Here is a 48,847-nt window from a genome sequence, read left to right as displayed (position 1 = left end):
TCTCGCCAAGGACTTCGAACAAACCATCGCCTCAGCAACCGCCTGGCTGTTCATCGCATCAATCCAGCTCTTCACACGCCGTATCGCAAGAGCATGAAATTACACGAGATAGTTTTGAATCAGACTCATAGCAATCTTCAATAGCATTGAGGAATAGTCTCATATTAACTTGAGGCAATTTTATTGTTTTAGATGAAAATAGGTTATTCTCAGTCTTCGTGACCTGTGGAGCTTCAACCCATTCCGCTTTAAATCTTCGCATATAAAATCTCCTACTGTGGATACTCCATAGTGAGCCGGTTCCTTCCGATGAACTGACGTTAAGGAAGGCGACCAGCAAGCGACAATGCGTACCGCAGCCCGCGAGCAGCCTCTCCCGGCATCATTAAGGCCGAACGAACTGAGTGGGCCAGAATCTGCGCGAAGGCGAGCGCCACGGCATCCCGTTCACGGGAAGCTGCGAAGAAGGAAGCCTTACGGAAAACCACTCCAAAGAGTGCTCCCCGCTGTAGACCGATCTCGAAACGGAAAAGCGTCTTTGACGGGCCATTGGCACCGAGCTGCTGCGCCGCGTCCGCCGCCAAGCCTATAAAGATCGGTAGCGCAAATTCAGGACTGCACCAGACGGCAGAGCACGTGTTACCGAAAGGCGGCCTCGTGGTCGCCAGCGCAGACGCCTTCTGCACTTCCGGTTCGCATTTATCGAGAACTCCTTGCATCATCCGCTTGAACATCTCTTCTTGCAGATGCACCGGTTCATCCTCCGGCCGTGACGGGGGCTGACGCGCGGCAAGGATACTCCCTATGGTTTCTTCAACCACGAGCCTCGACAAATTCGAGCAAGCGAACTCTTCACGAGACAAGGCCTGCATCAGACGCGGTATCTCCCCCGAAATCCGAGCCTGATAATCAACCGCATCAGCGTATCTCGCGGTGTGAACCCGGTAATTTTCGCATATATCGCGAGCAGAATGTAAATCACCCAAAAGGCGATAAAGAACATCCATAAATTGATTTTGGTGAACTGCCAGATCATCCCGAACAGTATGAATGTCGGCCCGATCAACATCACCGTACCATGCAAACCGAGAATCCCATTCAGCGGCTCACCAGTGAACCGCCAATTGTCACTCGTGTAACTAACGATCTCATCAGCCATTGTGCGCCACCATGTTGTTGCAGCCGCGCGGCCAGCAGCGCAGCTCTCCTACGTCGAGATGGGTGAAAGTCGAATAGAACCCCACTCCACCACCTTTGAAAGCAAGTCCAGCTATCCCGATGGAGCGCGCGGGATAGCCCGGCACCTTGAAGTCACCGGCTCGGCCGTAGAGATGTTGCGAATTTCGCGCCGCTCCCTCTATGCTGGAATTGTGCACTGGCGTCCGATACCCACTGGTCAGGATAAAGGGCAGCATGGAGCCGTGGATCGTCGCCATCGTCGACTGCACCGATGACACAAAATCAAGCAGCGCAGGATCAATCCATACCGCTTGATCTGCATCGGCCACGTCTCGCCAGAACCATGACAGCTCGGCAAGGGCATCTCGATAATAGCCTTCCTCCGTCCGATATTTCACCGCCATGCTCTCGCCGGTCGCCTGCCGGTAGAGCTGGAGGGTGCCGAAACCGTGAGTTCTCGGGTCGGAGGCTTCCCGTGCAGCCTTCTTTGCTTCCTCGTGTAGCCGCTTGTCATCGGCCGATAACTCTGATGACTCTTCGGTTTCGGGGATCTGGTCTGTCCCACTTTCGGGCGACAGTCGGTTTACTTTTTCAGCAGCGAGTTTCTGCTCTTCACTCGTCTGCGGGAGCGGATTGGCTGCTATCATAGATGGCATGCTACCCACCGTGACAGTGCCGATCCCGCCGACCACAAATGCTCGCCGCGTGAGGCTGATCATGAGAGCACCCTGTCAGTGCGCGGTACGCCATAGCGCCGCAACACCTTCTGCGCCACGTCTTCATCAATCTCACCGGCTTTGAAACGTTCGCGCACGCTGTCGCGCATCGACTTTCCGCTTTTGCGGGATCGCATCAGTTCCGACAGATATCCAGATGATCCGAGGAAGCCTACCTTGATCAGCTCTTGACGAATTTCGTCGTCCAAGATCACCCACTCGCGCATGCAGACGCGCCCGCCTGACCGGTTGCGGACGAGCACCTGAGAGACAACCATGTGCGTCGTCGCCACTGCCATCTCGAAAGCCTGACTCTGCTGTTCGCGCGGAAACTTTCCGACGATACGCTGAATCGACAACGCGGCAGTGTTTGAGTGGACGGTCGTATAGACGGCATGGCCAGTATTGGCCGCCTCCTGTGCTGCTGCCATCGTGTGGTAATCTCGCTGCTCGCCAATCACGATTAGCCGAGGCACGCGGCGCATAGCCTCTTGAATGCCTTTTTCGAAGCTTTCAAAATGCGTTGGAATTTCAGATTGGGCAATCACGCATCGATGTGACGAAATCGAGTCGAAAAGGAACTCAATCGGCTCTTCCAGCGTCACAACGTTGCCTTCAATCGCGGTGTCTTCCTCCATTACCCGGCGCAGGAGAGCCGCGAATGTCGTCGTCTTTCCTGATCCAGTTGGGCCGGACAGAATCACCGCCCCCATCTCAGGCGTCGATTCCGCAATAATATCTTCTTCGAGCTGGATATCGGATACGGTAGGAGGGTTAGCCGGAATGTATCGGCAGACCATCTGACCGCCTTGTCCGGCACCATAAGAGCAAGCCGAGACGTTCACGCGAAAGCGATAGACCTTCGGCTCACCATATTCGTCTCGATCACTGCGGTCGCGGACATCAATGCGCCTGTTGAACGCGCGGCCTCCTGCAAGGCGAATTTCGATATCACCGCCGCCGCCCGTGATCTGCTTTGCGGCTCGAATGAAATCGGAGTTGTCGTAAGTCCACTCTGTCAGCGCGATGTAAGAACCGCGCAGGTTCATCATGATGGGCAAACCAGTCTGGAAGATCACATCCTGACAGCCCTTTTTGGCCGCATAGGCGAGGACCCGCATGATGTCCTCTGACGATTCCGTCATCCGGTAGGCCTGCGACAAGTCACGTGCACCAGTCCACAGGCCCAGAGGAGAAACGTCAGGATTATACTGGTCCATGTCCGGTCCCCTATTTGGTCGATGATTTGGTTGCTCGGGGTGCTTGTGCCAGTCCCCGAACTGTCACATCAGCCGAACCCACCGGGAAGGCATCTGCGCCAGCTCCAGCTTTGAAACGGGGTGACACGGTGAGCTGAATGCGCTTCAAGCCGCGCAAAGCGACCTGACCGTCCCGGCTCACAACGAGCGCCTTACCGTTCATAACAGTCTGTGGAAGGGATATTGCGCCTTTCCGAGCTAGATCGTGAAAGCGCACCATTCCTTCAAAATCGCGGCGCATGCGGCGCTCGGCTTCCTCGAAATAAGCCCGCGCCTCCTTGATCCCAACAGCCTGACCGCTCTTGTAAGAGCCGTCCCACACCTTCTGATCCTTTTCAGTGCGGGGCCGCAGGGCGATGCCGTTGTAGGGATCGGACTGCATATGCAGATAGGTGCGCCATGATGGGGGTTGTGCAGTAAGCCGGGCCTGCGAATAGATCTCGAACCTACCGAGCGTAAGGTCGAGAACATTCGGCCCGTTTCTCTCGACGCGATCTCCGGTAAGTACCACCACAGGCGGCACAACATACTTGTTGATCATAAGCTGTGCGAATGGATACGTGCTATCGAGCCATGCACTCTGTTTTAGGAGCGCCGCATTGATCCGCTCGGCTTCCTGCGCATAGCCATCCCTTATTCCGGCCGTGCGTGCCGTCCTTTCCACCAGTTCGTCACGCGCTGGACCTTGGCCCGCCAGACCGGAACCGGGAGGCACCTGCGGCCCTCGCCATGTCGGCGTTTGACCGCGAAGATTGACCGCCGGATCAACCTCGATCCGTTTGTCTGCCCCCTGCCCTGCGGTGATCATTTCTCCGGTAGAAGGATCGCGAACAACACTTTGACCCGGCATGCCGGGACCAAGTGCAGTTGGCCCCTGATCCATCTGCGGATAGCCCGGTGGGTAGCCCATCGGAGGATAACCGGGATAGACGGGCGGATAGCCCATCGGCGGGTATCCGGGGTAGACGGGCGGATAGGTAGGATAAGCGGGATATGCGGGATAAGCCGCAGCTCCGGCATTCGGCACGTTGGAGTAGACGTTCTGCCGAACCGGCGACTGTTCTTCTTGTGCTCTGGCTGCTGACAAGGCCGTCGCCGAAATGCTCGCCGCCAGCGCCATCACAATGCCTAACCGACCCATTTAATCTTCCTTCCGACCATCTCGATAACCGCCGAACCGGCGACGAAGCTCGGCTTCTTACGGCGCTGTGCGTTTGCATGCTCTCGCTTGTACCCGGCGAATGCCAGCCGCGCGATCTCTGTGCCTCTCAGCAGAGGCGGAAGCCCCATGACATAATCGTGGAGTGTTTCACCGAGATAACCCGGAGAGATCGTCACCACGATTGGTTCGCTGTCCTGCTCGGCCGCCATCAGTCCACTACTCTGCCCCAACGATTCCCGCTTTTGAGAAGTCCTCGCACTATACTCATTTCACATTGTTTCGCAACGCGCGTATCAATGTGTTTCTTAGAAATCATTCCTGTCGAAAGCGCCGTCGCATGTCCGCCTCCGGCATAGATACGTTTGCATTCCTCGCCGAGCGCTTTTTGTACGAATGAAGCCCCGAACTCTCGCCATGCCTTATGGCGGGCGGCATCAATGAGACCAGTCACGTCACGCTCGATTCCACTGACTAAGGTGGTACGTGATCCCATCGTCTCCGAAACGCCCACTACCGGTTCTTCAAACTGTTCCTCAATGGCACTGATGGCTGCGCGCTCGACATAAAAATCTGCTGCGACGGAAGCCTCTGGCAGAGGATATCCTTTTGATAAGTTCAGACGCGCATATCGCCATTCACGCGCCCCACAATCGACACACGCCAGAAAACCGTCGGGGGGCACCGATTTGTCGTCAGGCTCCCCACGCATATCCAAAAGGACATCCGCTGCAAGCGCTGTTGCAGACCCCATTACCCCAATACGGCCAGCGCTTATCACGTTGCTAGCACGAGGTCGGGCTGTCTCAAGAGCATACCGCACGCTGTCGGCAAATGGGGTAAGCGTTGGCTCTGAAACATTCACCATCAGAACGTCGCATTGAGGCTCGCCTAGTTTGGAAAAGGCGGCGGATAGAAGTGCGCCTAACTTCTCCTGCGGTGACAATGCCCCGGCAAGCTCGCCCGTCACAAAACCGCGATATTCTGATCGATCTCCGACGCGGGCGATATCGTCACCGATAACCACATAACAGGGCAATTCGCTGCCGCTGCTATGTGCTCTCTCACCCAGCGATATTCGGGTTGGAAACGTGACACGCCGCGCGTGACCTTTTCCACTTACCATCGCCTTTGTGCTGAGTGAACCGATATCGACCGCGACCGTTACCAGACGGTCAGCCATGTAGCTGCCCCATCAGGAATTGGCGGTGTCTGCCGGTGCAGGCGGGTATTCTTCGGAGGGAGGGGCGACCTTGGGAACCGAAAGTGTCGTGCGGTTCTCTTCCAGTGTCTTCTTCACGAACGAATCTGTGCTGGTTTGCCCGGTGGTCTGGCATCCGGCAAGTGCCAGCGCCAGTAAAGCGATAGCTGCTGAAAATCGCATTTCTCAAACCTCTCCATGAGCTGCATTACACATTGTTATGCACACAATTTTTCAAAATGAAAAGCGCGAAAAAGCCACATGCAATAATGATATTGCACGCGCAATGAACGAACAGCGCTTGCATTAACCGCCTTGTGGATGATATGTGCATTATTGCATCGATACGTAAACGTAGGGGATAGAATGGAACTCGCAGTTAGGACAGAACGCGCATACCGTCGTGCTGGCCTGCGTTTTGACCGGGTTCTAGCGGAGGAAAATGTTTCTCCGAGTGCGACGGAATACGTCCGCGTCTTGACAGCCAGTGGTCGTCAATTATCAGCGTCGAGTTGGCGTTTCCTACGCGCGGCAATCAAGTGGTGGATTGGCGTGCATCATGGCTCCGAGGAAGCAGAGCTATTCACTCGATTATTCGCCGCTACCAAGCCCACACCACTGAAAACAAAACGACCTCCAAAGAAGCTGCCGCAACCGCTGGCCAAGCGTCTAGTTGATGCGTTAAGAAACACGCCAAAAGGGCGCAATAAACGCATCGCTGCGGACATGCTGATTGCGGGTCCAATAGTAGGATTAAGGCCGTGCGAATGGGCGCGCGCAGAACTTCACGGGGATGTTCTGCGCGTTCAAAACGCTAAGTATCGACCGGGAATTTCGGGCAACGGTCCTTACCGCGAATTGATTATAAATTGGGAGATTTTGACGCAGGAGCAGATTCAGTCAATTCGCCGCCTCTTGAACGATCTAATGGGCGCGGATTGGGAGCGGATCGGGGGGAATATCAGGCGCGCTTTCAATAACGCAAAGAAACAATTGAAGGCCGCTGGATCGATCACCAAGGGTCAGTCTCGAACTCGTATTTATGAGGCGAGACATCAGTTTTCTGCCGACGCAAAGAAAACGCTTGATTATGCCCGTGGCGAGGTTGCCGGAGCGATGGGCCATAGGGCTGCGACCACTGCGCATGTCGCATACGGCAATAGGAGTAAAGCCAGAGGCTCATTGCCTGTTAAGCCCAGTAGTGAAAGCGTTGCTGCTGTCTCTCCAAAATCGGTTATGAAGCTCGCATCAGCGCTCGCAAAAGCTGCCGCATTTAAGCTTGAGCTTGGTGCATCAAAGGCTGAGAGCAGTCACGGAAAAATGGTAGCCCCAGCGCCGTCTAAGTCGGGGAATATTGATAGTCCAAGGCCGCTGAATGGAATCAAGAATGGGCGATATAATGGGGGGCCAAATACCTCCTAATCGCCGCATATAGGAGCATTTCTCATTGCCATTCTATGCAGCGATTTGTATGCTCGCCATCATGTGTTTTTAACATTGGTATGGCAGGAAAGAATGGCAGCAAAATCGGTAAAGCACACCGGCGAAGCGCATGAGCTTGAAAAGGCGAAAGCAATTTTTGAGCGTGTTAAAGGTGATTATCGTGACGGGAAGAATCCCAATTCCCAACGCAGGCGTGATGCGGATATGATTGTGCATCTCTTGTCGGACGGCGGGGCAGCAAGATCGGCTGTTTTTGCTGAGACATTTGCGGAGCTTTTCGGCATTGACCGCAAGCGGGCAGGGCAACGGGTTCGAGACGCTATGGCCGATCTTATTGAGGCCGGAAAGATTGATAAGACTGACGAGTCCAGACCATCTTACAGCCTTCGAAAGTGAGGGTTATGATGAAAGGCAATTTGATCGTTGAGCAGGATAACCGAATGGTAGTCCACAAGAACATGGGAGCGGAGAACGTCGAGGGTCGGCGTATCGTTAAGCTCAACACAATGCCAATCCGGTTCACATGCCCGGCCGATGTCCTCGATGGTATCGAAATCGTCAGGGCGGACAGGCCCCAGCCTGACGTAGAAATCGCAATTGCGATTGACGGTGAAGGGGAAGTATTCGCTACCGCCAAACTGAAAGGTTCAACCGTCCGCAAAATCCTGCTCTTGATCCGTGACGATCTCGCCCAGCATGGTCGAGCCGGTCTTATCCAGTTCGCCGGTCGGATGCGGTCGAATAACGTGATTGAGGATGCGGGTCTGATCTATATGCCGTCACAGTCCATGCTGCCGAAGCTGGATGCGCCCAAGAGCGTTAGGCGTGCAGCTTTTGAGGCTCGCATGGTGCGCACAGCCTAACCGTTGCGTAGGCGGCGCACTTCCGCGTCAGTGCCTCTTTGAATGATCGTCATCGTCTCGAAATCGATCCAGAGACGGCCTTCTCCAGCAGGGCCTATGTCGATTTCGTTCATCAGATACACGAGAAGATACGGCATCGACAGATTGTGTAGAGTGCGGAACGTTCGTATCCGATTTGCTTCGGTGAGCGTGAAGCGCCCTGAATGAGCGATTACACCCCCCTCCCCGTTCGATAACTCGTTATTCAACCGCGCGTAGTCGATCATACGCCGATCTGATCCGTCAGGCTTCACATTCGCCACGTTCAGTCCGAACGTGAAGAGTTCACCCACGGATAGTCGATGACGGGTTGTAAATCGCGTCATCCTCTCTGATTGCCCAACAGGCAATCTCAGGGTGAAATTCTCAAACCCCTCTCGAACGTTTGTCTCGTCCGCCGTTGCTTTCGGCCGTCGAGCCATCATCCCTCCAATGCTACGACTTACGCCGTATTCAACCCCAACGTGCTCTTAAATCGCATTTCGTGTCGCTATCTTTTCTATGTCGTTCGTTCAATTTGCAAGCTATTTATATCACCCAAAAGCATTACACGTACAGCGATTGATTGTATAGCCTTGCACACGCTGTTGTGATCATGCGCATGATATAGATAGCATGCGCATGCAATAGCAATATTGCATGCCTTGTGAACGCTTTAGAAAAGTATTATGCTATAAGGGGTTTAGATGACTTTTGCGACACGAAGGGATAGCGCGATGGCGGCCGTTAGCCCGCTTCTTGAATGGGAACCACTGCCACCACGGTTGATATCCTTGGTGAATGATTCCTTTGCACCTCAGCCGGTTAAGACCCTATTCTCTCTTTGGGGCAGGCAGGCCGGGGCTATAAGCACCGAAGGGCTGACATTCGATGTACAGCCTGACGATCCCTCAGTTTCGACGGAGTTCGTCAATGCGCTCGGGGACCGGAATACGCTCTCTCTCAGCGCGAATGGCTTGAATCTCACGATCTCCAATGCGGGTGAGACGGCTAATTGGACCATTCCTCCCGAGGAAATTTTAGATGGTTCCCGCCTCGACACTTGGAGTGAATTGATTGTTCTGCAATAGTGCGCTTTCACATTCATAAGCTGGCGAGATGACAATGTGGAATCCTCTCCGGCGCAAACGCGCGGAAAAAGCCGACGAGGCCGATGAAATCTATGTAACTAAGGACGGCTGGATTCGTCGCGCCGGTCGCAGGACTTATCGTTTTGCCCGCTTTCTCGCACCAAATAATCCGGTAAAGCGCCAGCACGTTGATTCGCTCAAGCTGGCGCTCGAAGCTTTCAAAACGGATCGCCCCGCCTGCCCCGATTGCCAGCTCCATGGCAGGGACGGCGTTCTGTTACCCGTAGCTGACGATCCTATGAGCCGCCGTTGTTCGCATCCTGAATGCGGGACGGTGATTACTCTGAACACATTGGCGCAGGCGAACGCGCCTACCCTGCACTACTCGCCCGAGAAAAGGCGTGATTATTTCCTCCGGCAGGCAACCATGATGTTTGTGATCGCCTGCGTTCTGGTATCCGCCGCAGCGCTTTACAGCGCCTTTCGTGGGTCGGTCATGATGTTCATCGGCGGCCTTCTCCTTTCGGCCCCCTTGTTCATGACCGTTTTCGCCATGCGCTATCGGGCGTGGCAGGCTGTTACTGGCCGCTTCTATGAGACCGTGGCTCCATTGGGAGATTTCGTGAGAGATGAGCTGCGGAGCTTATTTTCAAGCAATGAACAACGATAACAAACAACCCCAAGGGGATGGAGAGCCGCATCATGCAACAAAATTACACCTGTACCTGTTTGGGTGCGAGAGAAGGACCCGCACTCGATGAAATTAACCGAGCCGATGACTGCAACACCAATGACGCTTACCGGCCAGATGGGGCATAACTTGTCCGCTGACTCAAATGATACGAGCCGTGCTCGTGTGGCTTCCTTCGGCATGAAGGTTAAAGAGCGCAAGGAGCGTGCCCGCGTTAAGCGTTCGCAGAAAGCGGAAGCTAAGCGTGCCGAGAAGATGGCTGCCGGGGAGACCGTCAGCTCTAAGCGAAAAACTCGTCCGAAGCCCGGAAGCGATAGGAGAGCTGAGCAGCGCACTCGCCAGAGGATGGCGGATGCTCTGCTCGCTCTGAGGGAAGATCTGTCTGTGTTCGCAAATCTCATTCAAGCCGATCAGGCGCTCGTCGCCAAGTTGGAACAGCATGAGAGCCGTATTGCTGCGCGAGAATCTAACGAACTCCCCTCCCCTCCCGACACTCCATTGGTCTTACCGGAATATCAGGCGCTTCTATCTCACATGGGCTATATGCTCATGGAGTTTGAAGGCCTGTTGAAGCAGATGGATGGCATGGAGACTAAGCCGCGCATGAAGCCGCTTGTTTCCGTCGAGAATGCGAGCACCGAGGATTATGTTGTCTCGATGCTGGACGGTGGTCGCTTTCAGGTCATGACCCGCAGCTTGCGTCACTATGGGATCACGGCCGCCGATTACCGTCGCCTTTTCGGCCTTCCGGAGGATTACATGCTCTGGACTGAAAAGGTGAAGCAGGCTCGATCTGAGATCATTTCTGAAAGCCGGGTTTGGGAGAAGCACCGGAACAGAAAGAAACGGTAAAATGCTAAAACGGCCATAGGAGGCCGTAGAGAGCCGATTTACGCCTCGGATGATCAATTCCTCATCCGAGGCTTTTCTTTGCTGTCAGCGGGCATCTATGGCGGTCGATTCGATGCGCCTTCAGCGTGCTAGCAAACGCTAGCAAATGACATCCAGAGATACACAGCGCATGCATACGATAGCTAACAACTGCATGTGATAGCTAGCGAATGCTATTGAAAGCATGGGAAGGCATACAAATGCAGTTACAGGCATGTGATGGATAGTGCAGGCAGGCGCTTGCATGTGCGAGCTTGCGATGGTATAAGGCGACATATTTGCACTTTTAGAGGGGATGGCCATGCCAATCATCGCAGCTTTCAATTCAAAAGGTGGTTCCGCGAAGAGCACTGCGCTAATCACGCTCGGCGATGCGCTCGCACGCCGGAATGCAACTGTCTCAATTATTGATACCGACCCTCAGCGCACGATTGCGAATTGGCGAGAGAAGGCCGTCAATTCGGCTATCCGTGTCGTGGAAGAAACCAACAGCGCCAATATTCATCGTCTCATTCGCGAGGAAACGGCACGCTCGACATGGGTATTCATCGACATGGCCGGTTTTACTTCGGACATGCGCACCCCCATCATCAGCAAGGCTGATCTGGTTATCATCCCGATGCAGCCAAGCCCGGAAGATGCACGTCTTGCGGCAGCAGCATTTGCCTACATTGCGACCGACGAAGAAACCCTTGGTCGTCCAATCGAACGCCGCGTTCTTTGGGCGCGCACGACCCCGAATTTTGTCACCCGCGTGGAGCGAAAGATTCGTGATGAGGTCGAGGAAAATGACATTCCGGCCTTCAAGACACATCTCCACGAGCGCTCGGCTTACAAAGCAATGATGGTGGGAACGACACTCTCAGAATTGGACCCCGAAGAATACAACGGCATCGATAAGGCAATTATCAACGCCGATCTGCTCGCCGCTGAAATGATCGAGGCCGTTATGGAGATTCAGGCGCGTAAGAAGGAGCAGGCAGCATGACCGGCAATACATTTGGGTTCGGAGCCGCGAAAAAATCCGCTCGTGTTCCGCAGGATATGGACGACATCAACAAGAAGCTGGAAGCCGCCGCCCAGCTTGCGCCACAGCCAGTGGACGACGACCCGGCCGCTGAACGAGCACTGCGGAAGGCGGCCGAGGAAAGGAATGATACGATACGGCAAACGCCGCTGGAGGTCGCCAAGAAGTTTCAGGCTAAAGGCCCCTCCAAGCAGCTCAGTGCCCGTCTATCGATCCGCGACTATAACAGGATGGTTCGGCTGTCCCAGCACTTGCGACTTCCATATGACCGCACCATTGAGGTCCTGCTGGACGCCGCAGGCGTAGGTGATGACGGTGTTCCGATGAAGCCCTTACATGTGGACTGACGAGGGGAGGGGGCGCTTGCGTCCCCTCTGGTTTAACCGGCTCCGGCCATCCCGAAGGCTTTGCAGAGGTTGTCGAGGCCTACTTGCAGCCCGATTGTGTTTGCGGCCATCGACGTGATATCGTTGACGAAATAGCACATAATCCCGCCGAGCAGGTAGAGGATCGGCTGGCCCCATGTGATCATTTCACCGTTCGATTTCCTATAGGCAGTACGGGCTGCATTGAACAAGGCAACGGTCCCGATCAACATCCAGATAATGGTCACGGAATAATGAAACTGCTGGCAATAGGTGCCGGAGATCGAGCCATTCTGCGCATAGTCGAGAACGTTTCTCGTCGTCTCATTCTGCCCCAGCGAGAAAGTTCCACCGATCTGATAGAAAATCACCGCACCAACAGCAGCAGCACTTCCGATGGCCAGCTTCATCAACGCGCCGGAAAAGCTCGCCTGACGGGTGGAGAACCGTGAATTGCCGGTGGTGTATGCATAACCTTCGATCAACCCCATACCCCCGACAATCACCCCAAAGAGCGTGATCGAAAGGATCATGATCGAGAAGACGATGGAGTTGAACGAGAATATGTTGATGATGATTTGGGTAAGGTCAGTCATCGACTATCTCACTGGTTCGCACTGGCGGCTTTCTGCAAAGCCTGATTGCGTGCTTTGAGGTTGGCTATCTCGGCCTGCAACTGCATGGTTTGCGACTGTAAATCCCGCACCTGATCCCGCAAAAGCGCGTTCTCGGCTGAGCACGCATCCTCAGCCGATCCGGGGGCGGCATACTGCCATGTTGGCTGTTGCTCTGGCGCATATTCATACTGAGAGACGTTCCCGTCGCCTCCCGGTTTCAGGACCACGGGGGGCGGTGGAGCCACCAGATCAGATCCCGATCTGGTTTCCTGCGCATGTACGGCTCCATGAATCGTCAGAAGGAACAGCATGGCTCCGGTCCACTTTCGAAAGGCTTTCATGCGTTTTTCGATCCTTCCATCGCTTCCGTATGATCTGCTGCAATGCGCTAGCAATTTCGAGAAACAGTTTCGAGAAACAGTTTCGAGAGACATATCAAACTCCATGATGGTTTCACAGTATTTTTGCGTGACAAATTATTGTCTTTCTCTCGTGCATCTGGCACAAAGATCGGAATATCCAAGCCGTGTGACGGGGAGGCCGATTCATGCCCGCATTGCGCAAGTTCATAGCCCTTGCCGCCGCTGTCGCGGTCGGCAGCTCCGTATTTACCGGTGCAGCTTGGGCCAAGTCGTTGACCTTGACTGAAACCTATGAGCCGGACGAGTGGCGCGATCCCAAGAACGCAATCGGGAATATCCTCGTGGACGAGTGGGCCGAGGAGGCAAAACAGGAGTTCGGCTCCTATGGCTTCGCCTACGGGCTGATCACCATCAGCGGGAAGGTTTTTCTCGTGTCCTCGCTCAGAGGAGCAAGCTGCGTTCCCAATTCTTGCACGTGGCGCATTGACCGGCTTTCATCCGGTTATCGTGTGGAAGCCAGCGGCAAGCCGTTCGAGGCCTGCGGTGAAATCAACAAGGTCGAAACCAAAGGCGACGAACTGACGATTTGCGGCAAGAAGGTCGTGCTCCCATGAGAACGCGCTGGTACGGCATAGGCACGGCCGCCCTGATTGCCGTTACATCGGCTGGCCTGCTTGCGTCCACGTCTTTCACCCTTGCGCGCCAAGCGCAACAGACGGCGACCAACTGCGCGGATTTCCTGCGGAACATCCGCATGTCCGAAGGTTCCGGCAATTACCAGACCAATACCGGTAACGGCTTCTATGGGGCCTATCAGATGGGCAAGCCAGCATTGATTGATGCAGGCTATATGAACCGGGACGGGAGCTGGACGGGTAAGAACGGCGTCAATTCCCTTGAGGATTACCTAAATAACCCCACGGCGCAGGATGATGCATTTCTGTCCTATGGCGAAAAGAACCTCGGCTATCTCGGCAACTGGCAGCAATATATCGGCCAGACCATTGGCGGCGTGCAGGTTACGCGCGCTGGCCTGATAGCTGGCTCCCATCTCGTAGGTGCGGGCGGTATGCGCTATTGGCTTACAAGTGGCGGCGACTGCACCAATCGCGGTACTGGCTCGGACGCCGTGGATGGAAACGGCACCTGCGCCGGAACCTATGTTGCGGAAAATCAGGTCAACCAACAATGCAGCCCGGATGGCAGCAACGCAACCGGTGGCTCCTGCTTGGTGGCTCAGCCCGTTCAAAGCCCGGTGATCTTTTCGGAATATGGCGCGTTCAATCGACCGGGTGTCTCGGGCGGAAATAACGGTTGGCACCGTGGCGCGGATATCTACCCGCAGGGCGCGCAGGGCGGCGCTTCTATGGGCCAGCCGCTCTATGCCGCGCATGACGGCAAGCTCGGCGTCGGCAGCATGGGTCTCCGGGTCGATGGTAGCCAGTTCCGAACCCTGTACCTGCATTCTAGCTCGATGCCGGAATCTCGTGACGTGAAGGCCGGTGAAGAGATCGGCAAGATCGGCGACAAGAGGGCAGCAGGAAAACCGCACCTTCATTTTGAGGTTCAGGTTCCAAAAAGCGCCGTCACATCGACGAAGTGCATCGTGGGACAGGATACGAATGATTGCGCTTTCCCGGTGGGTGGCGGCAAGCGCGATCCAAACGGCTATGCCACGTCGCAATCGCTCGCGTCAGCTTCGCCGAACACGTGGTTCTATGTGAACCCGGAGCGGTATCTGAAAGAGCGCGTTCCAGTGGTCGGCAATGCCGCCGCTCGAACCGGGCGTTCGCAGTCTCTTCCCAATTCCTGCACGCCGGGAACATCTCCCGCCGAAACCCCGATCAGTACCGGCGATAGCGATCCTGCTGCGTCGCTTGCAGGAGGCTTCGGCAATTATCTGTCAGGCGAGGGGTCCGGCGTTGCCAACGCGGATAAAGAGCTGCGTTCAATCGTGATCGACATCGCTCGACAAAGCGCTCTCGACGTCCGGGCGGCATCGTCCTCGGCCGCGCAGATGCAAGCCCGGTTCGATGCAGCCACCGCACAGTTGCTCTCGCTTTATGGCAGGGCAGGGGAGTGAGTTGGTGTATTAGGTGTTTTGAAGCATGTTCTTTCTTGGCGTAATCATCATTGGAGTATGGGGATGGGGTATTGTCACGGCAACCCGTCAACACAATCGTATTGATAGAGAGCGTTTCGAACGAACTAATTCATCAGGAGTTCTAATCTTCGACTCATACGAGGAAAAAAAGGACTTCGAGCGCCGAGAAAGACTTAATGAAGCACTTAACAAGGTTCTGGCTTTTCCGGGAGGCCCCCTAGCGCTCGTCGGACTACTCATGCTCTTCGCCCCTATTTTGGACTGAGGTCGATGGGATAAGCACGAGAGCCGGGAGAATCATATTAGCTGCCGAAGGAGTAACCATGTACCTGCATCCGACATCCGCCAAGAAACCGAATCCGACCGATATTCATGTTGGAAGCCGGATCAGGATGCAGCGCCAGCTACGCGGCATGAGTCAGGTAACGCTTGCCGAAGGTCTCGGTATCACATTCCAGCAGGTACAGAAGTACGAGAAAGGCACGAACCGTGTGGGCGCAAGTCGCCTGCAAGCCATCGCCGATCTGCTGCAAGTTCCTGTCTCATTTTTCTTTGACGACTTGTCGGATACTGTTGGAGAGCCGGGCGGCGAGGTCGATACCGAGAGAAGGCAGCTCATGGAGTTTGTCAGCTCCACCGAAGGCATCGCTCTCAATCGGGCGTTTTGTCATGTGAAGGATGAAAGCCTTCGCAGGCGAATTGTCAGCCTTGTGAAGGCGCTGGCTGGAGATACCTAAGTTTCTGGTAGTTGATCCATAGTGCAGTCGCGTGGGCGCTTGTCGTCGCGGAACCGCAAGATGCGCGCCCCATGCCGGAAATGCTGCCCTGTGATGCGATCTGCGCTCACTTCCGCCACCAGCTTGGGCAGCAGCGGCACAACCGATTGCTCCTTGCCGGTCCATCGGTTCTTGCCTCCCGGCGAGCGGCCGGAAAATCCTTGTCCGCCTATGAGTGGCTGTAGCAACTCACCCATCTCGCGGCTGTCCTTCTGATCGACGCGGGCATGTCCAACATAGTTGAGCTGTCCGTCATCATCATACAGTCCGAGTAGCAGTGAATCGACTGCGCGTGATCCTCGTTGCCAGTAGAGGCCGCCGACGACACAATCAACTGTCGTCCAGAGCTTGAACTTGCGCATCGCGCGTTTGCCGGGCTTGTAGGTCAGATCCAGCCTTTTTGCCATGATCCCCTCGATCTCATGCTTGCCGAGCCAGCTTTCTGCGGTGCGAAGTGACCGTGTGCCTTTGGAGATCGTGAGCCATGATGTCCGTCCAACGTTCTTCGCGAACGCTTCCAAGGCCTCTCGCCGTTCTCCCAATGGCTGATCTATGTAAGGGCGGCCGTCGAGCATCAGGAGGTCGAACGCTATCAGTCGGGCCGGATATTCGCGCGAAAGCTTTGCAATGCGAGATTCAGCCGGATGAAGCCGTAGCTGTAGTGTCTCGAATGGCTCTCCTGCAATCACCAGCTCGCCATCGAGCACAAATGTCTGGCTTGCGAGATCGGCGAGGCCTGCGGCTACCTCGGGAAAGTAACGGGCGAGGGGCTTTTGTACCTTGGATCGAAGATCGACCCCTTTTCCGTTCCCGTAGGCGATGCACCGGAACCCGTCATACTTCGGCTCGTAGAACCATTGTGGGCCTCTCGGCAGCTCCGTGACTGCTTCGGCTTCCATTGGTTTCAGCGCCGATGGCTCGATTGTACGAGAGCGTACCATTGGCTTTTTCCTCCCCATCCAAACGCCCGACAGTAGTCGAAGTTTCGGCAGGTAAGGGGATGATTGAGTAAGTTAGGACGCTTTGACGAGTGCTGAATTATTCGCCTTATCTATGGAACCGGAATTTGCCAAATGTTTACTGATCTGCGGGAGTTCCAAGGTATTGCGTTTCACAATTTCGCAAAACAACTTCGGATCAACCCCTTTTTTTGGTGATCGAATAAGGAGATTCGCTGCTTCCAATATCGCAGCTTCCCAAGAGGGATTAGCCATATCGCTTTGCAGAGCCGAAATGATTTCATCCAGAATCAAAGGGTTGTGCTCGATTGCTTGAAAGACAAACGCTAAATGTTCGGCTTCGAACCAATCCTTTTGGGTTCTAAATCTAGCAAGGATAGACGCCCGATCCTTCCATCTTCGTTCCGCGATCACACCGGCCAAGTCAGTAGTGATTATGCTGATAAATGTTCGCCTCACGTAGCCGACATCGTTTTGCGGGCCACATGTAGGTGGGAGAAATCGAACGTACGCGCCCCCGAATTTTCGAGAAAGACTAACACGAGCCGCAGTAAAGTCTCGATCAAGCAAAACGGCGACGAGCGCATGACCGGCCTCATGACGGGCCGCTAGTGCCCTCCCGCTGGGGGAGAATAGCCAGAATATATATGAGCAGAAGCGGATGACATACGGCAAGGCTGCCATCAGCACAAAAAGAGCCAACAGCGCTAAAAGCCATACTCCGAGATGGTCTGCATAGCCGCCAGCATTGTTTGTCTGGATGGTGGGCGGTGGCAAGGCTGCATTTCCTGTCGTTACTCGAAGGGGATTTAGCGGGTTTGCTGATGTTGATCATCGAACGGCAGTTCTGCCGTTCCGTTTTCCACAACCTCCGGCCTGCACTACGGCGCTATGGGTAAGCGCGTTCCGGCCTGCGGTTGCTTCGCTTCTCTTCGCCCAGCCGGTGGCAGGGTGGAAAACGGAAGTGTGAAGATCACCGCATCAAGATTGCTCTCTTGGGGCGAGGGACGGTACCGGCATGCTTTCATCATTCCACGCCTTCGAGGCCGCCTGCATCTGCTCCATTGCTTCAATCGTACTTGTCTCGATCCGCTGGCGCATTTCCTCGAAATTGCGGGCCGTCATCGAGCGCGGGGACTGTTTTCGCGCCTCATTGACGACAGCCGTAATCGTCGTATCGGCGATCTCGGGTTCCATGCGAGGCGCTTTCAAGGCAAGCTCGGTCTGCCAGTGATCGTACATGCCAGCGGCCTCCGGGCAGGGGGTCTGCATCCCCACATAATTCAGAAAGCGCCAGAGTTGGCGATCAACGAACCGAAGCCATAGGAAGGTGTTCGGTGCAAAGACGCCGGAGGCGCGAGCACCTTCAAGCGTAATGCCATCTCTGCCATCTGTCATCGATGACGCCAGCAGCCCGAAAACGTATCCATGGCTCTTGCAGATTTGCTCCAGCACCTTAACCGGCTTCTTGGGATCGAGTCCCTTTGCGGGATTGACCAGTAGCTTTACCAGCTCCTCCCGCGCCTTCTGCGTTGTTTTGAAGGTTGGTCCTACCTTTGCGAGATGGTCTTTGAGCAGGATGGTGTCCTTGGTTTGCTTCGAGGCCTCGGCAGACGCCTCGCCCTTTTTCGACTTCTTTTTCGGGGATTCTTTCTTTGTAGGGTCGGGGTAGTCGTAGGGTCCAATGACCAGTCGGTCTCCCAGCTTGCGCTTCTCCGCATTGATGCAGCGCCACACATCCCGCAGATATTCCTCCGACTGGTCCACCACGTCTTTAAGCTCGACATCAGGATCGTGGAGCGCGTTCACTCGCACGAGAGCGGCATAGAGGATCGTTGCCGTATACCACGACAGGTCGTTGACCGCGTTCGTTACATCGGTGACGTTCTTCATCTCGGCGATGCCGACAAACGGGTTGAGAGGTCCGAACGGCGCTTCCAATGCGGCTCGAACCTTATCCAGATCGATGCGCATTTCACCGGTATCATCTTCTTTCAGAGGACGCCTTTGGGCTGGCTTGGTCTCTTCCGCATCTGCATTGGATGTATCAGAGGCGAAGCTGACAGCTCCCGCCGCGTAGAGCAGCTCAAGCGCCGACATCGGCTGGGAGGCAGGCCCGTCTGAGGCTGAATAACGATACATCGGAAAACGCACGAAAAACTCATTGTGCGGATAGCGCGGAGCAACGCGCAGCATCAGATCACGCCATTCCATGGGCTTATCCGGCCGGATATGGCTGATGATGTGGTCCTTTTCGACCTTGTAGCGCATGAACAGCCCGATCACCATGATAAGACCGGCGCACAGAACTCCGAACGGGATTGAGGAGATGAAGATCGATTCCACCGAATAGTTCTGCGGTAGAACATCCGCGAAGTATTGCCCCCACGCGGTCCAGCCCCACAGGCCGCCCGTCTCGGCGATCCGGGCATGGCGATAAAGAAAGCCAATAGGGGCGCGCAGCACCACCCACATGACCGTCAGCATGGCGAGAACGAAGAACATCGCCACTCCGACTTCCAGCCAACCCACCGACTTCTGATTTTGCGCCATTATCCAGCTTCCTTGCGATCAGAAACACATTATTTTAGAGTGACAAATCAATATCAAACTTCTCTGTTGAACACCATCCTCGGAGGTCGTTTTGGCCAACCTCATGATTGTTGAAAGCCCGACGAAGGCTGCGAAAATCCGCCAGATATTAGGGGGCGGCTGGATTGTTGAGGCTAGCGTCGGCCATATAGCCGATCTGCCGAATGGCAAGATTGCAATAGAACCGGGATCATACAAGCTCGAATATCAGCTCTCCGATAGGGGGAAAAGCGTGGTTGGCAAGCTCAAGGGCTTGGCGGATTCGGCTCATGAGGTCTATCTCGCGACTGACCCTGATCGTGAAGGGGAAGCTATTTCCGCTCACCTGCGCCATTACCTGCGTCTGACCAGCTATAAGCGTGTGACCTTCAACGAAATCACAGAGACAGGCGTTCGCGGCGCACTGTCGTCTCCTCGCCAGATCGATAAGCGCCTTGTCGATGCCCAAGAGGCACGGCGTGCAGCCGACCGGCTGATTGGCTACCGGGTTTCCTATCCGATCAGCAACGCCGCTGGCATGGCGTTATCGGCCGGGCGCTGCCAGTCTCCGGCCGTACGGCTCGTTGTCGAGCGGCAGGATGAGATCGACAATTTCAAGGTGACGGACCATTTCACGGCCGTGGTCCAGTTCGACAATGGCGAATGGACAGCCGAATGGCAAACCAAACCATTCCTGACCGGGGAAAGCGAATATATCCTCGATAGAGGGTTAGCTGAACGTGCGGCGAATTGCCGGGATTTCGCCGTTTCTGCCTCAAACCAGAAGCCAGCTATGAGGGCACCGGGAGCGCCTTTCACCACTTCGGCCCTTTTGCAAGCCGCTGGGGCGACCCTCAAGCTGCCGCCAGCCATCACGCAGGCCTGCGCTCAAAAGCTCTTTGAGAACGGCCATATAACGTATCACCGTACCGATAATCCTAACCTTTCGGATGATGGCATGGCCTTGATTGCGGCCTATGCGCAGCAAAGAGGATGGCCGCTCTCCGAAAAGAAACGCCGCTGGAAGCTGCCGGAGGGTGCGCAGGAGGCCCATGAAGCCATCCGGCCTACACATCCCGAAGTTCTCGACGCAGGCGAGAACGATAACGAGAAGGCAGTCTATAGGCTCATATGGCGACGTGCGATTGCCTCACAGCTCGCCGATGCGGAATACAACAGCGTGACGCTCGATCTCGCGGCGCGTCAGGGCACCGAGACTTTCCAGTTCCGTGCAAAGAGTGCGGTTCTCGTAAAGCCGGGCTGGAAGGTCGTTGCCAGTGATGATGACAAGGACGATGACGAAGACGATGATAATGCGGCCTCGTCGGGCAAGGTGCCCGTCCTGCAGGCCGGGCAGGGCGTAAGAGCGACCGGGGGCCAGGTTGTGCCGAAGGCCACCAAACCTCCGGCTCGCTACACAGAGACAAGCCTGATCAAAAAGCTGGAAGCGATGGGGATCGGACGGCCGTCCACGTTCGCAGCTATCGTCCAGAACATTTGTGGAAAGGGGTATGTGAAGGTCGAGAAACGCTTTCTCGCTCCGACGCCGGCGGGAAGAGCTATCGTGCGCCAGCTCGTCGGCCGTTTCGGTTTTGCCGAGTATGATTTCACAAAGGAGCTGGAAACCCAACTGGATCTCATTGCTGACGGCAAGAGCCAGTATGTGCCCGTTGTGCATGATCTGAATACACGCCTCGACGGAGAGCTGGGGAAGCTCGAAGCAGATACTCCCTCTTATCCATGCCCGCGTTGCGGCAAGCCTTTACGTTTGGCGCGGAGCAAAAAAGGACGGTCGTATTTCGGGTGTACCGGCTATCGTGATGGGTGCGAGGTCCTTTGCGAGGACAATAACGGGCAACCCGGCCCGATTATTGCGCTCACACCATCAGAAAAGCAGCTCGAACTTGCTCGGAAGCTCGCTGCGGAGCAGGGGATTAGCATCCCCGATGAGGCATTGTCGCACAGCAGAAAGCTACGCGAATGGATCGATGGGGCGCTCGTTAATGCGCGGCCGTCTGAGAAGCAGATCGAATTTGCCCGGAAACTGGCGGCCGATCAGGATAGCACCGTTCCCGAGGCGGCGCTGGCAACGGCCCCTAAACTCAAGGCTTGGATCGATGCGGCGTTGGCGAACGCACGGCCGAGCGATAAGCAAATAGAGTTCGCGCAGAAGATTGCGGCCGAGAAGGGGAGTGCTGTGCCAGAGGACGTTCTGGCGAGCGCCACCAAGTTGAGAACATGGATAGATAAGGCATTGAAGGGATCGAAAAGGACGAAACGAGCCGCAGGAGGCAAAAGATAGCGCCATGGCAGCGACAAAAACAGACATTGAAGGGTGGTTCGAGCGCGGACTGGCGCAGGGGGCAACACACATGATCGTCGTCTGCGACACCTTCGATCATGAGGATTATCCGGTCTTTGTATCGCCGGAACAGTCCTCGCGCGAGGTAGCCGCAGCCTATGACGATAAGAATATGCAGCGGATTATGGAGGTCTACGATCTACGGCTCGATAAGGCAGTGCAGCTCGCGGAGCATAGAGTGTTCAACTTTTGAAGATCAGACTGTTTTAAAAAGGAAATGAGAATGAGCAGATCAACGTGGACCGCTGGCGCTGCCCTTTCGATACTGATCCTCACAGCTTTCTCAGCTACGGCCAGTGCTGATTCAGGACTGTCCGGTATCTGGCGCAGCGAAGATGATGAGTTTGAAATCAATTTTAAAGCCCTGTCGGTCGATCTAGGGCCAGATACAGGTTGCTCGATTAAGTCACTCATTTCCGATGGGAGCAACCGTTGGCGCATGCGGCTTTCTTGCGGTGTGGCCGATACGTCTGGCGGATTTCAGACCGACACGACATTGCAGCTAAAAGGCTCAACACTGATCCTGACGGATGAGGATGGCCCAATCCAGCTTCGACGGGCGGGTAAGTAGATGACAGGCAACGCCGATTGGTACACAGCCCGGCCGCTGTCCGAAGAGCAGAAGCGTGAGGCGCTTGAGGATCTGACCTTAATTGCTCGCGGCGAGGAGCTGGACTTGCCGTGGCGCAGGCTTCGAATCTTGCTTGACCATGAGTTGGCGGAAATCTCGTATCCGGTGATCACGCCCGGCAGTGTTCGATCTCTCAACCTGACGGATAAGGGGCTACGCTTCTTCGACCAGTGAATTACAGGCTGCTCACGCATCGCCCCTGACCCATTCCGTAAGGTCTACCTCGCCAGTTTTCGGATATCGCACGACATCGAGAGTTCGGAGACTTCCGAGCACGTTTTTCAGATGCCCGCTCTCGGCAGACCAGCCAAGAGCGGATGCCAGATCGGCGCGACTGAGAGCGCCATTACCCCGTAAAGCGGAGTAGACCGAGCGTTGTGGTCCATTCAGAAGATTGAGCAGCCGATCTTCCAAGTTACCGCTAGGCACGGTTGCAAGCGCCCGGCCCTCTTTGGTGAGTGCCACAGTGCCTTTTGAGGGATAATCCAGTAGGCCAGACGAGCGGCACTCTCCTAGAACATTTTTCAAGTGGCCGCTACGGATCGACCATCCACATACCGCAGCCAGCATCGGCCTCGTCGGCGCGTCATTACCGGCAGCGCTCCACCACGCCAACGCATTCAATACGATCTGCTGCGGACCTTTCAGACCGTTCCCTTGATCAGTTCGAACAACCTTCTCCTTCTTCCGGCCTGCCGGAGGAGCTTTTTCCGATAGGATCATGGGTGAGGGCGCTACGCTGAGTGTCGTTTTGGGGGCTTCGATAGCGGAGATCGCGGCAGAGATGCGATCCATGGCCTGTCGCCAACCGGCCGCCAGACCGGCCTCATATCCAGCTTCATGACCTCGCTCATAACCGCGTTTTTCGGCCGCCTCGATATCAGCGGCCGAGCTGCGCTTGGCCTTGGATGGCGCAGGCGTTTCAGAGAGCGTGGCAATAGCTGCTCGCAATTCGGCGACATCGACATCAGTGAGGGCGGGGGCAACGACGCTCTCGCCGCTGTTCGGCGTGCGTGAGGAATCGAAGGTCTTGATCGCGGGAAACCGCACGCGCTCCAAAACATTGCTTTCTGGTGACCAAATCCAGCCTTCTCCTTGTTTCAGGGACGGCAGCGATTGCATGACCGCACGCGCCTGATCGAGATCGGCATTACCGCGAACCCAATCCTCAATGGCTTTCCGATCTTGTGGACTGGTGAGCTTGAGCGCGATCAGCGTACCGATCTGCGAGAGCACGTTTTTATGCAAGACGGCGGGGCGCTGGGTGATCATGAGGGGCCGAAAGCCCCTAACCCGGCCACGCCGCACGATCTTATCGAACGCACCCGACAAGCGGCGTTCGTCGGGCATCGGATTTTGTGGCGCAATCTCGTCGGCTTCATCAACAATCAGATGGAGAGCGGCTTTGTTGGATGCGTAGAGCCGGTGAAGGAAGTCGGTGAGGAAGCGGGTTTTTTCATTCCCGGTCATCTCGGACACGTCGATGATCGCCTGCACGTCACGGACGGCCAGCGTCGATGCCAGATGGTCCCCGCTGTCGGGAGTGATTTCTATGTCGGCGTTTTCACCGCCGAAAATCAGAACGGGATAGCCACCTTTTACCGAGCCTTTCGCCCCCGCCCTTAGCCCATACCATACACCGGTAGGATCGATAATGATGACGCGGTGCTTCTCTCTCAGCAGGGTCTCTACGGCTCCCTTTGCGGCAAAGGTCTTTCCAGCGCCGGTTGTTCCGACGATGGCCGTGGGCCGCGTGAGATAGGGCGCTATGTCAGTCATCTCGATCCTGTCCCTAAAGTTCGGCCATGAAGGCGTGATCGCCGAAGAGGATCACGATAGGTCCGACCAAAACATCATAGATACGCTGGGAGCCTGCCGATAACTGCCAAAGTCGAGTGGCCTCTTGATTGACCGGCATATCAAGGTTTTTTCCATCCTCATTACAAAGGACGACGCATTTCTGCATGCCGCTGCTATGGGCGACCCGGTTGAAGGAAGGCACAAGCTGGATATAGCCGCCGACCATCTTTTGAAGCTCTTCCAGCTTTGGAGCCGCTTTCAGGGTACGCTCGTCGCGATGGCCATCTGCATCGATCACAATCATGGTTCCGGACATTGTTCGCCTCCTTGGGCTGTTCTCTGATTGACAATTTTCATGCTTGCGGGCAGGATGTCAAGCACAAAAGAAATGGCAATATACCGGTGATGACAGCCATGGCGAATACAGGAACCGTCTCAAGTGCAATGAAGGATCAGGGCTACACGCATCTCCAAATCATCTGCTGCGGAGTCGTACTGAAACCTTTGAGGGAGTTGCCTGAACGCGCGCTCGATAAGCCCTTGGAGGAGCTTGCCCCGCATCTCGTCTGTAAGTGCGGCAAGCATGCGACTCTGGCACGAGTAGCACTGTGGAAGCATGGAATGAAACGATATGGCTGATCGGAATACCGAGGAGCTGATCTCTAAGACGATGAAGGCCGGTGCACGGTACTATCGCAAGAGTTGGCTGCAAGAAGCGCTCAGGGTGATCGTTCTGGCTGTGGGGATATCACTTGTGCTCTATTTCCTCAGCGTATGGACGCCACGATAGACGGGATTGATCGCTGATGAGTGGTCAAGGTCTAGGCACTACGCCTTGGCTTTGAGAGCCATGATCTCGGCCGAGGCTGCGGGAGCGCCGCTGATCATGTGGGCCGCGATCTGGTCATCGCCACGAGAGCTGATCATGATCGAGCCATAACCAAGCAGGCGGCCCAAGACGGACTGCTTGAAATTCGCGCCGATAACTTCGGGCATGGCAATGGTGAAAACGTTGCGCTGGATAAAACCAGTGCGCCACAGCACAGCATCGTCAAACACGCGCAGCTCGGTTGAAAGATAGACGATGAGGCGTTGGAAAAGCACGAGAAACAGGAAAACCGAGAAGAGGGAGGTTGCGATCCGGCCGTAAAAAATCAGCTTCGGATAAAAGGCAGCGTACCAGTTGGTAAAGTTTGGCCCGCCGACATCGATCATAAGGCGATAAAGGGTGTCCTTCTGCCCTATCCATATCCAGACCAGCAGGCCAAATCCGATTAAAGCGGTGAGGATCGGCTTGACGAAGATGATCAGCGAAAGCCGATACCGTGAAATTGGCTCCTTCGGGTTCTCTGACAAAGGTGGAATCCTCGACTGGTTTCTAAATTACACATTGATCTCATATGACAAAATTAATGTCGAGATAAATCACTCCGACGCACCGCACCGCACCGCACTGCGATGTCGGTGGAGTAGGTCGAGGCGAATGTCAGTTGGTTACTTTGTCCGGTTGACGATCAGGTGCACCCGCCACACTACGTAGGCGGCTAGCGCCAGCGAGGCGACCGTGGTCCACATCAAGCCGTGGACTTGGCGAGGATCAGACGGCCCAAGCGTGAGCGCGTAGACCATTATTACGGCGTCCGCGACCAGCAAAAAGGCCACGAGGATAACATCCCACATTTCCGCGACTACTCGGGCCTCTCCCATCGGCGGTGGAACTGGCTGTTGGCCCGCCTTGCCCTTTTCCTGCTTTTTGGCTGCATACCCGCTGTTGACCAGCTTGTTCACCATGAAGGCGACAAAGCCGAAAGTTGCCGTGATTACGATGACTGGTGCTAACGTTAAAAACTGATCAAGTGACATCCTATGGCTCCCGAATTATACAATGGTGCCGCGTTCCATTCGAATGTCAAACTGTTCAAAGCGCGCAGCTCGAAATATTGACGTTTTGTGGTTCTGCGGCGAGGATATCAAACGCTAGAACGTCCAAAATGGAGCTTGGCTCCAGAAGAGGCAGAAAATGCCAGAAAAATACGATGAGTACGAAGCGGCTGAAAAGCTGAATGCCATTGCAGAAAAGCTGAAGGAGGTAGACCGTCTTCTTCAGAGTGCTTATCGGCATTTCACGCCTGACGTTATCGAATTGATCGACCGCGCTGATCCGAAGAATGAGATGGACCCCGGTTATTGGTCGAAGCAGATCAAGATGGTCGCCGACGCGGTACTTGAGGAACGCCTTCGGAAAGACGACGCAGCTTTCGAGGCAGAGAAGAAAGCGCCCTCGGCCAGCCGCAGCTACAGCTTTGGCGGCCCCTCGTTCTAACAAGCAGAAAGAAGCCCTTCATGTCAGGTAATGCAGCGAATCCCGGTGCCGCCGCTCTCAACAACGCGGCGGACCTGTGGGGTGAGATTGGTGTCGAACTCGCCGATCTTTGGACGAAACTTCCCGAGGATGTGAAGGCCAAGCTTGAAGAGACCGGCGCGGACGTGGATTTAGACGCCCATGCGATGGCGGATCGATTGAGAAAGATCGCCGCTTATGCCGCCATCTAGCCCGGAGGAGGGCGGCTAGAAATCAATCGTATAGCTGGATAGCGATGACGGCTGTTGCTGGAACTTGATTTCGGTCCCCTGCTGCGAGGCAAGCGATTGCGTCCAGTCTGTCTCGGCCGGTCTCTCCCGCCGTACTGCCCAATGCACTCGGCGGCTTTCACTGAACCAGCCAGCCAATGCATCGCTCGCGTGGTCTCCTGCCTCGTCGGCGTCATAGGCGATAGCATAGCGGGTATATAAGCCCGTCTCTTTGTCCGACTGGCGGGCGAGATCAGAAACAATGTGAGTTTCGAGGGAGCTGCGAAGGCCTCCGGTAGAGGCAACGAGCGCCGGTATCCTGCCGATGTCCCGGCGCTGCTCGGCGTAGGCGAGGGCATCCATCGCATCCTTGACCAGCACGATTTCCTGATATTTCAGCGAAGCGGTGTAAGTGGTGCCCGGCTGCGTTTCGAGCAGGAAGGCTGCATCCTCCCGGCTTCCCGGCGCGAACTGGCGAACCGGCCGTGATGGATCGGTCCCGAATAGCTCGGCCCCGACCTCTCGGCCCCGTCTGTCATGAACCCACATTCTCCAAGTAAGTCGCTGATTTCGCTGTCGTAATCGTGATATTTCGCATATAAATCATGGCGTTGACGGCTGCGAGGGGCGCGTTTCATGGATCACCTGGAGGGTGCGGGCTTGGCGCGGGGAGATCGGGTTGATTTCGACCGCCGTGTGCGTCTGGAGTTCCGTGGTGCGCAGATCAGTTCAGACGGTGGCCTGCTGGTGATGCGCGAGCTTGATGACGTGCTCGGCCTGTCCAATCTGGCGTCGGAGGCGCTGCGAGACAGCCGCACCGGGAAGAACACGCTCCATCGGCTTGACGGATTGTTCCGGCAATCGGTGTTCGGACGACTGGCCGGATACGAGGATGTGAACGATGCCGACCGCTTGGCCCTCGATCCCGTGATGCGTCAGGTCGTTGGCGGCAGGGCCGTCGAGGCGCAAGCTGCTTCGGCATCGCAGATGGGACGGTTCGAGACCGAGACGCTGGCTCTGGCCGCGAACCGGGCGGCGCTGGCCGATCTGAACGGCCAATGGATCGACCGGTTTCATGACCGCAACGGGTTGAAATACATCGTGCTGGACATGGACAGCTCGGTCAGCCCCACCCACGGCGATCAGGAAGGTGCTGCCTGGAACGGGCATTTCGACTGCACCTGCTATCACCCCATCTTCTTGTTCAACCAGTTTGGCATGCTGGAGCGCTGCGCCCTGCGTAACGGCAATGTCCACAGCGCCGATGGCTGGCGGGATGTCCTTGATCCCGTCATTGCCCGATATGCTGGCCGCGACCTTGGTGGACGCTTCTTCCGGGCCGACGCTGCCTACGCGATCCCCGCGATCTATATGCGGCTGGAAGAAGCCAGGTTCTTCTACGCCATCCGTCTGCCCGCCAACGCCGTCTTGCGCGAGAAGATCGCGCATCGGCTGACACGGCCCGTGGGACGGCCTTCGCTGACCAAGGTCAAACGGTTCTTCGAGGACTTCGAGTATCAGGCGGCGTCCTGGGACAAGCCGCGCCGCGTCATCGCCAAGATCGAATGGCATCCGGGCGAGCTGTTCCCCAAAGTCGGCTTCATCGTCACCAACCTGCCGATGGAGCCAGACTGGGTGGTGAGGTTCTACAACCAGCGCGGCACCGCAGAGCAGCACATCAAGGAAGGCAAATATGCCTTTCGCTGGACGCGGCTGTCATGCCGGAAGTTCCGGCACAACGAGGTGCGGCTGCAACTGCACGCGCTGGCCTACAACCTGGCAACCTTCCTGCGCTGCATCGAACTGCCCGAGGCCATGGCGGACTGGTCGTTGACCAGCCTGCAACTCAAGCTGATCAAGATCGGCGCCCGCGTCGTCCGCCACGCCCGCGCCATTACCTTCCAGTTGGCCGAGGTCGCCGTCACCGGCCCGATGGTGCGGGCCGTCCTTGCCGCCATCCGCCGTCTTCGAACGCCTCCGTCATGCGCATGACCACGATCCATGCCCAAGCTGAACGAAAGCGGCAGGACAGGTCCGTCTGCCGCGCGGAAAAGCGGCTCTGCCGGGCCAGAATGCTGCGGGTTCGAGGCTTGATCCACCCGACTTCGGCCGTTTGCGCGACGACAGACACCGCTCGGGGCGAAAAACGCTTGCCCAGCGAGCAAAATCAGGCGATCTTGAAGTCAAGCGGCAGGCCACTTGGGGAATGTCGGTCCAAAGCATCGGGAGGAAACGCCATGACCATTCTGACCGGCGGCTGCCAGTGTGGGGCCATCCGCTTCTCTTGCGATGGCGACAAGGTCTCTTCCGTATCGATCTGCCACTGCCGCATGTGCCAGAAAGCCGTCGGCAACTATTTCGCCCCTTTCGTGGCCTTCGAGGTGGGGGGCGTCACCTGGACGCGCGGGAGTCGCAAGCTCTATCGCTCGTCCAACCACGTCTCGCGCGCCTTCTGCGCCGATTGCGGCACGCCGCTCACCTATGAGGCCGATGGCTTTGAGCCGTCGATCGCCGGCGGCGCCTTTGACGATCCGGCGGCTCTGCCTCCGACCGTCCAATATGGCGTCGAGGCCGAACTACCCTTCACCGGCGGCCTCGCTTCTCTGAAACGCGTTCGTACCGACGAGGGCTTCGAAGGTGCCGAGTTCGTCGCCGATGTCGTTTCCAACCAGCATCCCGACCACGACACTGCCGTCTGGCCGCTGCCGAAAGCCTGAACGATGACCGAACTGCGCAGCTACGAGGCAGATCTGGTCGCGGTCTTGGAGTCAGGACAATAAGTATAAAGCATATGTTCCATCTGAACGACGAACCGGCACGACTTGCAGCTCTTCGCCGGTATGAGGTCCTCGATACGAAGCCCGAAGTCGAGTTTGCCGAGATCGTCACTCTGGTGAAGTCCATCTTCAAAACCAAATATGCTGCGATCAACCTGATCGATGTTGACCGGCAGTGGATGAAGGCAGCCGCGGGGCTGGAGGTCTTCGAATGCGCCCGGGAAGATGCCTTTTGCGACCATACGATCCGTGCCACCAGACCGCTCGCGGTCGAGGATGCCACCGTAGACCACCGCTTCATGAACAACCCGTTCGTGACGGGGGATGCCTCTATCCGCTCGTATCTCGGTGCGCCTCTGACCAGCCCCGATGGCTATAACATCGGCGCGATCTGCGTTTTCGACACCGAACCGCGCCAATACAGCGTTGCGGACGAAGCCGTACTGGCGAGTTTCGCCAAGGTTGTAATGTCGCAGCTGGAATTGCGGCTGATTGCGCGACAGGACAGCCTGACGGGCAGCCTGACCCGCCGCGCTTTCGTGGATCGCATGGACCGCCTGCTTGAAAAGCAACAGACGGCAACGTTGCTTCTGATCGATCTTGACCGCTTCAAATCGGTCAATGATACCTTCGGGCATCCGATTGGCGATCTTGTGCTCAAAAGCTTAGCTGCGACGGTTCAGGCCAGTCTGCGGCGAACGGATGCTTTCGGGCGCCTTGGAGGGGAGGAGTTCGCAGTCCTCTTGCCCACTACGGACGAGCAAGGTGCGCTGGCGTTTGCCGACCGCCTTCGCGCCGAGGTTGCGGCCCGCGCTTTGCCCGAAATTGCCGGCGGCAGTATCACTCTCAGCATCGGAATAGCTGGACACAGAGAGGGTGAAAGCCGCGATGATTGGATGGCGCGGGCAGATGACGCGCTCTATGCGGCCAAGAAGAACGGGCGCAATCGCTGCGTTGTGGCAGCCTGACCTCTTCAGCGCAGCAGATCGCTGAACCGGATATCCAACGAGATCCGTTCGTAATCCGCATTCAATACGCTCGGCTATGATGCGGTCGGGCTTGGCAATCACGAATTCGACTATGGGCTGCGGCATCTGAGCGAGGCGCTGCAGGCGGCGCGCTTTCCGGTGGTTTCGGCCAATATGCTGACCCGGCTGGGCGAGACCCCGTTGCAGGATCGGGGCTTTGTCGCGCCATTCGTGCTGCTGAACCGTGAGTTGCGCAGCGCCGGGGGCAGGGTGCTGCCGGTAACGATCGGCATCCTCGGCCTGACCCCGCCCGAGACGCTGAACTGGAATCAGTGCCAGCTGGAGGGCAAACTCTATGCCCGGCCGATGGTCGGTATATATGTCCGAGCGCCATATTTTCATCGTGCGGTGAGTCGCTGTTGCAGAAGGATACGTAGTTGATGACGGTTATCTTTGGTCAGCTCAATCAGCACGCGGCCAGAGGCGATCAACCGCAAGGCATCAAGCGGCGCTGGTTTTGCCATCGCGGCTCTGCATTTATCCATCTCTTCTTCGGTGAAGCGCATTCTTCCTCCGTGCGTTGGAATATCAGGCGGCCTGTCGAGTTTTGAGGAATTGCGCCGCTTGCTCTTGGCTCTCGATGCCGTCGAGAAAGCAAGCTTGTTCCGCATCTGGCGCGACATGATAGTCGCTCCATAAGGGCGCACCATTGCGGCCTTTGAGGCTTTCGCTGATGTAGCCATCATGGGCTGCTGACCATTTCCAGCCCATAACGGCGGCTGCGCGTTCGTACATGATCATAGCAAGGCCTCCGGTAAGTTCGAAAGTTCGAGGTTGCGCGCTTCCTCGATCACTGCGCCATACTTATCGACGTGCCCACAGGGATTCGACCAGACGCTTACGGAATACCATTCCCCATCTTCGCAGAACCGTTCCAAGTGAGGTTTGCCGCGCTTTTCGCCGCAGCAGGGGCAAGTATCTGCGATTTCGACTGTGGTCAGAACTTGATCAATGGCTTGGTAGCCATTCCCCCAAAGGTCTCTCTGCAAATCGCGATCTACAACGGTGACTTTCATCGATCTCTCCCGGCGTTGGGGTTGGCGGAACGGCGCAACTCCTGCTTGATATACAGATCAGCCAAATTTAGGTGCGCCTCGGCCGCGCGATCATTCCCTTGTAACCGCATCATCTTTGCGGCCCAGATGTTCATATCTGCGGCGCGCTTGTAATCTGCTGGACTTGGGTTTTGATTGAGCATCGTGGGGTTTCCATTCGATAGGCTTGAAAATATGACACGACATAAGGCATAATGTCAAACATAAAGGTAATGGCAAAGTTTGTGAGATGAGCTATTCAGATTTTGACCGCAGGATCACGAGGCCGAACGGCTTCAATCTCTACCTTCCGCCAGATGCTTCGAAGGCTCGGCGGATCGCACAGCGCAAATATGAGGACGCCATCAAAGCCCTGAGTTCGTCAACGGGTGAGCTTATACCGATGGCGCTTGCCGAGGTTGATCGAGCACGCCGGAATTTCGGGGCGATCCTGCTTCGTGAGGATAGGCAGCGTCGGCCGCACATCTATACCAAGTAGGGGACGGCTTTGACGCTTGGCAGCATAGTGGAAGCTATCCTTGGTAGCCTTTATGGCGTTAGACAGCCAGTTTCCAAACCGGAAAAGCGGCTTCACCGCATCTGGACGGTAGTGGTGGTGCTCTTTTTGGTCTCCCTCGTAGCATTTTACTGGCCGAAGGAAGGTGCGGCTCAACGCTACTGCCACGCACATCCCTCACCGCATGAGACCGCAAGCGAATGCATCGAGCGGCTGGAAAAAATTGCTTCCCGGTTGGCTACGGTAGCTCCCATCGACCAAAACAGCCTTTCCTCATGCTCGTCAGTCCACAAAGATGATCTGGAAGCAATTTGGGACTGTGTTCTGCTGGATGATGGAAAGAGGTTGTCAGATAGCTATAGGAAGCCGGGAGAGGGTGACTAGCCGCGCACCCTTTATTCCATCCTGAAATAGCCGTAGACGCATCGTGTACCATCACGGGATGGATCGTGCGTATCCCTGATAACGCCGTCGATCACGGCGGTCATGTGCCTGCTGACGCATACGATCAGTCGGCCGGAGGAGGGCAGTTCGTCAGATCGAAGGTGTGTCGTGCATCCAGTCCCGATCTGCATGGTTGGCACCCAGCACCATCCAAGATCGGCAAGATAGCGCCGATAGGTGGCCTTATAGACACCTGTGCGCGCCGAGGATCGGCCGCGCTTCCGCTTACCGGTACGTTCCCCCTCGGCCATGTTGTTGAGCGCGTCGTAGACCTCGCGATAGGGAAGCCCTGTTGCGATAGCTATTGAGCGGCAGACACAATCTCCCGCACTACCTTTGAAGCCTGCCGCTGCCCGGCCGCCATCGTCAAACTCGAACTGCATGGTTTTTACTCGACAGTTTTAGCTGGCCGAACAACGTAGTCCTTCTGCGCAACGCCGGTCGCCGCCGATCCCACAATAGCTGCACGGACCCAAACGCTTTTGTGCTCAAGCCTTCTGATGTGCCCGCGCCGCAGGTGCATTCTCGGCGAGGCATGCGTGCCACCAGCTCCATCGGCAGAGGCACGGCCGCCCGGCCGTTCTGCGGATAATGTGAGCACCTTGTAGGAAAAGAACGGTTGCTTGCCGCTGGCGATTCGCGCCTTGTTGAGCTTGGCGCTCGGTTCGACATCTGCGGTCTCGACGTTCTCACAATTCAAGACGGCACAGGCTTGGAGGAGAGCCAACGCTTCGTCGCGGGTATCGCTGGAAATCGAGTAGAACCCTTCCTCGGGATTGTGCCGAAACATGGATTCGAAGTGTTCTGGCTGGATGATGAACGGCTCGCTGTCAAATTTCATGACTTTCTTGCTGATCAGACCTACCTCTTTCAGCGCCTCGTACGACCGGTGAGAGAGCGAGTTGAGGCGACCATCGTCTATCGGCGTGAAGCTGTTGTCATAGGGGATGAATGCGCCGCCCAGCCCGACGGTCCACATTTTGTGATTGTCGAAATAGGTGACAGGCAAGACAAAGACGCCACCCTGTGGGAAGTGGTCGAGAATAGTATTGAGGCCAAAATCTCGCAGAGCTGGAGGCGTAGCCTCTGGTTCCCAGCAAAGGGCAATGCGGCGTGAAGCCACTACTTGTTTAATTCCGCCTATGGATTCGATCAAAGTATCCGTCTTCCATGGTATCTCGAAAGCCACGATAGGATAGGGAAGCTTGAGCAGATCGAGATGCGACTGTGAAAATGAATCCACATCGAGGAGCGCGCCGCAGTTTGGCAGGATGAACTTCACTGATGCTTGCAGCAGGTCTATCACTGCGCTGACCGACCGCTTGGATTGGACAAAGTCAGGCTGCGTATGCGCGTTCAGGCGCTTCAAATCCTCAATCGCGTGAGCGCAATAGTTGAGCGCTGAGATGCTTTCGTCATCAGCCGTTGCTCCGGCTATTTGTCCCTTTTTCATGTGTCCCTACGTTCGTTGATCTGTCGGTGTCATCTCGCCACGCTGCGGCGTGAAATTCACCTTTCCAGAACTCTATCATTCCATTCCAGCCGGGTTTGCCCCAGCCTTTGTGTGTGCACTCCAGACCGAACGATCTCAGGAATGTGCGGCAATCATTGATGTCGCCCGAAAACCGAAGCACCCCTTTTGAATCGACACTACCGAGAACAGGCATCGCGATCCCTTCGAGTTATGCGGCTAGAGGCAGAGCTTCGCGCTCACCATCATCAGGCGCGGGATCTGCAATCCGCCAATGGTGAACACTTCCCAGCCCCTCAATAGGACCGAACCAGTCGATCAGCCTACACAGTGGGCCTCGTGTTCCGCTGGGTGCTCGTGACAGGCCATCACCCGCAAGGGAGCTTGGCCGAGCACCGCAGCTAAGTTGCCCGTGTTGTCCGCGATGGTGGAGGAAAGAGCGCGGTGTTTCGTTTCACAATATCCATGCGGGATTTCATGCGGGTCGGTCGAAACCTTCCACGGGCATTTTTCGCACTGGCGTACTCGTTTCAGCTTCCAAGGCACATGGGTCTCCGTCAAATAGGGTCGAGAGGCCGTAGCCCGATTTGTGGGTCATCAGGCCAAAGGCGGTATTTGAAGCCGAGATAGCCCGGCACGTCCTTGCCATCTCTGTGATAGAAAAGTGCCCGCACCGTTACGCTGCCATCGCGGTGCATTGTCTCGATACGGGCACGAACATCGGCGCTGCCAGTGTTGTATAGAACCCCACTGCCCTTCTGCATTGCCTTGCCGTGCTGCCCGGTTACGGAGGCAGGGCCGTTGAAATCTGTCATCACAGTGACTCCGCTTCGGGAAGAGCTTCGCGCCCGGCGTCGGTCAATCTGACACGCGCATAATTCTTGTCGCGGCCGGGCGGTGTAGGGCCGACCTCGGCAAAGCCCTTTGCAATAAGACGATCCAAGGCTTCGCCACGGCACTCGCCATAAGCGGAACTTTCTTCCTTGCTCAACCAAACAAGCAGAAATTCATCGGTCATATCTTTGCCTCCGGCTTGGCGTCGAGAATACCAGCATCGCGAGCCATCTCTTCTGCTGTGCCCCACGCATCGAACCGGTCGTTCGTGTAGTATGCGATTGCCTCAGCACGCTCCCGAGTAAGATTGGGTCGAGAGATACGATATTCGCCATCTTGCTTACTGATTGTGAGTCCGAGGGCGCGCACCGCGCTAAACAGGGCCTTGTCGTTACGGGTCGGAACGGCCAAAGCATCGGCAATGATCTTTGCGACGGTCATTCTGAAAATCCGGCATTAGATTTCGTAGGTCCGAGAGCCATCTGGCAACTCGCGGGCGATTTCAACGTGAAGCGTCTCGATCTCATCTTCTTCGTAATGGTTATCGCACCATTTCAGGGCATCGCTATAGCTGTTTGCAGTATGAACATCGCATTCACGTTCATAGCCTGCATTTTCGACCACAACGTATTTCTTCGTCATGTTTGCCTCCGGGCGGAATTTCACCAGTCGATTGACATTACGAATGATTGCGGGCTAAATGTCAAGCACTAAAGATATGGCAATATGTAAGGGCGAACTGGAATGCTCGATCATTGGAAACAGGGTGAGCCATTAGGCGAAACGGCTGTCCCGTTGCATTTGGTAGCTTGTGTTAAAGCAAAGGCGAGCGAGCCAATGCGAGCCGCCAACCTCTATCAGTCTGTTTGGTTCAGGAAAGCTCGGGCATACGTCGAGGCGCGACAAGCGCCTTGGTATGTGCTCTCAGCTTTGCATGGGATTGTCGATCCCGATGATCTTGTCGCTCCCTATGTGTAGCGGCTTGCCAACATAAGCGCCTCTGCTCGCAAACATCGGCATTTTCTGCTCGAATTATCTGACAATGGAGCGGGCGTCGTGCTCACGCTCTTTGCCAATGTGCTCGCAAACATCCGGGTCTGCTTGCAAACATCCGCCACGTGCTCAGATTAATTGCCAGCGACGGCATGGTCAAACCGGGACGCCTGCCTGTCGTAGTTGCTCGGTCAGCTGACGGGAATATTCGGGATCAAGGGTGCCCGCCAGGAAGGCGCGGATATACGGACATGCGCTGTGGCTTTCCCTCCTTGGCGCTTCGGGTGCAGGAGGTTCTGCAGCATGATCCGTTGTCAGGGCATCTCTTCGTCTTCAGGGGCCGCAGATCGGATATTTTGAAGATCATCTGGCATGATGGTCTGGGCGCCTGCCTTTTTACCCGGCGGCTGGAGAAGGGCCGGTTTATCTGGCCGAATATGGGATAGCATCCGTCAAGGTGGTGTAGAATTGGGACCGGGCCGTCATGATCAGGCGGCTCTGGGTGAAATTTCTCCATCGCAGCTACGCGAGGAGGTAGAGCTGAGTTTAAGTGCTGTCATTGAAGTTTCACGAGCCTGATAAACGGACGTCATATGTCGCCCATAGTGATGCAAATATTCAATCGATGCACCACTAACGATCAGGATTATTGTGATGCTGGCTCTGAACGGAGTTGCCGTGACCTATGCCAACGGCACCCAAGCTTTGAAGACAACGACATTGACGTTCAACCAGGGTCAGTTCGTCGTGCTCCTCGGTAGATCCGGCGCAGGCAAATCTACCCTCATCCGGACACTCAACGGCTTGGTTGCGCCGACGTCTGGTTCGATCACTTCTAACGATATTGGTGCTCTGGATGCGGAAACTAAGCTTCGCATTCACCGAAGGCGAACTGGGATGATATTCCAGCAGCACCAACTCATAGGGCGCTTGAGCGCGCTCGACAACGTCATGACGGGCCGCCTGGGCTACCACTCTGGCTGGCGTACGTTGTTCCCTATGCCGCGTTCGGATCGAAGGCTGGGGTTGGAATGCCTTGAACGCGTAGGCCTTCTTGATAAGGCTCTCGTCAGGGCGGATCAACTATCCGGCGGTCAGCAGCAACGGGTGGGCATTGCGCGCGCGCTGGTCCAGAAGCCCCAACTGGTCCTTGCAGATGAGCCCGTTGCAAGTCTGGACCCTGAAACGGCTGTCGAGGTCCTGTCGCAGCTTCGCGAAATATGCACAGCCGACGGCATCACTGCTGTGATCAGCCTTCATCAGATCGATCTAGCTCGCCGGTTCGGCGACCGGGTCATTGCTATGCGCGACGGGGAAGTGGTTGCGGACGCCGCTGTCGACGAACTGACCGATCAAATGTGTGCGTCGATCTACCGCAGCGCCCCAAGAAATCCGACCACAACACAAGATTTGTCCAACTACGAGTATGATCAACCTTTAGCTGCCATGGAGGCCGCATTATGAAGAAGCTTCTGTCCCTCGCATTCCTCGCCGTTCTTGGCTGGAGTTCGTTGGCGCATGCTGGCTCAAATCCAGAGACATTGCGCGTCGCGTTGCTACCGGACGAGAACGCCGCCACTGTCATCAAAAACAATCGTCCTCTCGAGGAGTATCTTGAGAAGACACTCGGTCGGGAGATTGAACTGATCGTAACGACCGACTACTCGTCAATGATCGAAGCGATGCGTTTCGGCCGGCTTGAGTTGGCTTATTTCGGGCCGCTCTCTTACACGCTCGCGAAAACCAAGGCTGATATCGAGCCTTTCGCAGCACTTATGAAGGATGGCGAAACTACCTATCGCGCTGTAGTTGTCGCCAATGCAGAGGCTGGCATCGAAAGCCTTGAAGATGCAAAAGGGAAAAAGGTCGCGTTTGGGGACGTGGCTTCCACCTCAAGCCACCTTATCCCGAAATCTATGCTGCTTAAGGCCGGAGTTGAGGCTGGAAAAGACTATAGCGAGAACTTCGTAGGGTCGCATGATGCCGTGGCTATTGCAGTGCAGAATGGCAATGCTCAGATTGGCGGACTTTCGTTGCCCATCTACAATTCAATGGTCGCTCGTGGCACCATTGATCCTAAGAAAGTTATCGCCCTCGCCGAGTCCGATCCGTTCCCGCAGTACCCCTGGACCATGCGGTCGGATCTTGACACTTCGTTGAAAGAGGCGATCACCAAAGCCTTCATCGACCTTAAAGACGAAAAGGTATTGGCATCCTTCAAAGCCGATGGGTTCGCTCCGATCGATGACAAAGCCTACGACGTCGTCCGTGAGCTCGGTAAAGTGCTGAACTTGGACCTGAGTCAGTAAGGCGCGTTCGAGACAGTTTCTCACCTTTCGACGCAGGCGCTGGCCTGCGTCCTTTCTTCCAGGATATGTGATGACACAGCCGTCGGCCGACTACGACTCTATCCTTCAACATCAAAACAAAGCTTGGACCAGAGCTGGCGTGATCGCGTTGGCAATTGCGTGTGTGATCATTGTTAGCAGTTATCACTCCGGTCTTCTTGATCTGGAGCGTCTGGGATCTGGGTTTCCTGCGCTCTGGCAGCTCGGTACGGAAATGTTTCCCCCGGATTTCAACCGAGGCTTGGAGTGGATCAGCCCTCTCATCGACACTCTGGCGATGAGTATAGCTGGGACTGCGATCGCGGTACTGATATCACTTCCAGTTGGCTTTTTCGCCTCAGGGAAAACAGCACCCAACGCTGTCATCTATATGATCTCGCGTGGATTGTTGAATGGTCTACGGTCGATCCCGGAGCTGATTATGGGCATCGTCTTCGTGGCGGCAGTGGGATTTGGAGCGCTCCCAGGCGTGCTGGCTCTTGGTCTTCACTCGGTTGGCATGGTGGGCAAGTTCTTTGCGGAGGCGATCGAGCATTGCGATAATGCGCCTATAGAAGCCGCACGCGCAGCTGGTGCGTCGCCGTTCCAGATCGTGACGCGGGCGATCTTGCCACAAGTTCTACCGCAATTGGCCGATGTGACCATCTATCGGTGGGAGTACAACTTCCGCGCCTCGACAATCCTGGGCACTGTGGGAGCTGGTGGTATCGGTTTCGAGTTGATGACATCCCTCCGGATCATGAATTATCAGGAGGTTCTTGCGATCATGCTCGTTGTCCTTCTGATGGTCACCATCGTTGACCAGGTCGGCGCTCTCCTCCGCCGCCAGCTGCAATAGAAGGATAAATTAAATGCTCCCAAAGGTAGTAATCACCCATCGCGTCCACGAGGAGATTATCTCAAAGCTATCTCCCCACGCTCGTTTAGTTTGCAACGATACTGATGATACATGGCCCCGCGAGAAACTGCTCGCAGAATTGAGCGACGCCAAGGCGATGATGGCGTTCATGCCGGACATGATCGACGCGTCTGTACTCGCGCACGCTCCCGATCTTCAACTTGTGGCATGTGCGCTGAAAGGCTTCGATAACTTCGACATCGAAGCCTGCACGCAGCGTGGAGTCCACGTCACGATAGTGTCCGATCTTCTCACTGACCCGACAGCCGAACTTACAATCGGTCTGATGATTGCTCTTGGGCGGCACATTCTGCCAGGCGACAAGAGCGTCAGGAGGGATTACAAAGGTTGGCGCCCTCGGTTTTACGGCCTTGGGCTGCAGGGCACAGCAATCGGCATTTTAGGGATGGGAGCGATCGGAAAAGCTATAGCACAGCGCCTAAGTACCTTCGGCGCCATTGTGTCGTACTGGGATCGTCAATCCCTGGACAAAGCCGATGAGATCAGACTGAACGTAAAGCCTCTTGAATTTGACCAGTTGATCTCGTCGTCTACCTTTCTTGTGTGTGCACTCCCGCTTTCGGCCGAAACGAAGCATCTCCTCGGCGCTGAACAACTCGCCAAAATGCCCAAAGGAGCACTTCTTATTAATCCTGCACGCGGAAGCGTGGTTGATGAAGAGGCTGTTGTCGCTGCATTGCAGGCGGGGCGCTTGGGAGGCTACGCCGCTGATGTTTATGAGATGGAGGACTGGGCCAGACCCGACCGGCCTGACAAGGTCCACGGGGGTCTCCTCAATCGCGAACATGATTCGATCTTGACACCCCACATAGGCTCAGCAGTGGCGAAGTCGCGTTTGGCTATCGAGCACGAGGCTGCTGACAACATTATAGATTTTGTCCAAGGCCGAAGACCTCGTGCGGCAATTAACGAGGTTCAACTAATTCCTTGATTAGAGAAAGTAATGTTTAGCCTTTCGCATGTCGCAGCATTCATAGAGGTAATCGAAACTGGCAGCTTTCACGAGGCGTCGCGACGGCTTCAGATATCCCAACCGACTGTCTCACATAATGTGAAACGATTGGAGGATATACTAGGGGTGCGGCTGGTCGAGAGGAGGAAGGACAAGTGTGTGCCGACTCGGCAAGGGCTCGTATTCTTGCCATTCGCACGCAGCCTTTTGACCGTCACGAAGAGATCTCTGGACCGCCTGCACAGCGGCCGGATTACGTTGGGTGCCAGTACTAACATCGGTACCTATATTTTGCCAGTCCACTTGAAGCGTTTACAGGATGCTCAAGGCCGGCCACCTGAGGTGGCCGTTGCCTCAAATCCTGAAATCATCGAAAAGCTCTTGAGGAAGGAGATTGATCTAGCCTTTACCGAATGGTGGGACGATCGAAAAGGATATCAAGCCCGCCTTTGGCGGAAGGAAAAGCTGGTAATAATCGTATCCCCACAGCATAATTGGAGGACGCGAAAAACAATTGAAGCGGCAGAGTTATTTCAAGAGTCCCTCATTGGCGGAGAACGTGGAACCGGTACCGGATCCGTGCTCCGCGAGGCCTTCGGCCAAGCGGCAGAGCAATTCCCAATCTCATTCAATGTCGGGAGCACTGAGGCTGTGAAGCATGCAGTTCGAGCTGGTCTCGGCATTTCGATCGTGATGAGGAGCACTGTCCTCGATGAGCTCGCGTCGGGTAGGCTTTATGAGGTTTCTGTTGAGAATGTGGTTCTCGAAAAGTCTGTGTGGGCTGTACATCCCGTACATATGGAGGATGGTTCACCGGAAGCAATCGCGCTTAAGGTTATACTCGATGCGAGCGCCCCTCTGGGTGACCTAGAGCACGTCCACATTACTCGGGGTCATATCCGCAAGATTTGAAGTAGTTGGCGCATTCCTGCGGCTCGAACATGGTAACGGCCTGGCCGACCGCATCCTTTGGTATCGCCGCCTCAATTCCCGGAGTATCCCATACAAGGGGGACAAGATCGGGGACCGCCCGATTTTCGATGCGTAAGGTTCCCTGCTCCATGTCGCGAATATTCGGCCGTCAGACACATAGTTGGTTTCCATGGATCGTTTGTCATAAACGAGGGTTTTTGAGCATGCCATAGCGCATGCCGTCACGCCCCTTGAATGGCGCGATGGAATCTTCTCAAAACTGTTATAGAAACGGTTGTCGCAAAATGCTATGTGTCCAACGACTTTCAAGAACATTTGGATGGCTATGCGGGTCGGGTACGCCAGGGTCAGCACGATCGATCAAAATCCGGAGCTTCAGCTTGAGGCGCTGAGACGCGCCGGTTGCGAGAAGGTGTTTACCGAGCGCGGGTCAGGCGCTCGCGATGACCGCCCGGAATTGGGCCGAATTCTCTCCGACGTGCTTCGCACTGGTGACACGCTCGTTGTCTGGAAACTCGATCGGTTGGCGCGATCGCTAAAGAAGCTCATCGCGACGGCGGAAGAGTTGGAGCGCGCGAAGATCGGGCTCGTGTCCTTGACCGAGAGCATTGATACGACGACGCCGGGCGGCATGCTGACCTTCCATGTCTTCGGTGCGATCGCCCAGTTCGAACGTGCTCTGATCCGCGAACGCACGACGGCTGGACTGGTCGAGGCGCGGCAACGTGGCCGCAAGGGTGGCCGCCCGCCCGCGATGCGCCCGGGCGATATTGCCGCGGCGCGCGCCCTGATGAAGGAAGGCAGCATACCGGTACGCAATATTGCGCAGCGCATGGGGGTTTCTGTTGCAACCCTCTATCGTCATATCGGCAAGAAGGGTGGCTCTCCCAAAACAGTGGAATCCGAGGACGTCCATGGCTGAGCGGAGAAAGCGGCCGCCCGGAGAGGCTCTTGTCGATCTTCGACGCCGATTGTCGCTGCTTTCTCCCCGTGATCCAGGCCGTACCGAGATTGTTGCTCGTGCCGCCGATGCCTACGGCATCTCGATCTGGACCCTGTATCGGGCGCTGCGGGAGTTGAACCGCCCGAAATCCGTACGGCGCGCCGATCACGGAACCTCCCGGATCGCCCCGCAGCCGGAGATGGAAACCTATGCCGAAATCATCGCGGCCCTGAAGATCAGAACGGCGAACCGGAAGGGGCGGCATATCTCCACGGCGCGCGCCATCAAGCTGCTTGAGGAAGACGGCGTGGTGACGCCCGATGGCCTGGTCCGTGCACCGCCCGGCATCTTGAAACGCGCAACGGTCGATCGGCTGCTGCGTGTTTCCGGCCTGGATTATGCGCGCGTCACCCGCCCGGTGGCTGCCGTCCGATTCCAGGCGCGGCGTTCCAACGAACTCTGGCACTTCGACATGAGCCCGTCCGACCTGAAGCAGGTGGAAGCGCCGCTTTGGGTCGAGGAAGGGCGCGGCCGGCCGACGCTGATGCTGTTCTCCGTGGTCGATGATCGCTCCGGCGCGAGCTATCAGGAATACCGCTCCGTCTACGGCGAGGACGCGGAGTCCGCCTTGCGCTTTCTCTACAATGCCTTCGCCGCCAAGCCTGAACCGGAACTGCCGCTTCAGGGGATTCCAACGACCATCCATATGGATAACGGGCCGGTGAGCCGCTCGCGCGTTTTCCAGTCCGTCATGGGTAGCCTTGGTGTCCGGGTTCTCACGCATATGCCCCCGTCGGACAGCGAGCGGCGCACGCCGGCGCGAGCGAAAGGCAAGGTCGAGCGGCCGTTTCGCACGATCAAGGAAGTGCACGAGACCCTCTATCATTTCCACAAGCCGAAGGACGAAGAGGAAGCCAACCTTTGGCTCAGGCGCGCCTTGGTCACCTACAATAACGGCGACCATCGCACAGAGTCTCATGCACGCATCGAGGATTGGCTGCGGCATCTTCCTCCTGACGGGGTGCGGGCGATGTGCTCCTGGGAGCGGTTCTGCGCCTTTGCGCGCGAACCGGAACGACGGACGGTTGCTGGAGACGCGACCGTATCGGTCGAAGGCGCATCCTATGAGGTCGAGCCCGAACTTGCCGGCGAAACGGTGACCTTGCTCTGGGGCCTGTTCGATCAGGAACTGTTCGTCGAGCATGAGGGCAAGCGCTTCGGTCCATTCCAACCTTCGCGCGGGGCGGTTCCCCTCTTTCGCTATCGCAAATACCAGAAGAGCAAGCTCGAAGAGCGGCTCGACAAGGTGGTGCGCCTGGCAGACCAACTTGGGCTCCCCCGCGCCGCGGTCACCGGCGGGGATCGTCCATTGCCTTCGCTGCCCCCGACCACGGCTGGGCTGAGTGTACGGCGGACACCGTTTCCGGAACCCGCAATAGAGACCGCTTATCCAAATGGCCTCGCAGCCCGTGGGGCCATCGCCGACCAGCTCGGCCGGCCGATCGGCGCGATGAATGCCGGTGACCGCGCCTTCATCAATGAACTGCTTGGAGAAACACTCGACAAAAAGATGATCGCGGCCCGTATCCGCGAACGCTTCCAGGCGCGAAGAAAGGAAGAATGATGCTCGCTGACGTTCAATCCAGTTACGGCCTCGACCGGCCTTTCCAAGGGGCCGGCAACTTTGAGACCGAGCATCAGCGCACGATCATCCGCGAGGTGTGTGCGGCCGTCCAGACCGGTCGGCTTGTCGTGGTCTCCGGCCTGGTCGGTTCGGGGAAAACCCACCTTTTGCGCCGCATCGAGGCCGAACTCACCAAAGCCGGCAAGGTCGCACTCGCCAAATCGCTGGCGGTCGACAAGCGGCGCACTTCGCTGCCATCGCTCATTGAAGCCCTGTTCTACGACTTGTCTCCCGGCGATCGTGCGCAGGTCAAGATCCCCAAGCAGGCCGAGCGCCGGGAGCGCGACCTGCGCGACATCATGAAAAAAGGCAAACGGCCGATCGTCCTCGTGGTCGACGAGGCCCATGACCTGCACCACAAGACCTTAACCGGCCTGAAGCGACTGATGGAGGTGGTCGCCGACGCCGGCGTGCTCCTTTCCGTACTTCTTGTCGGGCATCCCCGGTTGCGCAATGATCTGCGCCGGCCGCAAATGGAGGAGATTGGCTACCGCACGACCATTTTTGACTACGAGGGGATCGGCTCCGCGCGCCGCGACTATGTTGCCTGGCTGCTTGGCGCCTGTGCGGCCGAAGGCGTAAAGGTTGGCGAACTCCTCGAGGAAGAAGCCATCGACCTCATCGCCGAACGTTTGCGCACGCCGCTTCAGATCGAGATGCATCTCACCCTCGCATTCGAGCAGGGCTTTCGCCTCGGCACCAAGCCGGTTACCGCCGAAATCGTCGAGCAGGTCCTGTCCCGCGCCATCGACGATCTCGAACCGACGTTGACCCGAAATGGTTACGATGCGACGGCTCTGGTCACGCACCTCAATGCTCGGCCGTCGGATATCCGCGCCTTCCTGGCGGGCACCCTTGATCCCGAATATTCCCGTCAGCTGACCGAGCAACTACGACAGGCAGGCGTCCCGGTTTGACCATGCCGTCGCTGGCAATTAATCTGAGCACGTGGGGGATGTTTGCAAGCAGACCCGGATGTTTGCGAGCACATTGGCAAAGAGCGTGAGCACGACGCCCGCTCCATTGTCAGATAATTCGAGCAGAAAATGCCGATGTTTGCGAGCAGAGGCGCTTATGTTGGCAAGCCGCTACACCTATGATCAAACACTGGCAACCATGAGCGCTCACCAACGGCGCGCATGGGGTGATCGCGTCGTGGCGCAACTCATTGAACGAGGGCATGGTGATGACGCGCAGATCGTGATGCTGGCCGGTGTGCGATATCGACAGCCGATCTCCGATTGGTTAGGCGAGCGTGCCATCGTTCCGATGAAGGGACTCTCGATTGGTCAGCAGCTTGCGTGGCTAAGCTAGGCCGCCAACAAAACCACTCATCTCGTCAAGGCGCACCATCGACAGTCTCACCGGGCCGCGACAGCCTCGCGCCCGACAAGAGGTTTCCCGCTCAAGCTCATCGAGATACAGAAATTCGCGCTCTGGTGTTGTGCAGATCGTCTCACGCACGAGGTAGTGGACGTGTCCGCATTTCCGGCAGCGAACCTCCAGCTTTTGATTATCAGCTAGATCGCTGACGCGAATTTTACTTTTCCATCCAGTCACCAGAAGTCCTCCGCAGAGGGTATGCGCGTATAGCTGATTTTGCCGCCGACATGGCCGCTCTTGGGCGGATTCCAGTGGCCGAGGCTGACAACCGTATTGGAGTACCGAGCATTCAGGCTGTCTATGGTCGAACTGGCGCGTTCCCAGCGCTGGCGCAAGCGATCATCGTTTAGCAGAAGATCGAGCTGCCTTTCGTTTGCAGGCGACAAATCGTAGAGGGTGACACCTATTCTGAAAATGGTTACGCCGCGAGGAAACTTGCGCCGGACCTGACTCCACAACTCAGATAGCGCCCCGAGTATAGCCTGATCGTCATTGACGACAGGGAGGCGGCGCTTTCCCATCCAAGAATCATCGCGGATGGAGAGCCAGAGCCATAAGCCGTTGGCATAGAAGGCCTCACGCCGCATGCGGCGCGCAGCCTTGATCAGCAAGAGGCGCGATATCTCATGAGCACCGTCGATAGACCTCGACTCGGGAGGCAGTACACGGCCATGGCCGAACATGCCTCGACTAGATGCCGGAGCCTGTATGTCATAGCCGTGCAAGGCATACCAAAGACGTTCACCGGTAACGTTGCCCCACAGCTTACGCATGTGTTTTGGCTCGACCGCATAGAGCTGTTCGGTTGTGAAAATTCCGGCGCGATAGAGCCGCTTGGCCATATTCCCACCGACGCCCGGTATGTCTTCCATCTGAACCGCGAACAATGGTGCGGGTAGATCCTCGGGCCGCCAGATCGCCAGTCCGTTTCCGTACTGGCGACCAGACCGTTTGCTTTCTTTGCAAGCAATTTTCGCGAGCTGTCGATTGGCCGCAAAACCTATGGAACAGGTAATCCAAGGCCCAATATTATCCGCAATCGTGTCTTTGATGGCTGTTGCGAGACCAACCGGATCGGAGCGGCCTGTTTCATCAAGTCGGCACGTCAGCTCATCAATGGATTTCGCTGCATCGATAGGGATTATGGTCTCGATCTCGGACAAGAGCGCGTTGTGGGCGCGTCGGTAGAGGTCCGGCTTCTGAGGCACCAGAACCAATTCCGGGCAAAGCCGCTTGGCCTCGCTGATGGGCATAACGTTTTTCACGCCGTAGGCCTTTGCCTCTCGGCTACAGGCGATCACCGCTGTTCTGTCTGTGCCCTCGAAAGGCACGACGCCCACCGGCCTCCCTCGCAAGCGCTTGTCGCACTGCTGTTCAACCGAGGCGAAGAAGCCATCAAAATCCAAATAGAGCCGTTCAATCGTCTCCGGCTTGCGCATGAGGGGTCACTTTCTGTCATGAGAACAAAAAGAGAACACCCAACGGAGGGCAAGAGTCAAGAGGAATAATATCCTATGCGTGATTCACCCTGCGCTACACAATGCGCTTGGGCGGGTTCGCTTTGACGTGGCGCTCCCAATCTTCCAGCTTTTGCTTTGCCGCTGCCTCTTCCTCCGGGGAGCGTTTGGTGGTCGTATCGGACACGATATTCCAATTGTTGATATCGAGAGCGTCGGCGAGGGGTCCCCTGATAATTGCTATCCGCTCGCCACCTACGTCAAGAATTTGTCCGGCAACCTTGGGGTTCTTATCCTTGGCCATGCTCATGCCTCTTCGCTATCCGCATCTGACGTTTCATGAGGTAAGCCCAGCTCGTCCAGTCGGTTGGTGATCTTTTGCGATAGACGCCCCTTGACCCGCTTGCCCGGACCTGCGGACTTCTGGTCCGGCAGGAAGTATTTCATATACGCCGAGGCCGTCTCGATATCTTTCTCGGTGTGGCCGAGGACTTCGGCGAAGAAGGCAGCTTTGGACTTCGATTTCGGGCGGAAAAAATTGTCGGCAATCTCCGCATAAAGGGAACGAACATTGTTGGCGGTCAGCCTCTTCCCCTCGATGGCGTTCTTGCTATCGCCCGGCAACGGCTTCGGCCAGTGCGGGCCTAGCAGCTCATCCCTGATGGCTGGATAGATCGCATTTGGGTTCGGGACACGAAGAAGGTCATTCTTGAACTCTTCATTGGACATTTTTCGCCAGACTTGCCCCTCTTTGCTCAACCGCAGAACGGTCCACGTGAATATCACGTCCTTCGCATGGGCAAGCGTGGCGATGGGAAAGGCCTGATCGAACTGCGTGCCTTCTCGACCTCGCGTCTTGGCCTGTCCGGTGAACATGACACGCCAGCTCTCATAGCCGCGTCCAGCAACGCCCTCCAAAGCCAGCGGCAAAGGAGCAATAGAGCCTTGGCAAAAGATTTCATAAGGGCGCCGACCGGTTAAAAGGCCCAAGGCAACGCCATACCGAACGAGATCGGCCCGCTTGGCGGAATCCGCAGCCTTTTGCGCTTCCTGCTGGAGCGTTGACCAACTCGCGTCTGTTTCGGGCATCGCCTTCTTGGCGGCCTCGACCATCTCGAACCAGTGGGGGACAGCGATTAGCTCGTTGTGCTGCTCAATTACGGAATCCCGGTAGGCAGTGGAGACGGCCTTCTGAACATCCTCGGGAGCGATGATGACCGAGAGGGTGACATCATCGCCAAAGTTGGCTTCCCGAAGTGCGTTGCGGTATTGGGTGGTTGTGGAAAGGATCGTCGTCGGTTTGATATTCCCGCGCCAGTCTTCGGTTTCAGAGGCCCACAGCTTGCTAAGCGAGCGCTTATAAATGGCGTCAGCCTGTCGCTGGGTCTTTTTCCCTTCTTTGACGGCTAGCTCGCGAGCGTCATTCAAAAGCTTTGTGTGCAGGGTGAATGTTTCGATGGCTTCGCGACGGGTGCCCGGCCGCCCTGCATTAGAGCGGGCGGTGTACGTGCGAAGCTGCTCTTCGCTTTCGGTGCGATCCAGCACTTTGATGTGCGGCAGAGACGGGTGACGACTTCCGAGGGCGTCCTTGACGGCTGTCCTGTACTTGGAGACATAAGCTGCTCGCGTGGAGATCGCCTTGCCTGCGATGCGCTCATCCCATTCTTTCCGCCACAGATCATCGTAACCATCTTCGATTACCCTCACTGCTTCAACGAACTGAGGGATAGCATCTGCGACGACAGAGGGGCGTCCCATACGCTTCGGAGCTGATTTTTCGGGGGTGTTGTTGCTCATGGTGACTTACCTCAATTCGAACGCACAAAGCGCTCAATAGCTGGCTGCCATTAAAATATAATAAACACAATACAAGATGCGTTTATTATAATCTAGGTTGGCAATGGGTTTTCTCGCATGAAGTCAGAAAGAATCCTGTCAGATATAGCCTTGCCAATTTCAGGGTCTATGCGCTGGCCATGCTGCCAATACTCGACCTGCCGATACGGGCGGTTTGGGATCACATAGCCGAGGCCAGTCAAGCCGGGCACATGCTTTTGTCCGATGTTGGTTTGCGCGCTGCCGCGCGCAGGGCAGGGAAGCGGCTTGGATTGAGAGAAGGGGCATCGGTCATAGGCGTGGTTTCCGGTTTGATGGGAACAGCCTACGGGCGCGGCGGAGAGAAGTCAAGACTAAAATAAAAACAAGGGCAATTTAATTTACACAACCTATGCAGGTTTGCATGTGGGGATTGCGAAATCGGCAGAGATGCGACGGCTTGCAGCAGCCAAGTAATACTTAAATAAAACATAGTATAGCTAATACAGGCAAGGCGACGACACAAATAAAAAAAATGACGAGAATAATAAAAAATAGCTTGACAATAGAATAAAACCAAGTGTGGCAATGATGCAACAGTGAGGCGGGGCTTGACTTTTATATATAACCACACCGGTGTGGTTATATATAAAAGTCAA

At 56.2% G+C, this 48,847-nt stretch carries 63 protein-coding genes and 1 pseudogene; 33 read left to right on the top strand and 31 right to left on the bottom strand.

Features of this window, described 5'->3' with window-relative positions; translation table 11 throughout:
• Positions 1-97: pseudogene (locus ABWW11_RS24465) on the top strand (IS5/IS1182 family transposase); the annotation flags it as partial.
• 223 nt (positions 98-320) lie between these two features.
• Here ABWW11_RS24465 and ABWW11_RS24460 read toward each other — a convergent pair.
• Genes ABWW11_RS24460 through ABWW11_RS24425 form a run of 8 tightly spaced genes read right to left on the bottom strand, consistent with a single transcriptional unit; the run spans position 321 to position 5,697 of the window.
• Entirely contained in the window at positions 321-872 is a 552-nt protein-coding gene (locus tag ABWW11_RS24460) for a hypothetical protein (protein ID WP_125271606.1), read from the bottom strand.
• A complete protein-coding gene (locus ABWW11_RS24455; protein WP_125271605.1) occupies positions 872-1,159 on the bottom strand; it encodes a hypothetical protein in 288 nt (95 codons plus the stop codon). Before ABWW11_RS24455 ends, ABWW11_RS24460 begins: the two co-directional genes overlap by 1 nt.
• On the bottom strand, positions 1,152-1,898 hold the full coding sequence (locus ABWW11_RS24450; protein ID WP_125271604.1) for a YcbK family protein: 747 nt from the start codon (positions 1,896-1,898) through the stop codon (positions 1,152-1,154). Before ABWW11_RS24450 ends, ABWW11_RS24455 begins: the two co-directional genes overlap by 8 nt.
• Positions 1,895-3,115: a type IV pilus twitching motility protein PilT gene (locus tag ABWW11_RS24445; protein WP_125271603.1), complete on the bottom strand. Its 1,221-nt coding sequence runs from the start codon at positions 3,113-3,115 to the stop codon at positions 1,895-1,897. The genes ABWW11_RS24450 and ABWW11_RS24445 overlap by 4 nt, the downstream gene beginning before the upstream one ends.
• 10 nt (positions 3,116-3,125) lie before the next feature.
• Complete coding sequence (locus tag ABWW11_RS24440; protein WP_172965738.1) at positions 3,126-4,295, bottom strand: type IV secretory system conjugative DNA transfer family protein; 1,170 nt, start codon at positions 4,293-4,295, stop codon at positions 3,126-3,128.
• Positions 4,283-4,525: a hypothetical protein gene (locus tag ABWW11_RS24435; protein ID WP_125271602.1), complete on the bottom strand. Its 243-nt coding sequence runs from the start codon at positions 4,523-4,525 to the stop codon at positions 4,283-4,285. Before ABWW11_RS24435 ends, ABWW11_RS24440 begins: the two co-directional genes overlap by 13 nt.
• On the bottom strand, positions 4,525-5,496 hold the full coding sequence (locus tag ABWW11_RS24430) for an acetate and sugar kinases/Hsc70/actin family protein (protein ID WP_125271601.1): 972 nt from the start codon (positions 5,494-5,496) through the stop codon (positions 4,525-4,527). The genes ABWW11_RS24435 and ABWW11_RS24430 overlap by 1 nt, the downstream gene beginning before the upstream one ends.
• Positions 5,497-5,508: 12 nt before the next feature.
• Positions 5,509-5,697, bottom strand: a complete 189-nt coding sequence (locus tag ABWW11_RS24425) for a hypothetical protein (RefSeq protein ID WP_125271600.1) — start codon at positions 5,695-5,697, stop codon at positions 5,509-5,511.
• Positions 5,698-5,880: 183 nt separating this feature from the next.
• Between ABWW11_RS24425 and ABWW11_RS24420 the strand changes: the two genes are divergently transcribed.
• The 8 genes from ABWW11_RS24420 to ABWW11_RS24385 all read left to right on the top strand — a co-directional run bounded on the left by ABWW11_RS24420 (position 5,881) and on the right by ABWW11_RS24385 (position 11,885).
• Positions 5,881-6,936 (top strand): hypothetical protein, encoded by a 1,056-nt coding sequence (locus tag ABWW11_RS24420; RefSeq protein ID WP_125271599.1) that lies wholly within the window; start codon positions 5,881-5,883, stop codon positions 6,934-6,936.
• A gap of 93 nt (positions 6,937-7,029) precedes the next feature.
• Positions 7,030-7,353 (top strand): hypothetical protein, encoded by a 324-nt coding sequence (locus ABWW11_RS24415; protein WP_125271598.1) that lies wholly within the window; start codon positions 7,030-7,032, stop codon positions 7,351-7,353.
• Positions 7,354-7,397: 44 nt separating this feature from the next.
• Positions 7,398-7,820: a hypothetical protein gene (locus ABWW11_RS24410; RefSeq protein WP_125271597.1), complete on the top strand. Its 423-nt coding sequence runs from the start codon at positions 7,398-7,400 to the stop codon at positions 7,818-7,820.
• 755 nt (positions 7,821-8,575) lie between these two features.
• Positions 8,576-8,929: a hypothetical protein gene (locus ABWW11_RS24405; RefSeq protein WP_125271595.1), complete on the top strand. Its 354-nt coding sequence runs from the start codon at positions 8,576-8,578 to the stop codon at positions 8,927-8,929.
• Between the two features lie 34 nt (positions 8,930-8,963).
• Entirely contained in the window at positions 8,964-9,599 is a 636-nt protein-coding gene (locus ABWW11_RS24400; protein ID WP_125271594.1) for a hypothetical protein, read from the top strand.
• Between the two features lie 87 nt (positions 9,600-9,686).
• Positions 9,687-10,472: a MucR family transcriptional regulator gene (locus tag ABWW11_RS24395; RefSeq protein WP_125271593.1), complete on the top strand. Its 786-nt coding sequence runs from the start codon at positions 9,687-9,689 to the stop codon at positions 10,470-10,472.
• Positions 10,473-10,812: 340 nt separating this feature from the next.
• A complete protein-coding gene (locus ABWW11_RS24390; protein WP_172965737.1) occupies positions 10,813-11,499 on the top strand; it encodes an AAA family ATPase in 687 nt (228 codons plus the stop codon).
• Entirely contained in the window at positions 11,496-11,885 is a 390-nt protein-coding gene (locus ABWW11_RS24385) for a hypothetical protein (protein WP_125271591.1), read from the top strand. Before ABWW11_RS24390 ends, ABWW11_RS24385 begins: the two co-directional genes overlap by 4 nt.
• Positions 11,886-11,917: 32 nt before the next feature.
• Here ABWW11_RS24385 and ABWW11_RS24380 read toward each other — a convergent pair whose 3' ends face one another.
• Positions 11,918-12,499, bottom strand: coding sequence for a hypothetical protein (locus tag ABWW11_RS24380; RefSeq protein ID WP_125271590.1), 582 nt, complete (start codon positions 12,497-12,499; stop codon positions 11,918-11,920).
• Between the two features lie 8 nt (positions 12,500-12,507).
• Entirely contained in the window at positions 12,508-12,954 is a 447-nt protein-coding gene (locus ABWW11_RS24375) for a hypothetical protein (RefSeq protein ID WP_125271589.1), read from the bottom strand.
• A 113-nt stretch (positions 12,955-13,067) separates the two neighbouring features.
• Between ABWW11_RS24375 and ABWW11_RS24370 the strand changes: the two genes are divergently transcribed.
• The 3 genes from ABWW11_RS24370 (at position 13,068) to ABWW11_RS24360 (ending at position 15,723) form a co-directional block, all read left to right on the top strand.
• Complete coding sequence (locus ABWW11_RS24370) at positions 13,068-13,496, top strand: hypothetical protein (RefSeq protein ID WP_125271588.1); 429 nt, start codon at positions 13,068-13,070, stop codon at positions 13,494-13,496.
• On the top strand, positions 13,493-14,965 hold the full coding sequence (locus ABWW11_RS24365) for a M23 family metallopeptidase (RefSeq protein ID WP_125271587.1): 1,473 nt from the start codon (positions 13,493-13,495) through the stop codon (positions 14,963-14,965). Before ABWW11_RS24370 ends, ABWW11_RS24365 begins: the two co-directional genes overlap by 4 nt.
• A 344-nt stretch (positions 14,966-15,309) precedes the next feature.
• Entirely contained in the window at positions 15,310-15,723 is a 414-nt protein-coding gene (locus ABWW11_RS24360) for a helix-turn-helix domain-containing protein (RefSeq protein WP_125271586.1), read from the top strand.
• Here the strand turns inward: ABWW11_RS24360 and ABWW11_RS24355 are convergent.
• From ABWW11_RS24355 to ABWW11_RS24345, 3 genes are all read right to left on the bottom strand, one after another.
• Positions 15,720-16,703 carry an ATP-dependent DNA ligase gene (locus tag ABWW11_RS24355; protein ID WP_256886269.1) on the bottom strand — a complete coding sequence of 328 codons (984 nt, stop codon included), beginning with the start codon at positions 16,701-16,703 and terminating at the stop codon, positions 15,720-15,722. The two genes, ABWW11_RS24360 and ABWW11_RS24355, sit on opposite strands and share 4 nt — an antisense overlap.
• Before the next feature lie 72 nt (positions 16,704-16,775).
• Positions 16,776-17,498, bottom strand: a complete 723-nt coding sequence (locus ABWW11_RS24350; protein ID WP_256886268.1) for a hypothetical protein — start codon at positions 17,496-17,498, stop codon at positions 16,776-16,778.
• Positions 17,499-17,702: 204 nt separating this feature from the next.
• Entirely contained in the window at positions 17,703-19,274 is a 1,572-nt protein-coding gene (locus ABWW11_RS24345; protein WP_256886267.1) for a secretion/conjugation apparatus DotM-related subunit, read from the bottom strand.
• 91 nt (positions 19,275-19,365) lie between these two features.
• On the opposite strand from ABWW11_RS24345, the gene ABWW11_RS24340 reads away from it, so the two are divergent.
• The 4 genes from ABWW11_RS24340 to ABWW11_RS24325 are packed head-to-tail and all read left to right on the top strand — an operon-like array spanning position 19,366 to position 22,459.
• Complete coding sequence (locus ABWW11_RS24340) at positions 19,366-21,594, top strand: type IA DNA topoisomerase (protein WP_319081314.1); 2,229 nt, start codon at positions 19,366-19,368, stop codon at positions 21,592-21,594.
• Between the two features lie 4 nt (positions 21,595-21,598).
• Entirely contained in the window at positions 21,599-21,847 is a 249-nt protein-coding gene (locus tag ABWW11_RS24335; RefSeq protein WP_256886265.1) for a hypothetical protein, read from the top strand.
• Positions 21,848-21,877: 30 nt separating this feature from the next.
• The gene (locus tag ABWW11_RS24330) at positions 21,878-22,225 is read left to right on the top strand and encodes a hypothetical protein (protein ID WP_256886264.1); all 348 of its coding nucleotides are present in this window, start codon (positions 21,878-21,880) and stop codon (positions 22,223-22,225) included.
• Positions 22,226-22,459: a hypothetical protein gene (locus ABWW11_RS24325; RefSeq protein ID WP_256886263.1), complete on the top strand. Its 234-nt coding sequence runs from the start codon at positions 22,226-22,228 to the stop codon at positions 22,457-22,459. It abuts the gene before it with no gap.
• Between the two features lie 12 nt (positions 22,460-22,471).
• On the opposite strand, the gene ABWW11_RS24320 is transcribed toward ABWW11_RS24325, so the two are convergent.
• The 4 genes from ABWW11_RS24320 to ABWW11_RS24305 all read right to left on the bottom strand — a co-directional run bounded on the left by ABWW11_RS24320 (position 22,472) and on the right by ABWW11_RS24305 (position 25,948).
• Positions 22,472-24,064 (bottom strand): helicase HerA domain-containing protein, encoded by a 1,593-nt coding sequence (locus ABWW11_RS24320; RefSeq protein ID WP_256886262.1) that lies wholly within the window; start codon positions 24,062-24,064, stop codon positions 22,472-22,474.
• Between the two features lie 13 nt (positions 24,065-24,077).
• Positions 24,078-24,401, bottom strand: coding sequence for a DUF3846 domain-containing protein (locus ABWW11_RS24315; protein ID WP_256886261.1), 324 nt, complete (start codon positions 24,399-24,401; stop codon positions 24,078-24,080).
• A 512-nt stretch (positions 24,402-24,913) separates the two neighbouring features.
• Positions 24,914-25,441, bottom strand: coding sequence for a PH domain-containing protein (locus ABWW11_RS24310; protein WP_256886260.1), 528 nt, complete (start codon positions 25,439-25,441; stop codon positions 24,914-24,916).
• Positions 25,442-25,579: 138 nt separating this feature from the next.
• Entirely contained in the window at positions 25,580-25,948 is a 369-nt protein-coding gene (locus ABWW11_RS24305) for a hypothetical protein (RefSeq protein ID WP_256886259.1), read from the bottom strand.
• A 157-nt stretch (positions 25,949-26,105) separates the two neighbouring features.
• Here ABWW11_RS24305 and ABWW11_RS24300 point away from each other — a divergent pair, with 157 nt between their 5' ends.
• The gene (locus ABWW11_RS24300) at positions 26,106-26,408 is read left to right on the top strand and encodes a hypothetical protein (RefSeq protein WP_256886258.1); all 303 of its coding nucleotides are present in this window, start codon (positions 26,106-26,108) and stop codon (positions 26,406-26,408) included.
• Between the two features lie 20 nt (positions 26,409-26,428).
• Positions 26,429-26,638 carry a hypothetical protein gene (locus ABWW11_RS24295; protein WP_256886257.1) on the top strand — a complete coding sequence of 70 codons (210 nt, stop codon included), beginning with the start codon at positions 26,429-26,431 and terminating at the stop codon, positions 26,636-26,638.
• A gap of 15 nt (positions 26,639-26,653) precedes the next feature.
• Here the strand turns inward: ABWW11_RS24295 and ABWW11_RS24290 are convergent, their stop codons facing one another.
• On the bottom strand, positions 26,654-27,205 hold the full coding sequence (locus tag ABWW11_RS24290) for a toprim domain-containing protein (RefSeq protein WP_256886256.1): 552 nt from the start codon (positions 27,203-27,205) through the stop codon (positions 26,654-26,656).
• Positions 27,206-27,292: 87 nt separating this feature from the next.
• Here ABWW11_RS24290 and ABWW11_RS24285 point away from each other — a divergent pair, with 87 nt between their 5' ends.
• From ABWW11_RS24285 to ABWW11_RS24275, 3 genes are all read left to right on the top strand, one after another.
• Positions 27,293-28,648 (top strand): IS1380-like element ISPme1 family transposase, encoded by a 1,356-nt coding sequence (locus ABWW11_RS24285; protein ID WP_012112698.1) that lies wholly within the window; start codon positions 27,293-27,295, stop codon positions 28,646-28,648.
• A 245-nt stretch (positions 28,649-28,893) separates the two neighbouring features.
• Complete coding sequence (locus tag ABWW11_RS24280) at positions 28,894-29,373, top strand: GFA family protein (protein ID WP_256886281.1); 480 nt, start codon at positions 28,894-28,896, stop codon at positions 29,371-29,373.
• Between the two features lie 74 nt (positions 29,374-29,447).
• Positions 29,448-30,401: a sensor domain-containing diguanylate cyclase gene (locus ABWW11_RS24275; protein ID WP_256886255.1), complete on the top strand. Its 954-nt coding sequence runs from the start codon at positions 29,448-29,450 to the stop codon at positions 30,399-30,401.
• Positions 30,402-30,799: 398 nt separating this feature from the next.
• Here the strand turns inward: ABWW11_RS24275 and ABWW11_RS24270 are convergent, their stop codons facing one another.
• The 4 genes from ABWW11_RS24270 to ABWW11_RS24255 are packed head-to-tail and all read right to left on the bottom strand — an operon-like array spanning position 30,800 to position 31,659.
• Positions 30,800-30,967, bottom strand: a complete 168-nt coding sequence (locus ABWW11_RS24270; RefSeq protein ID WP_256886254.1) for a hypothetical protein — start codon at positions 30,965-30,967, stop codon at positions 30,800-30,802.
• A 22-nt stretch (positions 30,968-30,989) separates the two neighbouring features.
• Positions 30,990-31,202: a hypothetical protein gene (locus ABWW11_RS24265; protein WP_256886253.1), complete on the bottom strand. Its 213-nt coding sequence runs from the start codon at positions 31,200-31,202 to the stop codon at positions 30,990-30,992.
• Positions 31,199-31,477 (bottom strand): hypothetical protein, encoded by a 279-nt coding sequence (locus ABWW11_RS24260; protein WP_256886252.1) that lies wholly within the window; start codon positions 31,475-31,477, stop codon positions 31,199-31,201. Before ABWW11_RS24260 ends, ABWW11_RS24265 begins: the two co-directional genes overlap by 4 nt.
• Entirely contained in the window at positions 31,474-31,659 is a 186-nt protein-coding gene (locus ABWW11_RS24255; RefSeq protein ID WP_256886251.1) for a hypothetical protein, read from the bottom strand. Before ABWW11_RS24255 ends, ABWW11_RS24260 begins: the two co-directional genes overlap by 4 nt.
• 344 nt (positions 31,660-32,003) lie before the next feature.
• On the opposite strand from ABWW11_RS24255, the gene ABWW11_RS24250 reads away from it, so the two are divergent.
• Positions 32,004-32,396, top strand: coding sequence for a hypothetical protein (locus tag ABWW11_RS24250; protein WP_256886249.1), 393 nt, complete (start codon positions 32,004-32,006; stop codon positions 32,394-32,396).
• A gap of 11 nt (positions 32,397-32,407) precedes the next feature.
• Here the strand turns inward: ABWW11_RS24250 and ABWW11_RS24245 are convergent, their stop codons facing one another.
• The 6 genes from ABWW11_RS24245 to ABWW11_RS24220 form a co-directional block, all read right to left on the bottom strand.
• The gene (locus ABWW11_RS24245) at positions 32,408-32,839 is read right to left on the bottom strand and encodes a hypothetical protein (protein WP_256886248.1); all 432 of its coding nucleotides are present in this window, start codon (positions 32,837-32,839) and stop codon (positions 32,408-32,410) included.
• 5 nt (positions 32,840-32,844) lie between these two features.
• Positions 32,845-33,909: a hypothetical protein gene (locus tag ABWW11_RS24240; RefSeq protein WP_125271583.1), complete on the bottom strand. Its 1,065-nt coding sequence runs from the start codon at positions 33,907-33,909 to the stop codon at positions 32,845-32,847.
• A 575-nt stretch (positions 33,910-34,484) separates the two neighbouring features.
• Positions 34,485-34,742 (bottom strand): hypothetical protein, encoded by a 258-nt coding sequence (locus ABWW11_RS24235; RefSeq protein WP_125271580.1) that lies wholly within the window; start codon positions 34,740-34,742, stop codon positions 34,485-34,487.
• Complete coding sequence (locus tag ABWW11_RS24230) at positions 34,742-34,945, bottom strand: hypothetical protein (RefSeq protein WP_125271579.1); 204 nt, start codon at positions 34,943-34,945, stop codon at positions 34,742-34,744. The genes ABWW11_RS24235 and ABWW11_RS24230 overlap by 1 nt, the downstream gene beginning before the upstream one ends.
• Positions 34,942-35,202, bottom strand: a complete 261-nt coding sequence (locus tag ABWW11_RS24225) for a hypothetical protein (RefSeq protein ID WP_125271578.1) — start codon at positions 35,200-35,202, stop codon at positions 34,942-34,944. Before ABWW11_RS24225 ends, ABWW11_RS24230 begins: the two co-directional genes overlap by 4 nt.
• A gap of 15 nt (positions 35,203-35,217) precedes the next feature.
• Positions 35,218-35,403 (bottom strand): hypothetical protein, encoded by a 186-nt coding sequence (locus ABWW11_RS24220; protein ID WP_125271577.1) that lies wholly within the window; start codon positions 35,401-35,403, stop codon positions 35,218-35,220.
• A gap of 102 nt (positions 35,404-35,505) precedes the next feature.
• On the opposite strand from ABWW11_RS24220, the gene ABWW11_RS24215 reads away from it, so the two are divergent.
• The 11 genes from ABWW11_RS24215 (at position 35,506) to ABWW11_RS24165 (ending at position 44,847) form a co-directional block, all read left to right on the top strand.
• A complete protein-coding gene (locus tag ABWW11_RS24215; RefSeq protein WP_353411754.1) occupies positions 35,506-35,739 on the top strand; it encodes a DUF6884 domain-containing protein in 234 nt (77 codons plus the stop codon).
• A gap of 167 nt (positions 35,740-35,906) precedes the next feature.
• A complete protein-coding gene (gene tnpB / locus ABWW11_RS24210; RefSeq protein WP_080600525.1) occupies positions 35,907-36,200 on the top strand; it encodes an IS66 family insertion sequence element accessory protein TnpB in 294 nt (97 codons plus the stop codon).
• Between the two features lie 208 nt (positions 36,201-36,408).
• Complete coding sequence (phnC, locus tag ABWW11_RS24205; protein ID WP_006473175.1) at positions 36,409-37,218, top strand: phosphonate ABC transporter ATP-binding protein; 810 nt, start codon at positions 36,409-36,411, stop codon at positions 37,216-37,218.
• Entirely contained in the window at positions 37,215-38,063 is an 849-nt protein-coding gene (gene phnD / locus ABWW11_RS24200) for a phosphate/phosphite/phosphonate ABC transporter substrate-binding protein (protein WP_003501103.1), read from the top strand. Before phnC ends, phnD begins: the two co-directional genes overlap by 4 nt.
• 70 nt (positions 38,064-38,133) lie before the next feature.
• Complete coding sequence (gene phnE, locus ABWW11_RS24195) at positions 38,134-38,940, top strand: phosphonate ABC transporter, permease protein PhnE (RefSeq protein WP_006473411.1); 807 nt, start codon at positions 38,134-38,136, stop codon at positions 38,938-38,940.
• Between the two features lie 13 nt (positions 38,941-38,953).
• Positions 38,954-39,952: a phosphonate dehydrogenase gene (locus tag ABWW11_RS24190; RefSeq protein ID WP_003501101.1), complete on the top strand. Its 999-nt coding sequence runs from the start codon at positions 38,954-38,956 to the stop codon at positions 39,950-39,952.
• 12 nt (positions 39,953-39,964) lie between these two features.
• A complete protein-coding gene (locus ABWW11_RS24185; RefSeq protein ID WP_003501100.1) occupies positions 39,965-40,885 on the top strand; it encodes a LysR family transcriptional regulator in 921 nt (306 codons plus the stop codon).
• Between the two features lie 340 nt (positions 40,886-41,225).
• The gene (locus tag ABWW11_RS24180; RefSeq protein WP_003501098.1) at positions 41,226-41,828 is read left to right on the top strand and encodes a recombinase family protein; all 603 of its coding nucleotides are present in this window, start codon (positions 41,226-41,228) and stop codon (positions 41,826-41,828) included.
• Positions 41,821-43,473: an IS481 family transposase gene (locus ABWW11_RS24175; RefSeq protein ID WP_003501095.1), complete on the top strand. Its 1,653-nt coding sequence runs from the start codon at positions 41,821-41,823 to the stop codon at positions 43,471-43,473. The genes ABWW11_RS24180 and ABWW11_RS24175 overlap by 8 nt, the downstream gene beginning before the upstream one ends.
• Positions 43,470-44,450: an ExeA family protein gene (locus ABWW11_RS24170; protein ID WP_006470275.1), complete on the top strand. Its 981-nt coding sequence runs from the start codon at positions 43,470-43,472 to the stop codon at positions 44,448-44,450. The genes ABWW11_RS24175 and ABWW11_RS24170 overlap by 4 nt, the downstream gene beginning before the upstream one ends.
• 157 nt (positions 44,451-44,607) lie before the next feature.
• Positions 44,608-44,847, top strand: a complete 240-nt coding sequence (locus ABWW11_RS24165) for a DUF6884 domain-containing protein (protein ID WP_353411748.1) — start codon at positions 44,608-44,610, stop codon at positions 44,845-44,847.
• Positions 44,848-45,089: 242 nt separating this feature from the next.
• Here ABWW11_RS24165 and ABWW11_RS24160 read toward each other — a convergent pair whose 3' ends face one another.
• From ABWW11_RS24160 to ABWW11_RS24150, 3 genes are all read right to left on the bottom strand, one after another.
• On the bottom strand, positions 45,090-46,355 hold the full coding sequence (locus ABWW11_RS24160; protein ID WP_256886246.1) for a Y-family DNA polymerase: 1,266 nt from the start codon (positions 46,353-46,355) through the stop codon (positions 45,090-45,092).
• Positions 46,356-46,449: 94 nt separating this feature from the next.
• Positions 46,450-46,677: a hypothetical protein gene (locus tag ABWW11_RS24155; RefSeq protein WP_256886245.1), complete on the bottom strand. Its 228-nt coding sequence runs from the start codon at positions 46,675-46,677 to the stop codon at positions 46,450-46,452.
• A gap of 2 nt (positions 46,678-46,679) precedes the next feature.
• A complete protein-coding gene (locus tag ABWW11_RS24150) occupies positions 46,680-48,170 on the bottom strand; it encodes a protelomerase family protein (protein WP_256886244.1) in 1,491 nt (496 codons plus the stop codon).
• Positions 48,171-48,847: the final 677 nt, after the last annotated feature.

This window comes from Brucella sp. NBRC 113783 (assembly GCF_040372265.1).
GTDB lineage: Bacteria > Pseudomonadota > Alphaproteobacteria > Rhizobiales > Rhizobiaceae > Brucella > Brucella teleogrylli.
The sequence above is the reverse complement of the archived record's forward strand: the minus strand, read 5'-3'. Positions and strand labels throughout refer to the sequence as shown.

Excerpts from the sequence above, each read along its gene's own strand:
- ABWW11_RS24235 (WP_125271580.1), bottom strand. The coding sequence starts at position 34,742 with ATGACAGATTTCAACGGCCCTGCCTCCGTAACCGGGCAGCACGGCAAG.
- ABWW11_RS24270 (WP_256886254.1), bottom strand. The coding sequence starts at position 30,967 with ATGCGCTTCACCGAAGAAGAGATGGATAAATGCAGAGCCGCGATGGCA.
- tnpB (WP_080600525.1), top strand. The coding sequence starts at position 35,907 with ATGGTCAAACCGGGACGCCTGCCTGTCGTAGTTGCTCGGTCAGCTGAC.
- ABWW11_RS24280 (WP_256886281.1), top strand. The coding sequence starts at position 28,894 with ATGACCATTCTGACCGGCGGCTGCCAGTGTGGGGCCATCCGCTTCTCT.
- ABWW11_RS24445 (WP_125271603.1), bottom strand. The coding sequence starts at position 3,115 with ATGGACCAGTATAATCCTGACGTTTCTCCTCTGGGCCTGTGGACTGGT.
- ABWW11_RS24150 (WP_256886244.1), bottom strand. The coding sequence starts at position 48,170 with ATGAGCAACAACACCCCCGAAAAATCAGCTCCGAAGCGTATGGGACGC.
- ABWW11_RS24335 (WP_256886265.1), top strand. The coding sequence starts at position 21,599 with ATGGCAGCGACAAAAACAGACATTGAAGGGTGGTTCGAGCGCGGACTG.
- ABWW11_RS24410 (WP_125271597.1), top strand. The coding sequence starts at position 7,398 with ATGGTAGTCCACAAGAACATGGGAGCGGAGAACGTCGAGGGTCGGCGT.
- ABWW11_RS24240 (WP_125271583.1), bottom strand. The coding sequence starts at position 33,909 with ATGAAAAAGGGACAAATAGCCGGAGCAACGGCTGATGACGAAAGCATC.
- ABWW11_RS24385 (WP_125271591.1), top strand. The coding sequence starts at position 11,496 with ATGACCGGCAATACATTTGGGTTCGGAGCCGCGAAAAAATCCGCTCGT.
- ABWW11_RS24460 (WP_125271606.1), bottom strand. The coding sequence starts at position 872 with ATGCAGGCCTTGTCTCGTGAAGAGTTCGCTTGCTCGAATTTGTCGAGG.
- ABWW11_RS24300 (WP_256886258.1), top strand. The coding sequence starts at position 26,106 with ATGCCAGAAAAATACGATGAGTACGAAGCGGCTGAAAAGCTGAATGCC.
- phnC (WP_006473175.1), top strand. The coding sequence starts at position 36,409 with ATGCTGGCTCTGAACGGAGTTGCCGTGACCTATGCCAACGGCACCCAA.
- ABWW11_RS24160 (WP_256886246.1), bottom strand. The coding sequence starts at position 46,355 with ATGCGCAAGCCGGAGACGATTGAACGGCTCTATTTGGATTTTGATGGC.
- ABWW11_RS24360 (WP_125271586.1), top strand. The coding sequence starts at position 15,310 with ATGTACCTGCATCCGACATCCGCCAAGAAACCGAATCCGACCGATATT.
- ABWW11_RS24355 (WP_256886269.1), bottom strand. The coding sequence starts at position 16,703 with ATGGTACGCTCTCGTACAATCGAGCCATCGGCGCTGAAACCAATGGAA.
- ABWW11_RS24320 (WP_256886262.1), bottom strand. The coding sequence starts at position 24,064 with ATGACTGACATAGCGCCCTATCTCACGCGGCCCACGGCCATCGTCGGA.
- ABWW11_RS24425 (WP_125271600.1), bottom strand. The coding sequence starts at position 5,697 with ATGCGATTTTCAGCAGCTATCGCTTTACTGGCGCTGGCACTTGCCGGA.
- ABWW11_RS24390 (WP_172965737.1), top strand. The coding sequence starts at position 10,813 with ATGCCAATCATCGCAGCTTTCAATTCAAAAGGTGGTTCCGCGAAGAGC.
- phnE (WP_006473411.1), top strand. The coding sequence starts at position 38,134 with ATGACACAGCCGTCGGCCGACTACGACTCTATCCTTCAACATCAAAAC.
- ABWW11_RS24185 (WP_003501100.1), top strand. The coding sequence starts at position 39,965 with ATGTTTAGCCTTTCGCATGTCGCAGCATTCATAGAGGTAATCGAAACT.
- ABWW11_RS24155 (WP_256886245.1), bottom strand. The coding sequence starts at position 46,677 with ATGGCCAAGGATAAGAACCCCAAGGTTGCCGGACAAATTCTTGACGTA.
- ABWW11_RS24400 (WP_125271594.1), top strand. The coding sequence starts at position 8,964 with ATGTGGAATCCTCTCCGGCGCAAACGCGCGGAAAAAGCCGACGAGGCC.
- ABWW11_RS24395 (WP_125271593.1), top strand. The coding sequence starts at position 9,687 with ATGAAATTAACCGAGCCGATGACTGCAACACCAATGACGCTTACCGGC.
- ABWW11_RS24265 (WP_256886253.1), bottom strand. The coding sequence starts at position 31,202 with ATGATCATGTACGAACGCGCAGCCGCCGTTATGGGCTGGAAATGGTCA.
- ABWW11_RS24230 (WP_125271579.1), bottom strand. The coding sequence starts at position 34,945 with ATGACCGATGAATTTCTGCTTGTTTGGTTGAGCAAGGAAGAAAGTTCC.
- ABWW11_RS24375 (WP_125271589.1), bottom strand. The coding sequence starts at position 12,954 with ATGTCTCTCGAAACTGTTTCTCGAAACTGTTTCTCGAAATTGCTAGCG.
- ABWW11_RS24275 (WP_256886255.1), top strand. The coding sequence starts at position 29,448 with ATGTTCCATCTGAACGACGAACCGGCACGACTTGCAGCTCTTCGCCGG.
- ABWW11_RS24455 (WP_125271605.1), bottom strand. The coding sequence starts at position 1,159 with ATGGCTGATGAGATCGTTAGTTACACGAGTGACAATTGGCGGTTCACT.
- ABWW11_RS24420 (WP_125271599.1), top strand. The coding sequence starts at position 5,881 with ATGGAACTCGCAGTTAGGACAGAACGCGCATACCGTCGTGCTGGCCTG.
- ABWW11_RS24170 (WP_006470275.1), top strand. The coding sequence starts at position 43,470 with ATGATGCTCGCTGACGTTCAATCCAGTTACGGCCTCGACCGGCCTTTC.
- ABWW11_RS24325 (WP_256886263.1), top strand. The coding sequence starts at position 22,226 with ATGACAGGCAACGCCGATTGGTACACAGCCCGGCCGCTGTCCGAAGAG.
- ABWW11_RS24370 (WP_125271588.1), top strand. The coding sequence starts at position 13,068 with ATGCCCGCATTGCGCAAGTTCATAGCCCTTGCCGCCGCTGTCGCGGTC.
- ABWW11_RS24415 (WP_125271598.1), top strand. The coding sequence starts at position 7,030 with ATGGCAGCAAAATCGGTAAAGCACACCGGCGAAGCGCATGAGCTTGAA.
- ABWW11_RS24450 (WP_125271604.1), bottom strand. The coding sequence starts at position 1,898 with ATGATCAGCCTCACGCGGCGAGCATTTGTGGTCGGCGGGATCGGCACT.
- ABWW11_RS24440 (WP_172965738.1), bottom strand. The coding sequence starts at position 4,295 with ATGGGTCGGTTAGGCATTGTGATGGCGCTGGCGGCGAGCATTTCGGCG.
- ABWW11_RS24315 (WP_256886261.1), bottom strand. The coding sequence starts at position 24,401 with ATGTCCGGAACCATGATTGTGATCGATGCAGATGGCCATCGCGACGAG.
- ABWW11_RS24225 (WP_125271578.1), bottom strand. The coding sequence starts at position 35,202 with ATGACCGTCGCAAAGATCATTGCCGATGCTTTGGCCGTTCCGACCCGT.
- ABWW11_RS24220 (WP_125271577.1), bottom strand. The coding sequence starts at position 35,403 with ATGACGAAGAAATACGTTGTGGTCGAAAATGCAGGCTATGAACGTGAA.
- ABWW11_RS24190 (WP_003501101.1), top strand. The coding sequence starts at position 38,954 with ATGCTCCCAAAGGTAGTAATCACCCATCGCGTCCACGAGGAGATTATC.
- ABWW11_RS24435 (WP_125271602.1), bottom strand. The coding sequence starts at position 4,525 with ATGGCGGCCGAGCAGGACAGCGAACCAATCGTGGTGACGATCTCTCCG.
- ABWW11_RS24405 (WP_125271595.1), top strand. The coding sequence starts at position 8,576 with ATGGCGGCCGTTAGCCCGCTTCTTGAATGGGAACCACTGCCACCACGG.
- ABWW11_RS24345 (WP_256886267.1), bottom strand. The coding sequence starts at position 19,274 with ATGGCGCAAAATCAGAAGTCGGTGGGTTGGCTGGAAGTCGGAGTGGCG.
- ABWW11_RS24430 (WP_125271601.1), bottom strand. The coding sequence starts at position 5,496 with ATGGCTGACCGTCTGGTAACGGTCGCGGTCGATATCGGTTCACTCAGC.
- ABWW11_RS24285 (WP_012112698.1), top strand. The coding sequence starts at position 27,293 with ATGGATCACCTGGAGGGTGCGGGCTTGGCGCGGGGAGATCGGGTTGAT.
- ABWW11_RS24295 (WP_256886257.1), top strand. The coding sequence starts at position 26,429 with ATGTCAGGTAATGCAGCGAATCCCGGTGCCGCCGCTCTCAACAACGCG.
- ABWW11_RS24245 (WP_256886248.1), bottom strand. The coding sequence starts at position 32,839 with ATGCAGTTCGAGTTTGACGATGGCGGCCGGGCAGCGGCAGGCTTCAAA.
- ABWW11_RS24215 (WP_353411754.1), top strand. The coding sequence starts at position 35,506 with ATGCTCGATCATTGGAAACAGGGTGAGCCATTAGGCGAAACGGCTGTC.
- ABWW11_RS24260 (WP_256886252.1), bottom strand. The coding sequence starts at position 31,477 with ATGAAAGTCACCGTTGTAGATCGCGATTTGCAGAGAGACCTTTGGGGG.
- ABWW11_RS24165 (WP_353411748.1), top strand. The coding sequence starts at position 44,608 with ATGTTGGCAAGCCGCTACACCTATGATCAAACACTGGCAACCATGAGC.
- phnD (WP_003501103.1), top strand. The coding sequence starts at position 37,215 with ATGAAGAAGCTTCTGTCCCTCGCATTCCTCGCCGTTCTTGGCTGGAGT.
- ABWW11_RS24305 (WP_256886259.1), bottom strand. The coding sequence starts at position 25,948 with ATGTCACTTGATCAGTTTTTAACGTTAGCACCAGTCATCGTAATCACG.
- ABWW11_RS24330 (WP_256886264.1), top strand. The coding sequence starts at position 21,878 with ATGAGCAGATCAACGTGGACCGCTGGCGCTGCCCTTTCGATACTGATC.
- ABWW11_RS24365 (WP_125271587.1), top strand. The coding sequence starts at position 13,493 with ATGAGAACGCGCTGGTACGGCATAGGCACGGCCGCCCTGATTGCCGTT.
- ABWW11_RS24290 (WP_256886256.1), bottom strand. The coding sequence starts at position 27,205 with ATGTGGGTTCATGACAGACGGGGCCGAGAGGTCGGGGCCGAGCTATTC.
- ABWW11_RS24380 (WP_125271590.1), bottom strand. The coding sequence starts at position 12,499 with ATGACTGACCTTACCCAAATCATCATCAACATATTCTCGTTCAACTCC.
- ABWW11_RS24175 (WP_003501095.1), top strand. The coding sequence starts at position 41,821 with ATGGCTGAGCGGAGAAAGCGGCCGCCCGGAGAGGCTCTTGTCGATCTT.
- ABWW11_RS24180 (WP_003501098.1), top strand. The coding sequence starts at position 41,226 with ATGGCTATGCGGGTCGGGTACGCCAGGGTCAGCACGATCGATCAAAAT.
- ABWW11_RS24255 (WP_256886251.1), bottom strand. The coding sequence starts at position 31,659 with ATGCTCAATCAAAACCCAAGTCCAGCAGATTACAAGCGCGCCGCAGAT.